The 57,671-nt window shown below is 70.9% G+C and carries 48 protein-coding genes, 1 pseudogene and 1 riboswitch (1 of these 50 running past the window's edge); of the genes and pseudogenes, 28 read left to right on the top strand and 21 right to left on the bottom strand.

Annotated elements, in window-relative coordinates:
- Positions 1-1,301, bottom strand: partial view of a SpoIIE family protein phosphatase gene (locus tag AB0B58_RS15495; protein WP_360223632.1) — the 5' portion only. It extends 709 nt beyond the left edge of the window; only the first 1,301 of its 2,010 coding nucleotides appear in the window; its start codon is at positions 1,299-1,301; its stop codon lies beyond the left edge, outside the window.
- Between the two features lie 112 nt (positions 1,302-1,413).
- Between AB0B58_RS15495 and AB0B58_RS15490 the strand changes: the two genes are divergently transcribed.
- The gene (locus AB0B58_RS15490) at positions 1,414-5,820 is read left to right on the top strand and encodes a HAMP domain-containing protein (protein ID WP_360223630.1); all 4,407 of its coding nucleotides are present in this window, start codon (positions 1,414-1,416) and stop codon (positions 5,818-5,820) included.
- A 32-nt stretch (positions 5,821-5,852) separates the two neighbouring features.
- On the top strand, positions 5,853-6,401 hold the full coding sequence (locus tag AB0B58_RS15485; RefSeq protein ID WP_354724580.1) for a response regulator: 549 nt from the start codon (positions 5,853-5,855) through the stop codon (positions 6,399-6,401).
- Positions 6,402-6,479: 78 nt separating this feature from the next.
- Here AB0B58_RS15485 and AB0B58_RS15480 read toward each other — a convergent pair whose 3' ends face one another.
- Positions 6,480-6,836, bottom strand: a complete 357-nt coding sequence (locus AB0B58_RS15480) for an STAS domain-containing protein (RefSeq protein WP_360223627.1) — start codon at positions 6,834-6,836, stop codon at positions 6,480-6,482.
- Positions 6,837-6,982: 146 nt separating this feature from the next.
- On the opposite strand from AB0B58_RS15480, the gene hemL reads away from it, so the two are divergent.
- Genes hemL through ccsB form a run of 6 tightly spaced genes read left to right on the top strand, consistent with a single transcriptional unit; the run spans position 6,983 to position 12,949 of the window.
- Positions 6,983-8,317, top strand: a complete 1,335-nt coding sequence (gene hemL, locus AB0B58_RS15475; protein WP_360223625.1) for a glutamate-1-semialdehyde 2,1-aminomutase — start codon at positions 6,983-6,985, stop codon at positions 8,315-8,317.
- Positions 8,314-8,970 carry a histidine phosphatase family protein gene (locus AB0B58_RS15470; RefSeq protein WP_360223623.1) on the top strand — a complete coding sequence of 219 codons (657 nt, stop codon included), beginning with the start codon at positions 8,314-8,316 and terminating at the stop codon, positions 8,968-8,970. The genes hemL and AB0B58_RS15470 overlap by 4 nt, the downstream gene beginning before the upstream one ends.
- A gap of 1 nt (position 8,971) precedes the next feature.
- Positions 8,972-9,532, top strand: coding sequence for a TlpA disulfide reductase family protein (locus AB0B58_RS15465; protein WP_360223621.1), 561 nt, complete (start codon positions 8,972-8,974; stop codon positions 9,530-9,532).
- Entirely contained in the window at positions 9,532-10,359 is an 828-nt protein-coding gene (locus AB0B58_RS15460) for a cytochrome c biogenesis protein CcdA (protein ID WP_360223619.1), read from the top strand. The genes AB0B58_RS15465 and AB0B58_RS15460 overlap by 1 nt, the downstream gene beginning before the upstream one ends.
- Entirely contained in the window at positions 10,356-11,975 is a 1,620-nt protein-coding gene (locus AB0B58_RS15455) for a cytochrome c biogenesis protein ResB (protein ID WP_360223617.1), read from the top strand. Before AB0B58_RS15460 ends, AB0B58_RS15455 begins: the two co-directional genes overlap by 4 nt.
- Positions 11,975-12,949: a c-type cytochrome biogenesis protein CcsB gene (gene ccsB, locus AB0B58_RS15450; protein WP_360223615.1), complete on the top strand. Its 975-nt coding sequence runs from the start codon at positions 11,975-11,977 to the stop codon at positions 12,947-12,949. Before AB0B58_RS15455 ends, ccsB begins: the two co-directional genes overlap by 1 nt.
- Before the next feature lie 43 nt (positions 12,950-12,992).
- Here the strand turns inward: ccsB and AB0B58_RS15445 are convergent, their stop codons facing one another.
- From AB0B58_RS15445 to AB0B58_RS15435, 3 genes are all read right to left on the bottom strand, one after another.
- Positions 12,993-13,685 (bottom strand): hypothetical protein, encoded by a 693-nt coding sequence (locus AB0B58_RS15445; protein WP_360223613.1) that lies wholly within the window; start codon positions 13,683-13,685, stop codon positions 12,993-12,995.
- A gap of 216 nt (positions 13,686-13,901) precedes the next feature.
- On the bottom strand, positions 13,902-14,585 hold the full coding sequence (locus tag AB0B58_RS15440; protein ID WP_360223611.1) for a helix-turn-helix domain-containing protein: 684 nt from the start codon (positions 14,583-14,585) through the stop codon (positions 13,902-13,904).
- A 1,207-nt stretch (positions 14,586-15,792) separates the two neighbouring features.
- Positions 15,793-16,788 (bottom strand): hypothetical protein, encoded by a 996-nt coding sequence (locus tag AB0B58_RS15435; RefSeq protein ID WP_360223609.1) that lies wholly within the window; start codon positions 16,786-16,788, stop codon positions 15,793-15,795.
- Between the two features lie 121 nt (positions 16,789-16,909).
- Here AB0B58_RS15435 and AB0B58_RS15430 point away from each other — a divergent pair, with 121 nt between their 5' ends.
- From AB0B58_RS15430 to AB0B58_RS15420, 3 genes are read left to right on the top strand one after another with little or no spacing between them, the layout of a single operon-like run.
- Entirely contained in the window at positions 16,910-18,373 is a 1,464-nt protein-coding gene (locus tag AB0B58_RS15430) for a menaquinone biosynthesis decarboxylase (RefSeq protein WP_360223607.1), read from the top strand.
- The gene (gene mqnP, locus AB0B58_RS15425) at positions 18,370-19,266 is read left to right on the top strand and encodes a menaquinone biosynthesis prenyltransferase MqnP (protein ID WP_360223605.1); all 897 of its coding nucleotides are present in this window, start codon (positions 18,370-18,372) and stop codon (positions 19,264-19,266) included. Before AB0B58_RS15430 ends, mqnP begins: the two co-directional genes overlap by 4 nt.
- A gap of 6 nt (positions 19,267-19,272) precedes the next feature.
- Positions 19,273-19,899: a UbiX family flavin prenyltransferase gene (locus tag AB0B58_RS15420; protein WP_360223603.1), complete on the top strand. Its 627-nt coding sequence runs from the start codon at positions 19,273-19,275 to the stop codon at positions 19,897-19,899.
- Positions 19,900-19,936: 37 nt separating this feature from the next.
- Here the strand turns inward: AB0B58_RS15420 and AB0B58_RS15415 are convergent, their stop codons facing one another.
- Positions 19,937-20,212: a BldC family transcriptional regulator gene (locus AB0B58_RS15415; RefSeq protein WP_023357517.1), complete on the bottom strand. Its 276-nt coding sequence runs from the start codon at positions 20,210-20,212 to the stop codon at positions 19,937-19,939.
- Between the two features lie 222 nt (positions 20,213-20,434).
- Here AB0B58_RS15415 and AB0B58_RS15410 point away from each other — a divergent pair, with 222 nt between their 5' ends.
- The 3 genes from AB0B58_RS15410 (at position 20,435) to AB0B58_RS15400 (ending at position 23,518) form a co-directional block, all read left to right on the top strand.
- Positions 20,435-20,896, top strand: a complete 462-nt coding sequence (locus AB0B58_RS15410) for an Lrp/AsnC family transcriptional regulator (protein WP_360223600.1) — start codon at positions 20,435-20,437, stop codon at positions 20,894-20,896.
- 3 nt (positions 20,897-20,899) lie between these two features.
- Positions 20,900-21,994, top strand: coding sequence for a PLP-dependent cysteine synthase family protein (locus AB0B58_RS15405; RefSeq protein ID WP_360223598.1), 1,095 nt, complete (start codon positions 20,900-20,902; stop codon positions 21,992-21,994).
- Between the two features lie 87 nt (positions 21,995-22,081).
- The gene (locus AB0B58_RS15400; protein WP_360223596.1) at positions 22,082-23,518 is read left to right on the top strand and encodes a hypothetical protein; all 1,437 of its coding nucleotides are present in this window, start codon (positions 22,082-22,084) and stop codon (positions 23,516-23,518) included.
- Here AB0B58_RS15400 and AB0B58_RS15395 read toward each other — a convergent pair.
- The 4 genes from AB0B58_RS15395 to AB0B58_RS15380 form a co-directional block, all read right to left on the bottom strand.
- Positions 23,515-24,138, bottom strand: coding sequence for a putative glycolipid-binding domain-containing protein (locus AB0B58_RS15395; protein ID WP_360223594.1), 624 nt, complete (start codon positions 24,136-24,138; stop codon positions 23,515-23,517). The two genes, AB0B58_RS15400 and AB0B58_RS15395, sit on opposite strands and share 4 nt — an antisense overlap.
- Positions 24,139-24,238: 100 nt before the next feature.
- Complete coding sequence (locus AB0B58_RS15390; RefSeq protein ID WP_360223686.1) at positions 24,239-25,963, bottom strand: DEAD/DEAH box helicase; 1,725 nt, start codon at positions 25,961-25,963, stop codon at positions 24,239-24,241.
- A 359-nt stretch (positions 25,964-26,322) separates the two neighbouring features.
- Positions 26,323-27,804, bottom strand: coding sequence for a hypothetical protein (locus tag AB0B58_RS15385; protein WP_360223592.1), 1,482 nt, complete (start codon positions 27,802-27,804; stop codon positions 26,323-26,325).
- Positions 27,805-27,958: 154 nt separating this feature from the next.
- Positions 27,959-29,578: a C40 family peptidase gene (locus tag AB0B58_RS15380; RefSeq protein ID WP_360223590.1), complete on the bottom strand. Its 1,620-nt coding sequence runs from the start codon at positions 29,576-29,578 to the stop codon at positions 27,959-27,961.
- A gap of 215 nt (positions 29,579-29,793) precedes the next feature.
- On the opposite strand from AB0B58_RS15380, the gene mqnE reads away from it, so the two are divergent.
- From mqnE to AB0B58_RS15350, 6 genes and pseudogenes are all read left to right on the top strand, one after another.
- Positions 29,794-30,963, top strand: a complete 1,170-nt coding sequence (gene mqnE, locus AB0B58_RS15375; protein WP_360223588.1) for an aminofutalosine synthase MqnE — start codon at positions 29,794-29,796, stop codon at positions 30,961-30,963.
- A 34-nt stretch (positions 30,964-30,997) separates the two neighbouring features.
- Positions 30,998-31,426 (top strand): hypothetical protein, encoded by a 429-nt coding sequence (locus AB0B58_RS15370; RefSeq protein WP_360223586.1) that lies wholly within the window; start codon positions 30,998-31,000, stop codon positions 31,424-31,426.
- A gap of 13 nt (positions 31,427-31,439) precedes the next feature.
- Positions 31,440-31,805 carry a DUF4229 domain-containing protein gene (locus AB0B58_RS15365; RefSeq protein ID WP_360223584.1) on the top strand — a complete coding sequence of 122 codons (366 nt, stop codon included), beginning with the start codon at positions 31,440-31,442 and terminating at the stop codon, positions 31,803-31,805.
- A gap of 138 nt (positions 31,806-31,943) precedes the next feature.
- Positions 31,944-33,239, top strand: a pseudogene (locus tag AB0B58_RS15360) (M14 family metallopeptidase); the annotation flags it as partial.
- Positions 33,240-33,394: 155 nt separating this feature from the next.
- On the top strand, positions 33,395-33,724 hold the full coding sequence (locus AB0B58_RS15355; RefSeq protein ID WP_360223582.1) for a hypothetical protein: 330 nt from the start codon (positions 33,395-33,397) through the stop codon (positions 33,722-33,724).
- A 76-nt stretch (positions 33,725-33,800) separates the two neighbouring features.
- A complete protein-coding gene (locus tag AB0B58_RS15350) occupies positions 33,801-34,349 on the top strand; it encodes a hypothetical protein (protein ID WP_360223580.1) in 549 nt (182 codons plus the stop codon).
- Between the two features lie 70 nt (positions 34,350-34,419).
- On the opposite strand, the gene AB0B58_RS15345 is transcribed toward AB0B58_RS15350, so the two are convergent.
- The 3 genes from AB0B58_RS15345 to AB0B58_RS15335 form a co-directional block, all read right to left on the bottom strand.
- On the bottom strand, positions 34,420-35,562 hold the full coding sequence (locus AB0B58_RS15345; protein WP_360223578.1) for a hypothetical protein: 1,143 nt from the start codon (positions 35,560-35,562) through the stop codon (positions 34,420-34,422).
- Complete coding sequence (locus AB0B58_RS15340; RefSeq protein WP_360223576.1) at positions 35,559-36,083, bottom strand: SigE family RNA polymerase sigma factor; 525 nt, start codon at positions 36,081-36,083, stop codon at positions 35,559-35,561. The genes AB0B58_RS15345 and AB0B58_RS15340 overlap by 4 nt, the downstream gene beginning before the upstream one ends.
- A gap of 106 nt (positions 36,084-36,189) precedes the next feature.
- A complete protein-coding gene (locus AB0B58_RS15335; RefSeq protein ID WP_360223574.1) occupies positions 36,190-38,424 on the bottom strand; it encodes a metallophosphoesterase in 2,235 nt (744 codons plus the stop codon).
- Positions 38,425-38,578: 154 nt separating this feature from the next.
- On the opposite strand from AB0B58_RS15335, the gene AB0B58_RS15330 reads away from it, so the two are divergent.
- The 4 genes from AB0B58_RS15330 (at position 38,579) to AB0B58_RS15315 (ending at position 42,306) form a co-directional block, all read left to right on the top strand.
- Positions 38,579-39,178, top strand: coding sequence for an SLATT domain-containing protein (locus AB0B58_RS15330; protein ID WP_360223572.1), 600 nt, complete (start codon positions 38,579-38,581; stop codon positions 39,176-39,178).
- 146 nt (positions 39,179-39,324) lie between these two features.
- Positions 39,325-39,388, top strand: a riboswitch (cobalamin riboswitch).
- A gap of 109 nt (positions 39,389-39,497) precedes the next feature.
- Positions 39,498-40,421 carry an ABC transporter substrate-binding protein gene (locus AB0B58_RS15325; protein ID WP_360223570.1) on the top strand — a complete coding sequence of 308 codons (924 nt, stop codon included), beginning with the start codon at positions 39,498-39,500 and terminating at the stop codon, positions 40,419-40,421.
- 80 nt (positions 40,422-40,501) lie between these two features.
- Positions 40,502-41,545: an iron ABC transporter permease gene (locus tag AB0B58_RS15320; protein WP_360223684.1), complete on the top strand. Its 1,044-nt coding sequence runs from the start codon at positions 40,502-40,504 to the stop codon at positions 41,543-41,545.
- Entirely contained in the window at positions 41,545-42,306 is a 762-nt protein-coding gene (locus AB0B58_RS15315; protein ID WP_360223682.1) for an ABC transporter ATP-binding protein, read from the top strand. Before AB0B58_RS15320 ends, AB0B58_RS15315 begins: the two co-directional genes overlap by 1 nt.
- Positions 42,307-42,466: 160 nt before the next feature.
- On the opposite strand, the gene AB0B58_RS15310 is transcribed toward AB0B58_RS15315, so the two are convergent.
- On the bottom strand, positions 42,467-43,237 hold the full coding sequence (locus tag AB0B58_RS15310; RefSeq protein ID WP_360223568.1) for a VOC family protein: 771 nt from the start codon (positions 43,235-43,237) through the stop codon (positions 42,467-42,469).
- A 105-nt stretch (positions 43,238-43,342) separates the two neighbouring features.
- Entirely contained in the window at positions 43,343-44,653 is a 1,311-nt protein-coding gene (locus tag AB0B58_RS15305) for a hypothetical protein (protein ID WP_360223566.1), read from the bottom strand.
- Between the two features lie 73 nt (positions 44,654-44,726).
- Here AB0B58_RS15305 and AB0B58_RS15300 point away from each other — a divergent pair, with 73 nt between their 5' ends.
- Positions 44,727-45,152 (top strand): GNAT family N-acetyltransferase, encoded by a 426-nt coding sequence (locus AB0B58_RS15300; RefSeq protein WP_360223564.1) that lies wholly within the window; start codon positions 44,727-44,729, stop codon positions 45,150-45,152.
- Positions 45,153-45,155: 3 nt separating this feature from the next.
- On the opposite strand, the gene AB0B58_RS15295 is transcribed toward AB0B58_RS15300, so the two are convergent.
- A complete protein-coding gene (locus tag AB0B58_RS15295) occupies positions 45,156-47,180 on the bottom strand; it encodes an AAA family ATPase (protein ID WP_360223562.1) in 2,025 nt (674 codons plus the stop codon).
- Positions 47,181-47,444: 264 nt separating this feature from the next.
- Between AB0B58_RS15295 and AB0B58_RS15290 the strand changes: the two genes are divergently transcribed.
- Positions 47,445-48,296 (top strand): menaquinone biosynthesis protein, encoded by an 852-nt coding sequence (locus AB0B58_RS15290; protein ID WP_360223560.1) that lies wholly within the window; start codon positions 47,445-47,447, stop codon positions 48,294-48,296.
- Between the two features lie 91 nt (positions 48,297-48,387).
- Complete coding sequence (locus AB0B58_RS15285) at positions 48,388-49,890, top strand: hypothetical protein (RefSeq protein WP_360223558.1); 1,503 nt, start codon at positions 48,388-48,390, stop codon at positions 49,888-49,890.
- A 45-nt stretch (positions 49,891-49,935) separates the two neighbouring features.
- Here AB0B58_RS15285 and AB0B58_RS15280 read toward each other — a convergent pair whose 3' ends face one another.
- From AB0B58_RS15280 to AB0B58_RS15265, 4 genes are all read right to left on the bottom strand, one after another.
- A complete protein-coding gene (locus tag AB0B58_RS15280; protein WP_360223556.1) occupies positions 49,936-51,180 on the bottom strand; it encodes a glycosyltransferase family 2 protein in 1,245 nt (414 codons plus the stop codon).
- Positions 51,170-52,723: a hypothetical protein gene (locus AB0B58_RS15275; RefSeq protein ID WP_360223554.1), complete on the bottom strand. Its 1,554-nt coding sequence runs from the start codon at positions 52,721-52,723 to the stop codon at positions 51,170-51,172. The genes AB0B58_RS15280 and AB0B58_RS15275 overlap by 11 nt, the downstream gene beginning before the upstream one ends.
- Before the next feature lie 64 nt (positions 52,724-52,787).
- The gene (locus AB0B58_RS15270; RefSeq protein ID WP_360223552.1) at positions 52,788-53,804 is read right to left on the bottom strand and encodes an alpha-hydroxy-acid oxidizing protein; all 1,017 of its coding nucleotides are present in this window, start codon (positions 53,802-53,804) and stop codon (positions 52,788-52,790) included.
- Positions 53,805-53,818: 14 nt separating this feature from the next.
- Positions 53,819-54,766, bottom strand: a complete 948-nt coding sequence (locus AB0B58_RS15265) for an aldo/keto reductase (protein WP_360223680.1) — start codon at positions 54,764-54,766, stop codon at positions 53,819-53,821.
- A gap of 206 nt (positions 54,767-54,972) precedes the next feature.
- Between AB0B58_RS15265 and AB0B58_RS15260 the strand changes: the two genes are divergently transcribed.
- Positions 54,973-56,580, top strand: coding sequence for a beta-1,3-glucanase family protein (locus AB0B58_RS15260; RefSeq protein WP_360223550.1), 1,608 nt, complete (start codon positions 54,973-54,975; stop codon positions 56,578-56,580).
- 48 nt (positions 56,581-56,628) lie between these two features.
- Here AB0B58_RS15260 and AB0B58_RS15255 read toward each other — a convergent pair whose 3' ends face one another.
- Entirely contained in the window at positions 56,629-57,648 is a 1,020-nt protein-coding gene (locus tag AB0B58_RS15255; protein WP_360223548.1) for a hypothetical protein, read from the bottom strand.
- Positions 57,649-57,671 lie beyond the last annotated feature (23 nt).

The following is a 57,671-nucleotide window of genomic DNA, read 5'->3' as shown; positions in this document are numbered from 1 at the left end:
TTGCGCCGTTCGTCGTGGATCCGCGCGTTGTCGATGGCCAGCGCCGCACGCCGGGCGACGTCCTCCAGGACGGCGACCTCGTCCCCGTCGTGCCGGTGCCGCAGGTGCCGGCCGACCGCGAGCGTGCCGAGCCGCTGTCCGCGCGCGACCAGCGGCACGGCGAATCCCTCGGGCGGCGTGCCGAACATGGCCTGCTGGCCCAGCCGGGACGCCTCCTCGAGCCGGGCCAGGATCGAGTCCGGGCCGGTCTCGGCGAGCGCGGCGTGCAACTGCGGCACCGCGGCCTCGTCGGCGTGGGTGGCCGCGGCGAGCTGGAGCCGGCCCCAGGCGTCCGTGGTGTGCACCGCGCACCACTGGCCCAGCCGCGGCACCACCAGCTGCGGGATCAGCGCCATCGTCAGGTTGACGTCGAGGGACTGCGCGAGCAGCTCGCTTGCCTCGGCGAGGAACGTCAGCCAGGTCTGCCGGCGCAGGTCGGCGCGGCGCAGCCGGTCGTTCTCCAGGTGCAGCGAGAAGCGTTCGGCGACGATGGTCGCCAGCGGCTGCGCGTAGCCGGCGGGTGAGGCGTCCAGCTCGAGCTCGCCCGAGTACGGGCGTTGCACGGTCAGCGGCACCCGGATCGTCTCGGCGTCGTCGCGGGGTGCGCGGCCGTGCCGGGCCAGCAGCTGCCGGCCGCCGCCGTCGCCGTGGTCCAGCCTGACGACGCCGCCCGTCGCGCCGGTGAGCCGGGCCAGCCGGGACAGCAACTCGGTGGCGAACTCGGCGAGGCCGTCATCGGTATGCCGCTCGGGTCCGATCTGCAGCAGGGTGGTCAGCTCGCCGACGGTCGGCCTGGCCTCGCCCTCGGCGGCGACGAGTTCGGCGCCGGGTGGGCCTTTACGCACCAGCCGGAACCAGACGCCCTTGCCGGTGCCCTCGTGCACGGTGCCCCAGCGGCTCGCGAAGTGGTCGACGAGCAGGAGCCCACGGCCACGCTCCGCTACCTCGCCGATCTCCGTCTTGTCGTTGCGCGGGCCAACGGCGAGCTGTTCGACCGGGCCCGGGGCGAAGTCGGTGACCGTGACGGTGAGCCCGCCCTGGTCGGCCTCGACCTCGATGTCCAGCTCGGTGCCGGCGTGCACGACCGCGTTCGTGGAGAGCTCGGTCGTCAGCAGCAACGCCTCGTTGACCAGGGCGTCCAGCCCGGCCTCTTCGAGCACCGTGCGGACCAGGGCGCGCGCCGCGGCGGGCGTACGCCGGTCGTTGGGCAGGCGGACGCGGCGCACGAGCGCGCTCGAAGCATGTCCCGCCTCCACCGACACGCCTGCATCCTCTCCCGCCGACGGGTGGATGCACAAAGGCGCACCTCGCTTTGACCCACCGGTAGGAGGGATGATGGAGCGCCCCAACCGTTGGACAGCGAGTGAGGACAGCATGACTGCGACCAAACCGGTCAATGTCGGCGCGCCGGACGAGACCGCCGTACTGGGCGAACTGGCCGAGGCTCTGAGCCGCGTCCGGCGCGGCGATCTCAAGGTGCGCCTGCCTCGGCGCGGCGGGATTGCCGGCGAGGTCGCGGACGCGTTCAACGAGGTCGTGTCGCTCCAGGAGCGGCAGAACCTGGAGGTGCGCCGGATCAGCCGCATCGTGGGACGCGACGGCCGGCTGACCGAGCGACTGGACGAGGAGGGCCTCGACGGCGCGTGGGCGGACAGCGCCCGATCGGTCAACTCACTGATCGACGACCTGGGCCGGCCGACCACCGAGATCTCCCGGGTCATCGTCGCCGTCGCGGACGGTGACCTGTCGCAGCACATGGCGCTGGAGATGGACGGGCGACCACTCAGGGGTGAATTCCTCCGGATCGGCCGCGTCGTCAACACCATGGTCGATCAGCTGTCCTCGTTCGCCGACGAGGTGACCCGGGTGGCGCGCGAGGTGGGCACGCAGGGTGAGCTGGGCGGCCAGGCCGACGTCCGCGGCGTCGCCGGCACGTGGAAGGACCTCACCGACTCCGTCAACACGATGGCTTCCAACCTGACCCACCAGGTCCGATCCATCTCACAGGTCGCCACCGCGATGGCACGCGGCGACCTGTCGCAGAAGATCACGGTCTCCGCGCGCGGCGAGGTCGCCGAGCTGGCCGACACGATGAACGGCGTGACCGACACCCTGCGGCTCTTCGCCGAGCAGGTGACCCGGGTGGCCCGTGAGGTCGGCACCGAGGGCAAGCTCGGCGGCCAGGCCGACGTGCCGAATGTGGCGGGCACCTGGAAGGACCTCACCGACTCGGTGAACTCGATGGCGTCCAACCTGACCAGCCAGGTCCGCAACATCGCCCAGGTATCCACCGCGGTGGCGAAGGGCGACCTGTCGCAGAAGATCACAGTGGCCGCGCAGGGCGAGATACTCGAGCTGAAGGACACCGTCAACACGATGGTGGACCAGCTCTCCTCGTTCGCCGACGAGGTGACCCGGGTGGCCCGCGAGGTGGGCACCGAGGGCCGGCTGGGCGGTCAGGCGCAGGTCCGCGGCGTCTCCGGCACCTGGCGCGACCTCACCGAGAACGTCAACCAGCTCGCCGCCAACCTCACCGACCAGGTCCGCAACATCTCCCAGGTCTCCACCGCGGTCGCGAAGGGCGACCTGTCGCAGAAGATCACGGTCGACGCGCGCGGCGAGATCGCCGAGCTGAAGAACACCATGAACACGATGGTGGACCAGCTGTCGTCGTTCGCCGACGAGGTGACCCGGGTGGCCCGCGAGGTCGGCTCCGAGGGCAAGCTCGGCGGCCAGGCCGAGGTCAAGGGCGTCTCCGGTACGTGGCGCGACCTGACCGACAACGTCAACTACATGGCCTCCAACCTGACCAGCCAGGTCCGCAACATCGCCTCCGTCACCACCGCGGTGGCGAAGGGCGACCTGGGCCAGAAGATCACGGTCGACGCCCGCGGCGAGATCCTGGAGCTGAAGTCGACCGTCAACACGATGGTCGATCAGCTGTCGTCGTTCGCCGACGAGGTGACCCGGGTGGCCCGCGAGGTGGGCACCGAGGGCAAGCTCGGCGGCCAGGCGCAGGTGCGCGGGGTGGCCGGCACCTGGCGCGACCTGACCGACAACGTCAACTCGATGGCGTCCAACCTGACCGCACAGGTCCGCAACATCGCGCAGGTCTCCACCGCGGTCGCCCGCGGTGACCTCTCGCAGAAGATCACGGTCGACGCCCAGGGCGAGATCCTGGAGCTGAAGTCGACCGTCAACACGATGGTCGATCAGCTGTCGTCGTTCGCCGACGAGGTGACCCGGGTGGCCCGCGAGGTCGGCTCCGAGGGCAAGCTCGGCGGCCAGGCGCAGGTGCGCGGGGTGGCCGGCACCTGGCGCGACCTGACCGACAACGTGAACTACATGGCCTCGAACCTGACGGCTCAGGTCCGCAACATCGCCTCGGTCACCACGGCCGTCGCGAAGGGCGACATGTCGCAGAAGATCACCGTCGACGCCCGCGGCGAGATCCTCGAACTCAAGGACACCGTCAACACGATGGTGGACCAGCTCTCCTCGTTCGCGAACGAGGTCACCCGGGTCGGCCGGGAGGTCGGCATCGAGGGCAAGCTCGGCGGCCAGGCCGAGGTCAAGGGCGTCTCCGGTACGTGGCGGGACCTGACCGACAACGTCAACCAGCTCGCCTCCACGCTGACCATCCAGCTGCGCGCCATCGCCCAGGTGTCCACGTCCGTGACCCGCGGCGACCTGACCCAGAGCGTGGCCGTCGAGGCGCAGGGCGAGGTGGCGGAGCTCAAGGACAACATCAACCAGATGATCGTGACGCTGCGGGAGACCACCAAGACGAACGCCGAGCAGGGCTGGCTGGACTCCAACCTGGCCCGCATCGGCGGCCTGCTGCAGGGGCAGCGTGATCTCGGCGAGGTCTGTCGGATGATCATGACCGAGGTGACGCCCCTGGTGGACGCGCAGCTCGGCGCGTTCTTCATGGTCGACCACGAGGAGGCCGTCATGCGGCTGCGCCTCACGGCCTCGTACGGCTACGTCGCCCGCAACCACGAGGTGACCTTCGGGCCCGGCGAGGGACTCGTCGGCCAGGCCGCCGTCTCCCGCCGTACCATCCGGGTCCGCGCGACACACGACGGCATCCTGACGATGCGTTCGGGTCTCATGTCGATGCCGCCGAACGACCTGGTGGTCCTGCCGGTGCTCTTCGAGGGCGAGATGCTCGGCGTGATCGAGTTCGCGTCGGTCGCGGCGTTCTCCGGGCTGCACCTGACGTTCCTCGAACGGCTGGTCGCGACCATCGGCGTCGTGCTCAACACCATCCAGGCCAACCGGCGCACCGAGGAACTGCTGTCGCAGTCGCAGCGCCTCGCCCGCGAGATGCAGGACCAGTCGGCGGAGCTGCAGCGCACCAACGCCGAGCTGGAGGACAAGGCGCAGCTGCTCAGCGAGCAGAAGGCGAACATCGAGACGAAGAACCGGGAGATCGAGCTGGCCCGGCTCGGCCTCGAGGAGAAGGCGCAGCAGCTGTCCCGGGCGTCGGCATACAAGACCGAGTTCCTGGCGAACATGAGCCATGAGCTGCGCACGCCGCTCAACTCGCTGCTGCTGCTGGCCCGGCTGCTGGCCGACAACTCCGAGCACAACCTGACCGAGAAGCAGATCGAGTTCGCCCGGACGATCCACAGTGCCGGCTCGGACCTGCTGTCGCTGATCGACGACATCCTGGACCTCAGCAAGATCGAGGCGGGCCGGATGGACGTCGAACCGGACCAGGTCGACTTCGACGGCGTGCGCAGCTACGTCGAGCAGGCCTTCACCCCGCAGGCCGAGGAGAAGGGCCTCGAGTTCCGGGTCGAGGTCTCGGAGGACCTGCCCGACTCGATTGTCACGGACGCCCAGCGGCTACAGCAGATCCTGCGCAACATGCTCTCCAACGCGGTGAAGTTCACCGACCAGGGCTCGGTGACGCTGAGCATCTACCCCGCGCCGGAACACCTGGACTTCGACATCCCGGGCCTGGCCGCGGCCGGCCAGGTGGTGGCGTTCGGGGTGACCGACACCGGCATCGGCATCTCGGACGAGAAGCTCAGCCTGATCTTCGAGGCGTTCCAGCAGGCCGACGGCACGACCAGCCGCAAGTACGGCGGTACCGGCCTGGGCCTGTCGATCAGCCGCGAGTTCGCGGCGCTGCTCGGCGGCACGATCGTGGTCTCCTCCGCGCCCGGCGAGGGCTCCACCTTCACGCTCTACATGCCGGACGCCCTGGTCGCCGACGCGATGCCGGCGCCGGCCCTGCCGCAGCTGTCGGCGACCCCGTCGACGCCGCCGCGCCGCGCGGCGATGACCTCACTGGACCTGCCGCTGATCACCTCCCACCCGGAGGCGGAGAGTCACCCGGTCAGCCCGGCGAGCCGCCAGCTCGACGGCGCGACGGTGCTGATCGTCGATGACGACGTCCGCAACGTCTTCGCGCTGACCAGCGCCCTCGAGATGCACGGCCTGAACGTGCTCTACTCCGACAACGGCGTCGACGGGGTCCGGCTGCTGGCCGAGCACCCCGAGGTCGACATCGTGCTGATGGACGCGATGATGCCGGAGCAGGACGGCTACGAAACGACCCGGGGCATCCGCCGCAATCAGCGCTTTGCGGACCTGCCGGTAGTGTTCCTGACGGCGAAGGCGATGCCCGGCGACCGTGAGTCGGCGCTCGCCGCGGGCGCAAGCGACTACATCACCAAGCCCGTCGACCTCGACGAGCTGATCGAGCTGATGGCCCGATGGGTGAACGCGTCCGATACCTCCGGGACGGAGAGCGAGAATGGCCTTTAGTCGAGTCAAGGGCGGCGGGGAGGTTGGACGGGGTGGCTGAGCGAGCCAAGGCCCTACTGGTCGACGACCGACGCGACAACCTGCTGGCGCTGGAGGCGATCCTGCAGGGCCTGCCGGTGCAGGCGGTCGCGGTGGAGAGCGGCGAGGCGGCCCTGAAGCAGCTGCTGGTCGACGACTTCGCGGTGATCCTGCTGGACGCGCAGATGCCCAACATGGACGGTTTCGAGACGGCCGGCCACATCAAGCGCCGCGAACGCACCCGGCACGTGCCGATCCTGTTCCTGACCGCGGCGGACCGTGACGCCCAGTTGGCGCTGCGCGGGTACGCGGTCGGCGCGGTCGACTACCTGACGAAGCCGTTCGACCCGTGGGTGCTGCGGGCGAAGGTGTCCGTCTTCGTCGAGCTGTGGACCAAGACACAGCAGCTCAAGGCGCAGGCGGAGGCGAGCCGGGAGCGCGACGCACAGTGGCAGCGGCTGACCGACCTGGTGGACGAGGCGGCCCGGACGCTGCGCGTGGGCGGCGACGACGCCGCGGGCGAGGCCCTGGAGTTGCTGGAAAAGGCCCGCTGGGGCAACTGACTGGACGCCGCACCGTCTTCCCGGATCCAGGAGCCCGCGGCCGAACGGGTGCCGTCTCTGACGGCGACGTCAGCGGCTTTATCCCGGTGTGGCGTCGCTGCGGAGGTGGCCGGCCGAGGAGGAGATCATCAGGGCGCTGCGGAGGCCGGTGATGTCCAGGACGCGGAGCAGGAAGTCGCCGACGTTGGCCAAGGCGAGCACCGCGCGGGCATGCTGGGCCTTGCGGCTGAGCACCACAAGCGTGCCGAGGCCCTGTGAATCACAGAACGTCACCCCCGCCATATCCAGCGTGATGCGGGCCGGCGGCTCGAGGAGGATTTCGTTGACCATCGCCGTCAGTTTGGCCACCGTGAGCACGTCGATCTCCCCGGCGAGTTGGAAGACAACCTCGTCGGGGGCACGCTGAACCGCGATGGACAGCTCCGGTCGCTCCACCGCATGAGCCTATCGCGAGCGGAGAAAACCGGCCTGTCGGACACGAGCAGGTGCGGCGCGCCGGGCCCCCCGATCGTGACCTGTACAACCCGGCTCCGGGGCTGCTAGGGCGGTCGCCGGAGGGCGCTGACAGAATAGGATCCACCGTGACCACCTCATACCGCACCGCGGGCAGTCCCTACCCGGACGAGGCCCCGGTCTCCCAGGCACTGTTCGACCGCGCCAAGGCCATCGTTCCCGGCGGGGTCAATTCACCCGTGCGAGCGTTCCAGGCCGTGGGCGGGACGCCCAGGTTCATGGCGCTCGGCGAGGGCCCATGGATGGTCGACGCCGACGGGCGCCGCTACGTGGACCTGGTCTGCTCCTGGGGTCCGCTGATCCACGGGCACGCCCACCCGGAGATCGTCGCCGCCGTGCAGTCCGCGGCCGCGCGGGGCACCAGCTTCGGCACGCCGACCGAGGGCGAGGTCGAGCTGGCCGAGGAGATCGTCCGGCGTACGCCGGTGGAGCAGGTGCGCCTGGTCAGTTCGGGTACCGAGGCGACGATGACCGCGATCCGCCTGGCCCGGGGCTTCACCGGGCGCAGCAAGATCGTGAAGTTCGCCGGCTGCTATCACGGGCACGTCGACGCGCTGCTGGCCGCTGCCGGTTCCGGCGTCGCCACCCTCGGGCTGCCCGACTCGCCCGGGGTGACCGGGGCGGCGGCGAGCGAGACCATCGTGGTGCCCTACAACGACGTCGCCGCCGTCGAGGCCGCGTTCCGCGACAACGACGACATCGCCGCGATCATCACCGAGGCGGCGGCCGGCAACATGGGCGTGATCGCGCCGCGCGACGGCTTCAACCGGCGGCTCGCCGAGATCGCGCACGCGCACGGGGCGCTGCTGATCGTCGACGAGGTGATGACCGGGTTCCGGGTCTCCGCGGGCGGCTGGGCCGGCCTCGAGCCCGTCGACGCCGACCTTTTCACGTACGGCAAGGTCATGGGTGGGGGTCTGCCCGCCGCGGCCTTCGGCGGCCGCGCCGAGATCATGTCCCGCCTGGCTCCCGCCGGGCCGGTCTACCAGGCCGGCACGCTCTCCGGCAATCCGCTGGCCTGCGCGGCCGGGCTGACCAGCCTGCGGCTGGCCGACGAGGCCGTGTACAAGCGGCTGGACGAGCTCTCCGCGACCGTGGGCGCACTCACCTCGGACGCGCTGAACACCGCGGGGGTCCCGCACCGGCTGTCCTTCGCCGGCAACATGTTCTCGATCTTCTTCGCGGACGTCGACGTCGTGGACTACGACTCGGCGAAGACGCAGAACGTGGCCGCGTTCAAGGCGTTCTTCCACGCGATGCTCTCCCGCGGCGTCTATCTTCCGCCGAGCGCGTTCGAGTCATGGTTCGTGTCGACGGCGTTGGACGACGCCGCGTTGGAGCAGATCGGTGCGGCGCTGCCGGCGGCAGCGCGCGCGGCGGCAGCAGCAGGGGGAGAGGCTTGAGCAAGCCGACGAGGACCACGGTGCACGTGCTGCGGCACGGCGAGGTCCACAACCCGGGCGGGGTCCTGTACGGCCGGCTGCCCGACTTCCACCTGTCGGAGCTGGGCAGGCAGATGGCGAAGGCCGCTACCGAGGCGCTCGCCGACCGCGACGTCACCCACGTGGTGGCGAGCCCGCTGGAGCGCGCGCAGGAGACGGCCGAGCCCTTCGCGGCCCAGTTCGGGCTGGAGACGGCCACGGACACCCGGCTCATCGAGAGCTCGAACTACTTCGAGGGCAAGAAGGTGTCGGTCGGCGACGGCGCGTTCACCAATCCGCGGCACTGGTGGGTGCTGCGCGACCCGATCACCCCGTCCTGGGGCGAGGCCTACCTGGTGATCGCCCAGCGGATGTTCGCCGCGGTGCAGGCCGCCCGGGTCGCCGCCGAGGGACACGAGGCCGTGTGCGTCTCACACCAGCTGCCGATCTGGACCCTGCGCCGGTACGTGGAGAAGAAGCGCCTCTGGCACGACCCGCGCCGCCGCCAGTGCGGCCTGGCCAGCCTGACGTCGTTCGTCTTCGAGGACGCAAAGATCGTCGGCGTCGAGTACGCCGAGCCCGCCGCCGCCCTCATCGCGATGTCGCCCGGCGCGCGGACCGCCAAGGGGGCATGACGTGCGCCGGCCCGCCGTGAGCGTCCTCGCCGCCGTGGTCGCGGCCGGCGTGCTGGCCGGCTGCGGCAGCGAGAGCTGGGAGAAGCAGTGCACGACGAGCGCCGAGGGTGTGATCGAGTGCACCCCGGATCGGCGCCCGGAAGCCCGCGAGGTCACCGGTGAGCTGCTCTCCGGCGGCACCTACGACGTCTCGCAGGACCGCGGCAAGGTCGTCGTCGTCAACTTCTGGGGCTCGTGGTGCAACCCGTGCCGCGCCGAGGCCGACGACCTCGAGAAGACGTACCAGGCGACCAGCGCCAAGAACGTCACCTTCATCGGGGTCAACTCGCGCGACGACCGGGACTCGGCGAAGGCGTTCGAGCGTGGCCGGGTCACCTACCCGAGCATCTTCGACGACGACGGCAGCGTCGCGCTGAAGTTCGACGTCACCCAGGTCGGCACCCCGGCGACGCTGATCCTGGACCGGCAGGGCCGGATCGCGGCCGGCATGCGCCGGGCCACGACGGTCGGTGAGTTGCAGCCGCTGGTGGAGCGCATCGCCGCCGAGCGGAACGACGGCTGATGGGCGCCACCTTCGCCGACCTGGCGAGCGACGGACCGCTGCTGCTCGCCATCGGCGCCGCCGCGATCGCCGGGCTGGTCAGCTTCCTGTCGCCGTGCGTGCTCCCGCTGATGCCGGGCTACCTGTCCTACGTGACCGGCCTGGCGGGCGCGGACCTCGACGCCGCGCTGGGCGTCGCGGCGAAGGAGGAGCCCGCGGGCGGATCCGTGGCGGTGGCGACCAGGCCGCCGCGGACGAGGACCGCGGGACGCGGGCGGGTGCTCGCCGGGACGGCCCTGTTCGTCGTCGGCTTCGCGGTCGTCTTCATGCTGCTCGCCACGCTGGTCGCCAACATCGGCCTGGCGCTCAAGACCCACGAGCGCACCCTGAACATCGTGCTGGGCGTGCTGGTCATCGTGCTCGGCCTGATGTTCCTCGGCGTGGTACCCGGAATGCAGGGGCAGGCCCGGATCTCGTGGCTGCCGAACGCCGGCCTGGCCGGGGCGCCGATCCTCGGTGCGCTCTTCGGCCTCTCCTGGCTGCCGTGCACCGGACCGACGCTGGGCGCGGTCCTCGGCCTGGCGACGACCAGCGGGCAGACCGACCGTGCGGTGGTGCTCGCCCTGGCGTACAGCCTGGGCCTGGGCATCCCGTTCGTGCTTTTCGGGCTCTTCTTCCGGCGGCTGCTCGGCGTCTTCAAGGCCGTCCGGCGTAACAGCCGGTGGGTGACCCGGGCCGGCGGCGCGTTGCTCATCATCGTCGGGATCGCCCTGGTCACCGGCGGCTGGAACAGCTTCCTGATCTGGCTGGTGACCACGTTCAACTTCGATGCGGGGACACTGCTGTGACCGTCGTCGAGGAGCGACCCGCGCCCGCCGCCGAGCCGCCGCCGCGCCGGCCCCTGCGGGTCTGGGCCCTGCTGCGCAACTCGTGGCGGCAGCTCACCAGCATGCGTACGGCGCTGGTCCTGCTCTTCCTGCTGGCCGTGGCGGCGATCCCGGGCTCGGTGCTGCCGCAGCGCGCGGTCAACGCGGAGAACGTCGCCGGCTACTTCCGCGACCATCCGGACCTGGCGCCGTTCCTGGACCGGCTCGGCGGGTTCGACGTGTACGCCTCGCCCTGGTTCGCGGCCATCTATCTGCTGCTGTTCACGTCGCTGGTCGGCTGCGTGGTGCCGCGCCTGCTCGACCACCTTCGCGCGCTGCGCACCGTACCCCCGGACGCTCCTCGCCGCCTGGAGCGGCTGCCGCAGCATGCGGCGCCGGTCGCGGATCCGCGCGATCCCGCCGCGGCGGCCGCCGCGGCCGCGGCCGGCCTGCGCCGCCGCCGCTTCCGCACCGTCGCGCGCGAGCAGCCGGACGGCACCTGGACGGTCTCCGCCGAGAAGGGTTACCTCAAGGAGACCGGCAACCTGTTCTTCCACTTCGCGCTGCTCGCGGTGCTAGTCGGGGTCGGCTTCGGCCACTGGTACGGCTGGCACGGCAACCGCCTCCTGGTGCAGGGCAGCGATCGGGGCTTCTGCAACTCGGTGACGCAGTACGACGAGTCCTCGCTCGGCCCGCGCATCGACGCGTCGGACCTGCCGTTCTTCTGCCTGCGGCTGACCGACTTCGAGGCGACCTACCAGGACAGCGGCCAGCCGAAGACGTTCGGCGCCCACGTCGATGTGCAGACCGAGCAGGACGGGCCGTGGCGGCCCGAGGAGTTCACGGTCAACCACCCGTTGCGCCTGTCGCAGGCCAACGTGCACCTGCTGGGCCACGGCTACGCGCCGATCCTGCGCTACACGGACCGCTACGGCGAGCGGCAGACCAAGACCGTGCCGTTCCTGCCCCGCGACCAGATGCTCACCAGCGAGGGCGTCGTGCAGTTCCCCGACGTCAACATCGACCCGAAGAGCAACAAGCGGGACGAGGACCTGCAGGTCGCCTTCGAGGGCGTCTATCTGCCCACGGTGGACCCGAACGGCAGCCCGACCTCCGCGTTCCCGGCGGAGCGCTCGCCGGCGCTGTTCCTGACGGCGTACCGGGGCAATCTGGGCGTCGATGCGGGCCTGCCCGGATCGGTCTACGCGCTGGACCGTGGTCAGCTCGCCAACGGCCAGCTCAAGCAGGTCAGCGGCGAGCGGCCGCAGCGGCTGACGCCCGGGCAGTCGTGGACGCTGGACGACGGCAGCAAGCTGGAGTTCCTCGGCACCGAGCAGTTCGCCACGCTCGCGATCCGCTACGACCCCACTCAGCCGCTGGTGCTCGGCGGCGCCGCCATCGGCCTGCTGGGGCTGATGCTGTCGCTGGCCGGGCACCGCCGCCGGGTCTGGTTCCGGGTCTCGCACCCTGAGGCACCCGAGCCGGGCGGCGGCGGTAGTTTGATGGAGGCCGGTGGCCTGCCACGCACCGACTATCCGGGCTTTGCCGAGGAGTTCGAGCAGGTCGTGGCCGCGGTGCGGGATGAGAGGACGCCGTGATGGCGGATTGGTCCAACCAGTTGATGGCCCTGACCGTGGTGGCGTACCTCGCCGCGATGGTCTGCTACGCCGCCGAGTACGCGTTCGGCGACCGCAGCCACATCGGCCGCGCGGCCACCCGTCCGGCCCGGCAGCTGGTCGGCGCCGGCGCGCCGGTCGAGCCGCCCGCGGACGCCGCCGCCGCCGAGGCCGCGCCGAAGCGGGACCGTGGCGTCCTGTTCGGCCTGATCGGCGTCGGGCTCAACTGGCTGGCCTTCGCCCTGCACGTGGGCACCACGGTGACCCGCGGTCTGGCGGCGGAACGCATGCCCTGGGGCAACATGTACGAGTTCATCCTCGCGGTGACGCTCGTCGGCTCCGCGGTCTGGCTCGGCGTACTGACCCGTCGGCCGGCCGTTCGGCACCTCGGCCTGTTCGTGACGCTCGCGCTGGTGGTGCTGCTCGGCGCGGCCGGACTGATCGCCTACACGCCGGTGGGCCCGCTGGTGCCGGCGCTGAACTCGTACTGGTACATCGTCCACGTTTCGACGATCATCCTGTCCTCCGGCATCTTCCTGATCGGCGCGGTGCCGGCGGCGATGTTCCTCATCAAGGCGGGCCACGACCAGGGCAAGCGCCGCTTCCCTTACCCGCTGGGGGCGAAGGTCCCGTCCGCGGCGGCGCTCGAGCGGCTGACGTTCCGCCTGCACGCGTTCGCCTTCCCGCTCTTCACCTTCGGCGCGCTGATCGCCGGCCCGCTGTGGGCCGAGGCTTCGTGGGGCCGCTACTGGGGCTGGGACCCCAAGGAGGTCTGGGCGTTCATCTCGTGGGTGGTCTACGCGGCCTACCTGCACGCCCGTGCGACCCCGAGCGTCAAGCGCACGACGGCGACCTGGATCGCGCTCGTCGGCTTCGCGACGATGCTGATGAACCTCTTCGGGGTCAACCTGTTCTTCGAGGGGCTGCACTCCTACGCCAACGCCGGCGGCATGTAGCACTCACCGCCCGGCCGATGCCGGGCGGTGAGCGGCACGACGTCTATTTGGTGTCGACGTAGTCGCCCTTCGCCTGAGTCTGCCGGTAATTGTTCGCCGGGTATTCGACGCGCCAGGTTCCGTCCGCGTCAGTGCGCAGCTTCTTGCTGTAGTAGCCGCCGCTCGTCGTCTTGACGGTGCCCTTCGCCACGTAGGCGGACGTGCCGGTCTTCTTGAAGCTGATCTTCAGGGTCTGTCCGCTCGGTCCGTAGAGCTTGCCGTAGCCGAACGGATCGAACATCAGCCGGCCCTTGTGTGTCAGGTTCGTACCGCGCTTGGCCGGCTCCGGGGTCGCGTTGTAGGTGAGGGTCGTCGGCCGCTTGACGTAGAACGTCTGTGAGTTGTCCTCCTGCCGCGTCCCGGAGATCGCGTCGTCCCACCAGACGACCTCGGTGTCCAGCCGGTACCGGCCGGGTGCGTCGAACCCGCACAGGTACACCGAGTCGCCGTAGGTCGCGTAGTCACCTGAGCGGCTCTTCTGATTCATCAGGAGGAAGTCGACGCTGTCGCCGTTCGGGGCGACCGCGGTGCTGGTGACGCTGAACAGGTTCTCCTGCTCGGCCGTGGGTACGAAAACCTTCACCGTCACGTTCACCCGGTTGCCGCAGCCCGCGTCGCCGTCGAGCACGACGGTGGTGGTGGACAGCGTGACCGACGACAGGTCGATGGCGGCCTGGGCAGGCTGCGCCACGAACACCGACGCCGTTATGAGTCCTGCACAGATTGCGACCGCAAGGGTCTTCTTCATTGGTTCCTACTTCTCTGCGGGGGTGAGTGCCGGACGAGAGCCCGGACAGTTACTCACGGGCAGAATTCGCACACAATTGGCCTTTGGGTCGGAGGAGGCTGGCTGTGGAGAGCGGAGGAGCGACCGACAGTCCATTCAGGTATGAGAGCCGGGTGTGTCGCCGCTTCACTCGTCGTCGTCGGTCGCGAGCGCCTCGCGGATCAGGCTGATCTCGCGGGACTGCGCGTTCCAGCCGCCGTCGATCGACTCGCTGGCGGGCGCCGGCCGGCCGGACGGCTCGACCTGCATGTGCCAGTCGGTGTGCAGGGCCGTGTCGACCACCCAGCTGCCGCACTTCGAGCAGGTGTAGCCGGCCCGGGCGGACGCCTCCGCCGTCGCGGCGGTGCCGGGCAGCGGTTGCACGGCGTGGTCCCGGACGGCGGCCGCGTTCCGGCGCAGCGTGTTCGCCGCGGTCCAGAGGTGGAGCCACTCCTGCACCACGGTCTGCGGCGGCACCCGCAGCGCGACGGCGAGGTTCTCGACAAGCGGCCAGGACGGCACCATCTTGCCGGCGAACACCTTGGACAGCGTCGCCTTGCTGTAGTGCACGGCCTCGCCCAGCACGCTCAGGGCGGGCTTGCCCGCGTTGACGTGTGCGAACGTCAGCCGCTCGGCCAGGTCCCGGGCCGCGGTCTCGGGGTCCATCAGTTTGGCCCGCATCCGCGCCAACTCGTGTTCGCGGGCGAGGACGGCGTTCGACGGCCGTCCCGTCGTGCCGGGTGGCTCCGCCGGCGTTCCGGCGGTGGGGCGCTCGGCCCGGTGCCGGCCGCCGCGCGACCCGCCGGGGCTGTCGGCTGCGCGGGTCATCATGCCCGCCATCCGGGCTGCGACGGCGGCAGTTCGTCGATGTAACTGGAAGTCACCGATGGACCTCTTTCGGCAAGGTGGTCGGAATGGTGGTCTCGGGCCGTGGCTCGGGAAGTGATGCGGCCTGATGGTGGGCAGGTCCGCATCATCGAGACTGATTGTGCCCCAGGGTGCCGAGGTATTCCACCACGCTCTGTCGTCGTTGTGCGAGGACCCGAAGGGTGGCCTGTAGATGCAAGTTGCACGCGCGGTCCGCGGTGAAGTTTGTTTACCGAAGAATGCAGAATGGGCTACCCGTGGGTAGGTCGCCGGGGAATTGACGAAGGGGCCGGAGTCGCGTCGCGAAGACGCCTCGCCGGCCCCTTAATCACTTCCGGAAAGACTGCCACCATAGCGGCTTTCCGGGTCCTGCTGATCCGACATCGGCCCGAGACCAACCAGACGCAACATCGGGCGGAAATTCGAGGACCTCCGCGTGATAACCATACCGGTCGCCCGGATCGAGCTCCAAGACCAGCGGTGGAACGTGCGCCATCTGCCCGGGCGCGATCCCCGCTCGCCGTACGGAGAGGGTGCTGGCAGGCCCGCGCCGGGCGCTACCTCTGCGCAAAATCAGGAAACGCCGCCGAAGTATTCACCGGCCTCACCTGGGCATTGGTAAACATGATGATCGTCCGGTTGTGAAACGTCGCGAAACCGGCCGGAAGAGGGATCACTTGACCGGCGTGGCCGCGGGGTCCGGAACGATCGCCATTATCAAATGATCAGGGCGGTGTGATCGCCCGCTCGAGCCGAATCGCTTGCGGAAGCGCTTCCGGACGCCGGCCCCCGCCGACCCGTATTGGCAGCACCGTCATTCGGGACGCTCGCCCAAGAATGCGGGCCCGGGCGGATCCCGTCTTCCGGCTATGCGCACAACGCGGTTGCTCGATATTTGCGACGACGCGTATCGCCGGCCTCTCGACGCGAATTCGGCCCTGCGAATGATTGAATGTTCCCGTACTTTCGCGGTTCATCCGACCGCTGGGCGCGAGTCCACTATGACACCTTATAAGGTTTATGGACCTTACGGAGATCTTGCGGTGAATAGCCCGGCCGAGTGTCACTCAAAGTGACATCTTCCGTTCTCGAAGTAAGGCTGTTGCGGAAAATTTCCGGTACGCCTGTCGGCCGTCCTGCGTGTCGCATCCCCGACACGCAGAGTGGCAGGTCAGCTGCCGAGGACCGGGCCCAGGAGGCTCCTGTCGTCGTCGGAGTCCGGCAGCAGGTCGCCGACGATGTCCGGGTTGGTGGAGGGCGCCGGCTCGGGGTCGGCCACGAGGTCGCCGCCGCCGGTGCCGCCCGGACAGTCACCGGCCCTCCAGGTGTCGTAGTGGGTCAGCCAGTCCAGGCAGAACCCGGCGGAGCGCTGCTGGGCCGTGCCGCCGATCTGGGTGTCGACGTCCTCGCGCCAGTAGCGCGGCGAGCCGTCGCCCGGCGGGCGCAGCTGCACGTTGTCCACGGTCACCGGCGGGACCAGCAGCCGCGCCGCACGGCTCGAGTCGACGTGCACCTCGACGTACTGCTCGACGTACGCGCTCGAGCCGATCGGCAGCCGCTGCGCGGTGAGCAGGTTCCAGCGGTCGTTCCACCAGAGCCACGCCTGCCACACGTTGTCCGCGTCCGTGTGCAGGTCCAGCCAGGCCTTGTCGCCCGGCCTGAGCTGGTACTGGCTGTAGAACTGCCAGGTCTTCGTGTTGGTGTTGAACGTGTAGATGTGCTGCCGGCCGACGCCCGCCCAGCCGGTCTCGGCCCAGCCGGCCTCCAGCCAGGCGATGCTGCCGCCGCCCATGTCGCGCTTGACCATGAAGCGGCCGGCGACGAAGTCGTACGTGTTCGGCCGCACGCCACCGTCCACGATCGAGATGCGGCCGGAGACGCCGCGCCACTCGCCCGCGGTGCCCGCGCCCAGGTGGTGGTAGCCGCTCGGGGTGGTGCTACCCCGGATCAGGTCGAGCCGCACGCCGGACTCCAGGACCGGCCCGATCGCCCGGCAGGCGCCGGGTGCGTCCCGGCCGGCGGGCCCGGTCGGCGGTGTGGTGGACGCCGCACCCATCGGGCACAGCGGCAGCCGGTCGGCGCGGTGCGACTCGGCCGGCGCGGCGAGGGCAAGGGCCGTGACCAGGCCACCGAGGGCGCTCCATCGCGCCACGGACCGGAAATTCACGTCGCCCACCTCGCCCTGCGCAGCCCGGATAACGAATCGCTGGCTCAACGCCGGATCAGATCTTCCGGTGACGGTTCCCGCCCGCTGATCACTGCCCGTCCCGTGGTGCGAGACTGGGGTCATGGCTTCGAAGGGCTTTCCGTACCACGATCTGCAGAGCTTCATCACCGCCCTGGAACAGGCCGGCGAGCTGCGCCGGGTCGGCGTGCCGGTCGATCCGACGCTGGAGATCAGCGAGGTGGTCACCCGCACCGTCCGCGCCGGCGGGCCGGCCCTGCTCTTCGAGCGCCCGACCCGCGGCGAGATGCCGATCGTCGTCAACCTGTTCGGCACGGAGAAGCGGATGGCCATGGCGCTCGGCGTCGACTCGCTCGACGAGGTCGGCGACCGGATCGGCTCGCTGATCCAGCCCGAGTTGCCGGTCGGCTGGTCCGGCATCCGCGAGGGCATCGGCAAGGTGCTGCAGCTCAAGTCCGTCCCGCCCCGGAAGGTCAAGAGCGCGCCCTGCCAGGAGGTCGTGCTCAAGGGCGACGAGGTCGACCTGACCCGGCTGCCCGGCCTGCAGGTCTGGCCCGGTGACGGCGGCATCTTCCACAACTACGGGCTGACACACACCAAGCACCCGGAGACCGGCAAGCGCAACCTGGGCCTCTACCGGCTGCAGCAGCACTCGAAGAACACGCTCGGCATGCACTGGCAGATCCACAAGGACTCGACCGCGCACCACGCGGTCGCCGAGCGCCGCGGCGAGCGGCTGCCCGTCGCCGTCGCGATCGGCTGCGACCCGGTGGTCAGCTACGCGGCCAGCGCCCCTCTTCCGAGCGACATCGACGAGTATCTGTTCGCGGGCTTCCTGCGCGGCGAGCGGGTCGAGATGGTCGACTGCCTGACCGTGCCGCTCCAGGTACCGGCACAGGCGCAGGTCGTACTCGAGGGCTACCTGGAGCCGGGCGAGCGGGCGCCCGAGGGGCCGTTCGGCGACCACACCGGCTTCTACACGCCGGTCGAGCCGTTCCCGGTGCTGCACATCGAGTGCATGACGATGCGACGGCAGCCCGTGTACCACTCGATCATCACGTCGAAGCCGCCGCAGGAGGATCACGGCCTGGGCAAGGCCACCGAGCGGATCTTCCGGCCGCTGCTCAAGATGATGGTCCCGGACATCGTCGACTACGACATGCCGGCCGCGGGCGTCTTCCACAACTGCGTGATCGTCTCGATCCGCAAGCGTTACCCGAAGCACGCGCAGAAGGTCATGAACGCGATCTGGGGCGCGCACCTGATGTCGCTCACCAAGCTGATCGTGGTCGTCGACGAGGACTGCGACGTGCACGACTACCACGAGGTCGCCTTCCGGGCGCTCGGCAACGTCGACTACGACCGCGACCTGCTGGTCACCCAGGGCCCCGTCGACCACCTCGACCACGCCTCCTACCAGCAGTTCTGGGGCGGAAAGGCGGGCCTGGACGCCACCCGTAAGCTGCCTGCGGAGGGCTACACCCGGGGCTGGCCGGAAGAGATGACCATGGCACCCGAGGTGGCCGCCCTCGTGGACAAGCGCTGGAAGGAGTACGGGATCTCGTGACCGCCGTCGCGTCCGCACCCGAGCAGCCGGGCCGGGTCAAGGCCTTCCTGCGGCTGGTGGCCATCGAACACTCCGTCTTCGCCCTGCCCTTCGCCTACCTGTCGGCGCTCGTCGCGATGGACTCCGAGGGCACGGGGGTGCACTGGGTCGATCTGTTGCTGATCACGATCGCGATGGTGTCCGGGCGCACCTTCGCCATGGCGGCCAACCGGATTCTGGACCGCAGGATCGACGCCCAGAATCCGCGTACCGCGAACCGGGAACTGGTCACCGGAGCGGTGAGCGTCCGAACGGCCTGGACCGGCGCTGCCGTGTCCCTGTTCGTGCTGTTCGTGGCCGCGGGCCTGCTCAACTGGCTCTGCCTGCTGCTGTCGCCGCTCGCGGTGATCCCGCTGATCGTCTACCCCTATGCCAAGCGGTTCACGAACTTTCCGCACTACGTGCTGGCGCTCGCCCAGGCCGTGGCGCCGGTCGGCGCCTGGCTCGCGATCACCGGCACGTTCGCCGGCTCCGGCCCGGCGTGGGTGCTCGGCGTCGCGGTCGGGCTCTGGATCGGCGGCTTCGACATCATCTACGCCTGCCAGGACGTCGAGGTCGACCGGCGGATCGGGGTGCACTCGACGCCGGCCCGTTTCGGGGTCCGCACGGCGCTGCACATCTCGACCGCCACCCACGTGGTGACGTTCGCCCTCTTCGTGTGGTTCGGGCAGCTCGTCGGCCTCGGCTGGCTCTGGTGGGTGGGGCTGGCGCTGACCGCGGTGGCGTTCGGCTATCAGCACGTCGTTGTCACGCCGGACGATCTCTCCAAGGTTAACCGGGCCTTCTTCACGGCTAACGGCTTCGTGGGCATCGCGCTGTTCGTCTTTGCCGTCCTAGATCTGCTCCTGGGGTAGGGCCGGATGCGAAACCCCTGGATCGTCGGCGTCTCGGGCGCCTCCGGCACGCCCTATGCGAGGGCCGTCGTCGGCGCGCTGCTGGACGCCGGCGAGTCCGTGGACCTGGTGGTGTCCAGGGCCGCCCGGCTCACCCTGCTCGACGAGACGGGTGCGACCGTCCGGGACGCGCACTGGAAGGACGATGTCGCTGCCTGGCTGGGCCGGGATCTCGGTGATCTGACCTACTGGCCCGCGGGCGACCTCGCGGCCGGGCCGAGCAGCGGCTCGTATCCGGCCCGGGGCATGGTGGTCGTGCCCGCCAGCACGGCCGCCTGCGCGGGCATCGCGATCGGGCTCTCCAAGGACCTGCTGCAGCGCGCCGCCGAGGTCAACCTCAAGGAGCGCCGGCGAACGGTGATCGTGCCCCGCGAGACGCCGGTGACCCGCAGCCATCTCGAGCATCTGATCGCCCTGCACGACGCCGGGGCGGTGGTCCTGCCCGCCAGCCCGGGCTTCTACGGCGCCGGCGCCCGGGCGACCGCGGGGCAGTTGGTGGACTTCGTGGCGGGCAAGGTCCTGGACGCTCTCGGCGTACCCCACGAGCTTTTTACCCGCTGGACCGGTGATCTCGGGTCCGGACGCCAGGACTAGTTGCCTTTAATGGGGTATTAATGCCCTATGCGAAGCTTCAGCGCAGTCCGTTCGGAGGTCCGTAACTGGAGCCCGGGTTCGTCGGGCCCCCGTTGCGCGGCCGGTTCGCGGCGTCGTCCTCGCGCATTTCCTCGACCACGCCGTCGCCCTCGAGCAGCGCGCGCACCTCTGATTCGCGGAACCGGCGGTGGCCACCCGGAGTGCGGATGCTGCCGATACGTCCGGCGGCCGCCCAGCGTGTGACCGTCTTCGGATCCACCCGGAACAGCGCGGCCACCTCCCCGGGCGTAAGCAGTCGATCTCCTGTGTCCACGGCCCTCTCCTCGCGTCGTGTTGGAGCGCCGGTGGTCACGGTGAGTGTCGGCGTGCTCGATCGGGACGTAGTGCCATTAGAGCATCGCCAAAAACAGCAAGTCGTTGAAATGCGGAAAAAGCCCCGATTGCGACGTTGACCATTATCCTTGCTTGCTCCAAGGCGCCAGCGCCCGCTACCGGGCGTGAGGTACCCGGAAGTGTCGCACTAACCTCTGAACTCATGGACGCCATCGACCTGCGCCTGATCGATCTGCTGCGGGACAACGCCCGCTCGTCGTACGCCGAACTGGCCCGACAGGTGGGCCTCTCGGCCCCCGCCGTGCACGAGCGGGTTGGCAAGCTGGAGGCTGGTGGGACGATTCGGGCGTACCGGGCCGAAATCGATCATGATGCCATCGGGCTCGGCGTGACCGCGCTCATCGGCATCGTCGAGGACTCCGGTGCCGACACCGACGACGTGCTCGCCGCGCTGCGGGTGATGCCCGAGATCGAATCCTGCTACTTCATGGCCGGCGTCGAGTCGTACCAGCTCACCGTCCGGGTGGGCACGATCGCCGAGCTCGAGCAGCTGATCGTCCGGATCAACCGCACGCCGGGCGTCGCCTCGACGCGCACCGCGATCGCGCTCTCCACCAAGTGGGAGAACCGGCCGCAGCCCGGCCTCGATCCGGCGGTAGGTTGAACCATGGAACAGCTCGACCGCTGCGACGACGCAGCCCGGGAATGGGAACGCAACGCCATCGCGCTGGTGGAGGCCGACGCCAACCGCTCCGCCGACACCCACCTGCTGCCGTTTCCGCTGCCGCGGTCCTGGGGTGTCGACCTCTACCTCAAGGACGAGTCCTCGCACCCCACCGGGTCGCTCAAGCACCGCCTGGCCCGCTCGCTCTTCCTGTACGCCCTCTGCAACGGCTGGATCGGCCCGAACACCCCGATCGTCGAGGCGTCCTCCGGCTCGACCGCCGTCAGCGAGGCGTACTTCGCCAGGATGCTCGGGCTCGAGTTCATCGCGGTCATGCCGGCGAGCACGTCGCCCGAGAAGATCATGCTGATCGAGTTCCAGGGCGGTAAGTGCCACCTGGTGGACGACCCGACGGCGGTCGTCGCCACGGCGCGCGCCCTCGCCGCCGACCTGGGCGGCCACTTCATGGACCAGTTCACCCACGCCGAACGGGCCACCGACTGGCGGGGCAACAACAACATCGCGGAGTCCATCTACGCGCAACTCGCGCTCGAGCGCCATCCCGTACCGGCGTGGATCGTCGTCGGGGCCGGCACCGGCGGCACCAGCGCGACCATCGGGCGGTTCGCTCGCTACCGGCGCTATTGCACCCGGCTCTGCGTCGTCGACCCGGAGGGCTCGGCGTTCTGGCCCGCCTACGTCGCCCGCGACTGGGAGCTCTCGACCGGCCGGGGCTCGCGGATCGAGGGCATCGGGCGGCCCCGGGTCGAGGCGTCCTTCCAGCCCGCGGTCGTGGACCGGATGATGCGGGTGCCCGACGCCGCGTCCCTGGCCGCGATGCGGTCCGGCTCGGCGGTGCTCGGCCGCCGCGTCGGCGGCTCCACCGGTACGAACCTGTGGGGCGCGTTCGCGCTGATCGCCGAGATGCTGGCGGCCGGGCGTACGGGATCGGTGGTCACCCTGATCTGCGACGGCGGCGAGCGGTACGCGGACACGTACTACTCGGACGACTGGGTGGCGGCACAGGGCCTGCGCCTCGAGCCGTATCGCGCCGCCATCGGCACGTTCCTGGCGACGGGCCGCTGGCAGGGGTCCTGACGGGGGGCAGCGCGGAGAGTCGGGACCTGCAAGGATCGAACCCGGTAGCGAACGGTATTCGGGTTCGCTTCGGGCTCAAGGAGCACAGTGCGCGACGCCGAGGACCACCCCTCCCCGCCGGTCTTCCCGGCTGCCCCACCCGCCCCACTGATCCCGCACCAGCGCGCGCCCGTCGAGGTGGGCCAGCTACCGCCGCTCGTGCTCGTTCCCGGCACCGTGCCGCTGCACCTGCCGCCGCCCCGGCGCCGCGGACGGTACCTGCTCGCGGGCGGCGCCCTGTTGCTCGTCGCGACGCTCGCCCTCTGCGCCGGCGTGGTCTACGTCAACCGTGACTCGCTGGCGGAGCGGGTCGCCGCCGCCGCGGCCGAGCCGCCGTCCCGGCGGACGCGCCCGCTGACGCAGTCCGAGGCGATCGACGCGACGCTGAAGGCACAGGGTGAGGCGCTGCTGCGCGGCGATGAGAAGGGCTGGCTGGCCGCCCTGGACCCGGCCCAGTCCAAGCTGCGGACCAAGTACCGCCTCATGTTCAAGTCGCTGCGTGCGCTCGGCGTCAGCGAGTTCGCCTACTGGACGGATGAAGACCCCGAGAGCGGGAAGAACGGCACGGTCGCGGTGACCGCCAAGGCCGAATACTGCTTCAGCACGGACACCTGCCCCGGTGAGGACTCCGGGAACCGGCCGTGGGTCAGCCACGAGCTGACCTTCAAGTCCGTCAAGGAGCGGTGGCTGATCACCGCGCAGACCGTGAAGAAGAGCCGCGAGGAGCAGCAGCCGACCCCGTGGGAGTCCGGCGACCTGGTCTTCCAGCAGGGCCGGCGGGTGACGCTGATCGGCAGCCGCAGCGAGCGGAAGTACTTCAAACTGGTCATGCCCGTCGCCGAGAAGGCCGCGGTCGTCAACGACCGCTTCGCGGGCATGGTCGGCAACCCGCAGAAGAAGTACCGCATCTACCTGGCCGGCGCGAAGCAGTGGAAGACCTGGTACGGCGGCGTCACCGACAAGTGGGTGATCGCGTACGCGATGCCGCTCAACGCCGCGGGCAGCGACGTGGTGCTCAACGTCGCACAGCTGAAGAACAGCCGGCAGGTCATGACGAGCACGATCCAGCACGAGCTGGGCCACGTCGTGACGCTCGGCGGCGCCGACCGCGAAGGCGGCCGCGGCGACATGTGGCTGGAGGAGGGGATCGCCGAGTACATCGGCTGGTACCCGAAGCCCGCGACGGCCAGCTGGCGCCGCTCGAGCGTGCGCTCGGTGGTGCAGGGCAGCAAGCGGCCCAAGTCGATCGCGGCCCGCGGTCTCGACGGGGACGCCAGCCCGGCCGCCAGCGACGCCTTCTACGGGCTGGGCCACTTCGCCGCCGACTGCATGGCCCGCAAGTACGGCCAGCGCGCGCTCTTCGACTTCGTCCGGCTCTACCTCCGGGAGGACCGCGACCTCGAACCGGCCTCACAGGAGGCGTTCGGCAAGCCCTTCTCGGCCGTCGACAAGGCCTGCGTCGCCTGGATCCGTGAGCGGGTCTAACCCACCCGCCCGGCCAGCCCGGGGTAGTCGACGACGAAGCCCTCGTCGTCGACCGCCAGGTCGGCGCTGAACGTCTCGCTGGCGAAACGCACCCGGCCGGGGCCGAGCGCCGTGTAGATCTGATCCGCCTGGATCACCTCGAGGCTGGGCAGCAGCACCCACGCGACGCTGACCCGGTGCGCGACGCCGGGCTCCGCCTCGAGCAGGCCGAGCCGCCGGATCGGCAGCGTGTTGGTCAGCGGCGAGCCGGTCAGATCGACGTCGAAGGCGTCGAAGAGCAGGTCGGGGTCCCCGGTGCCGGGCAGGCCCGCGCTGGGGTGCCCGGCGGCGGTCAGCGCCGCGTCCAGGTCGCCCTTCTCGGTGGTGCTCGCGTGCCAGCGCCCGCCCTCGGACTCCAGCCGTAACGTTCGCGCCCAGCCGGCGCCGGCCACGCTCACCTCGAAAGAGCGGGTCGCCCAGTCCGCGTCGGTCACCAGCTCGTAGCCGCCGCTGTAGGCGAGCGGGTTCACGGCGAGCACGGTGCCCCGCGCCCGCAGCCCGTCGCCCGCGTCGACCAGCGCGTGCTCGGCGCCGGAGGTGTCGCGGCGGACCCAGAAGAACGATCCCGGCAGAACGGCCATGACCGGCCCAGTACCCGCAGTCGCGCCGCTCGAACCCGACCTGGTGAACGCCGAAGCCCCCGGCGGGGGAGCGCCGGGGGCTTCGTCTTGGTGCCGTCGATCAGTGGGTGTGTGCCGGACGGCCACCCGCCGAGTAGCGGTCGTTGCGGCCGCCCTCACGCCGGAAGCCACCGGGACGGTCGCCGAAGTTGCGCGCCGGACGGTCGCCGAACGAACGCTGGTCGCCGCCGCGCGGGCGGTCGCCGCCGGCAGCGGGCCGGTCACCGTAGGGGCGGTCGCCGGAGGGGCGGTCGCCGTAGGAGCGGTCACCCGAGGGGCGGTCGCCGTAGGAGCGGTCGCCGGTCGGACGGTCGCCGTAGGTGCGCTGCTCACCGCCGCGGGGGCGGTCGCCGAACGAACGCTGGTCGCCGCCGCGCGGGCGGTCGCCGTAGGTGCGCTCGCCACCGCCGCTGCCGCCGAAGCCGCTGCGGGGCCGGTCGCCGAACGAGGGCCGGTCGCCGGTGCGCTGCGGCCGGTCGCCGTAGCCACCGCTGCGGGGACGGTCGCCGTAGCCACCGCGCTGCGGGCGGTCGCCGAAACGACGCGGCCGGTCGCCGCGCTCGCGCGGCTCGGGCTCGATCCGCACCGGGACACCACTGGGCTCACGGGCACCGGTGACCTCGGCGAGCTTCTCGTCGCCCAGGCGCACCCGGAGCTCGGCCGGCGTGACGCCCGCCTTCAGCATCATCGAGGCGGTGGTGCGGCGCTGCTTCGGGAGCACCAGCGTCACGACCGCGCCGGACTCGCCCGCGCGGGCCGTACGGCCGGCACGGTGCAGGTAGTCCTTCGGGTCCTTCGGCGGGTCCACGTGCATGACCAGCGAGATGCCGTCGACGTGGATGCCGCGGGCCGCGACGTCCGTGGCGACCAGCACGTTCGTCCGGCCTTCCTTGAACTCGGCGAGCGTGCGGGTGCGGACCCGCTGGGTCTTGCCGCCGTGCAGCGCTCCGGCCCGGACGCCGACCGCCGCGAGCTGGTCGACCAGCCGGTCGACGCCCATCTGGGTGCGGGCGAAGACGATCGTCTTGCCGTCCCGGTTGGCGATCGAGGCGGTGATCGGGAACTTGTCGTGCGGCGGGATCAGGAGCATGTGGTGCTCCATCGTGGACACGCTCGCCTCGGCCGGTGCCGTCGAGTGCGTGACCGGGTCGTTCATGAACCGCTTGACCAGCGCGTCGACGTCACCGTCGAGCGTGGCCGAGAAGAGCAGCCGCTGCGCGTCGGCCGGGGTCTTGGACAGCAGCTCGGTGACCTCGGGCAGGAAGCCCATGTCGGCCATCTGGTCGGCCTCGTCCAGGACGGTGACCTCGACGGCGTCGAGCTTGCAGGCGCCGCGCTCGATCAGGTCGCCGAGGCGGCCCGGGGTGGCCACGATGACCTCGACGCCGCGCCGCAGCGCGTCCATCTGCCGGTCGTAGGGAACGCCGCCGACGGCGGTCTTCAGGAAGACGCCGACGGAACGGCCGAGGGGCATGAGGGCGTCGGCGACCTGCATGGCCAGCTCGCGGGTCGGCACCAGGATCAGGGCCTTCGGCTGGTGCGGCAGCGCGCGGCCGCCCTTGGCGACCCGGGCGAGCAGCGGCAGGCCGAACGCCAGCGTCTTGCCGGAGCCGGTCTGGCCACGGCCGAGCACGTCCCGGCCCGCGAGGGCGTCGGGCATGGTGGCGGCCTGGATCTCGAACGGGGTGTTGATGCCCTCGCGGCTGAGCACGCGGACGAGCTCGGCGGGGAGACCCAGCTCGGCGAAGCTCGGAACGACGGGTGCGGGGATCTCGGTGAGCTCCACCTCGGCGGCGGCGGGGATCTCCTGCGCGGCCTCGGGAACGTCGGTTCGGGGGGTAACGCCCGCATCGGCGGGAACTTCGAAGACGGACGGGAACGTGCTGGGGTCAGCGAAAGTGGTCAAGAGAACCTCTCTACGGGGGCGCATGCTCGCGAATGGCCCGCCGCGGCTACGAACAGCCGGCCGCTGAAATGACCGCAAGAACGCCCGTGGCGTGCTCCACATGGGCACGCCAGGTCAATTACTTCCATCAGTGTACGGGTCAACGTGCTCGACATCGCCCGCATTCCGCGCCGGTAGTGGGCAGGCTCACCCTTCGGCGCAACCTCGCCAGTTTAGGGGGACGGGCGGTTCCCGACAACCTAATCCTTGAAAACGCCGCCAATCATGTCGCTGAAGGCGTCGCCGACGGTGAAGAGGAAAGCCAGGCTCACACCGACCAGGATGAGCAGCACGATGAGCATGGCGACGACCACCTTGACGTTGCTCTGCCGCTGCGTATCGGGCCCGTCGCGCCAGCCCTGGGCCAGGATGTGGCCGGTCAGCGAGCCGGAATTCTCCACCGGGTTGGTGCTCACGGGCATGGTCATGTCGGCCGGCGCGTAGTCGGCCAGGCCGCCGTAGACGGTGCCCTGCACCCGCTGCTGCGGTACGGCGGCCGGCTGCTGTCCGGATCCCGACCCATAGGTCGTCGGCCGCGTCGGGTTGCTGCTGACCTGTGCGGCCGGTCCGCCGAACGGCTGCCGGGCGCCGCCCGATGCGCCTACCCCGTAGGGAGTCGAACCGCTGCGGGGCTGGTGGTCATGCGCAGCCGCGCCGCCCGCGCTGAAGGGTCCACTCGCGGCGGCCGGCCCGGCCGGGGGCGGCATCGTGTACGCCGGCAGGCCGGCGCCGGCCGCGGGGATCACCGGCGGCCCGGGGAACGGCGACGGCGACGGTCCGGGCACGGGCGAGGGTCCGGGGCCCGGCGGCACCGGGTCCGGACCGGGTCCGGGCGGCACGGGCGAGGGTCCGGGGCCGGGCGGCACGGGGCTCGGACCGGGTCCGGGCGGCACGGGCGACGGACCGGGGCCCGGCGGCACGGGACCGGGCGGCGCCGGGCTCGGAGCGGGCGTCGGTGCCGGTGGGGTCGGCGGGGTCGGAGCCGGGGTCGGCAGCGGTGCGGGCTCGGGCCGGGTGGGCTCGGGCTTGGCCGGGGCGGGCTTCGGCGGCTCCGGGGTGGAGGGCTCGGGCAGATCCGGCTCCGGCTCGGCCTGACCGGGCTTCTCCCCGGCGCTGGGCTTCTCGGCGATGCTCATCCAGCTGACACCGACCGGCTTGTCGGCTTCCTTCGGCTTGGCCGCGGCCGCCGGCTTGTCGGCCTCGTCCGGCTTGGTCACCGCCGGCTGGTCGGCGGCCCGGTCCGTGTTGCGGGCACCGTAGATCTTGGCCTGGCCGCTGGGCCAGGTGGCGGCCCGAGCGCCGGCCGGATCGATCGAGCCGGGCACGGTGGCGCGTGCGGCGTTGGCGCTGGGCGGAACGGAGACCGGCCGGGTGGCGCCGCCGGTCGAGCCGGCGGGCGTGGGAGGGGAGCTCACCGACGCCGGGGGCACGCCGGCGCTCGCCGAGACCGCGCCGGACGGTGCGGCGGACGCGCTCGCTGCGGCCGGGCCCGACGGCGCGGCGGCCGATCCGGTCGCACCGCCGGATGCGGTGCCGGAGGCCGACGCCCACAGGGCGCCCGGCGCGGGCGGCGGTGGCGGCTCGTATCCCTGATCGTTCTGAGGCCCGGCGCTGCTCGCGGGCGTCCGCGCAGCGTGCGGCGTCCCGCCGTCGCTGTCCGGTTTCGCCTGCTGCTCGTCCATGGGTCCTCCCGATCGCCGCCACTCGCGTGGCGGCGCCAGATGCCGGACGCCGGGCATGTCGATTGCCGGGCGCTGGTGACTACCGTGCCATATCAGCGCTCATAAGCGCATCCGGCGTCAGGCGTTTCCCCGCCTTGAAGATCGAGAAATCGGCTCAGTCGCCGTCGCTCGAAGCGGAGGCCGATGGCGACCTCGTGGACGAGGATGCGGACGCGGACGCCGACTTCGTGGACGCCGACGAAGGCGCGGCCGACTTCGAGGCCGCGGCCTTGGAGGCCGACGCCGACGTCGACGCGCTGCCCGATCCCGACGGTGAGCCCGTTGACTCCGCCGCGGTGCCGCTCGGCGAAGGCGAGGGCGACCCGGAGGCGCTCGGCGTCGGGTTCGTCGGCGGGGTGCTGGGGGTCGACGGTGGCGTCGAGGGCGTCGTCGGCTTGGTCGTCGGCTTCGTCGTGGGCTTGGTGGTCGGCTTGGTCGTCGGCTTCGTGGTCGGCTTGGTGGTGGGCGGCTTCGTCGTCGGGTTGTCGCTCGGCGTCTCCGGATCCGGGTTGCCGAGCACCGGGCCCTCGACGGTGCCCTCGACCGAGCCGTAGATGCGGGTCGCACCGAAGAGCCGGGTCCAGCGGACCGGGGTCAGGCGGACGTTGAGACCCGTGCGCGGCGCCTCGACCATCATGCCGTCGCCGGCGTACATCGCGACGTGGTGGATTCCCGTCCAACTGCTGGTCGAGCTGAAGAAGAGCAGGTCTCCCGGCAGCAACGAGTAGCGGTCAACGACCTTGGCGCGGGTCTGGTAGTACTGGTCCTTCGACACCCGGGTCAGCGGGAAATTGCCCGCGGCGTTCGAGTGGTAGGCCGCGTACATCAGGCCGGAGCAGTCGTACTGGTCCGGGCCCTCCTCGGACCAGACATACGGATCTCCGCGCTGGGCCAGGGCGAAGGTCAGCGCGGCGATGGCCCGCGGGTCGGCGCCGCGGCCGGCGTTCTCGCCCGCCAGGTATCCCGCGCCGGCCTGAGCGTCGCGGGCCGCGTTGGCGGCGTCGTTGGCGGCGACCTCGTCGGCGTGCCGCTTCTCGAGTTTCTGCTGGGCGGCCGACTTCTTGTCGACCTCGGCCTGGAGCTTGTTGCGATCGAGGGTGATCCGGTCGAGGTGTGCCCGCACCGACTGCTGCTCGGAGAGCGCGTCCGCGTAGGAGTCCTGTGCGATCGTGAGCTGCCGGCTCGCGGCCTGCTCGGTCGCGGCGTCGCCGCGGTTGATCCGGGCGAGCGAGTCGAGATCCTCCAGGCCGGAGCCGACCGTGCCCGGTGGCATTGCGGCGGCGTCACGGACGGCCGAGGCCGCGGCGTCCGCGGCCTCGTTCTGGGCCAGCGCGAGCGCGGTCGAGCTCTGTGCGACCTTCTGATCGGCGGTCGCCAGCTGCTGGGTGCTGAGGTCGAAGTCTTCCTTGGTCCGGGTCAGCTTCTCGCCGAGGGTGGCGATCTCGTCCCGGCCTTTTTCGATCTTGGCGAGCAGCGGGGTCATCGCGACGCCGGTCGAGGCGATCGGGGCCGTCGGGGTGGTGCTCGTCTGCCCGGGCATCGTGAGCGCGCCGGTCGGCAGCGGCCGGGAGCCGGCGTCGGGCACCGCGGGCGGCGTCACCGGGTCGGCGGAGGCCGGCAGCGGGTTGAACAGCATGGCGATGGCGGCGGCGGTCGCGGCGGAATACGCCAGCGGGCGCCACCACGGGCGCGTCCGCAGCGAGCCTCCTCGGCCGTACTGCCTCATCGTCAACATGTGCTCCCCGGTCTGCGTCGGTCGCCATCCGACGCTTTTCGTCCCACTAGGTTCTTACCCCAACCCGTGCACCGCTGTCGATCGATTCGAGTTGAGAGGAGCCTGAGAATCGTAAGCCCGACTACGTGATCCGCGCCGCCCCGAAGTTGCCGCGCTCCCATCCCCGCCGGTGCCAGGACGTAGGCTCGGCGGTGAGCGATGGGAAAGGGGCACACATGGACATCGGACTGAAGCGTGAGCTGGAGGCCAAGGTCTACGCGGGCGAGCGGCTGACCCGCGCCGACGGCGTCGCCCTCTACGAGTCCGATGATCTCGCATGGCTCGGCCGCCTGGCACACCACAAGCGGACAGAGATGAACGGCGACCGGGTGATGTTCAACGTCAACCGGCACCTCAATCTCACCAACGTATGCTCCGCCAGCTGTGCGTACTGCTCGTTCCAGCGCAAGCCGGGTGAGAAGGACGCATACACGATGCGCATCGACGAGGCCGTCCGTAAGGCCAAGGAGATGGAGGACGAGCAGCTCACCGAGCTGCACATCGTCAACGGCCTGCACCCGACGCTGCCCTGGCGCTACTACCCCAAGGTGCTGCGCGAGCTGAAGGCGGCGCTGCCCAACGTCAAGCTCAAGTGCTTCACGGCCACCGAGGTCCAGTGGTTCGAGAAGATCAGCGGCCTGCCGGCGACCGAGATCCTCGACGAGCTGATGGACGCCGGGCTGGAGTCGCTGACCGGCGGCGGTGCCGAGATCTTCGACTGGGAGGTCCGCCAGCACATCGTCGACCACAACTGCCACTGGGAAGACTGGTCCCGGATCCACCGGCTCGCACACTCCAAGGGCATGAAGACCCCCGCCACCATGCTGTACGGCCACATCGAGGAGCCGCGGCACCGGGTCGACCACGTCATGCGCCTGCGGGAACTGCAGGACGAGACGGGCGGTTTCGCCGTGTTCATCCCGCTGCGCTACCAGCACGACTTCGTCGACTCGGCGGACGGCAAGATCCGTAACCGGATCCAGGCGCGCACCACGATGGCGGCGCCGGCCGAGTCGCTGCGCACCTTCGCGGTGTCCCGGCTGATGTTCGACAACGTGCCGCATCTGAAGAACTTCTGGGTCATGCACGGGCTGTCGGTGGCTCAGCTCTCGCTGAACTTCGGCGCCGACGACCTGGACGGCTCGGTGGTCGAATACAAGATCACCCACGACGCCGACGAGTACGGCACGCCCACCACGATGCACCGCGACGACCTGCTCAACATCATCTGGGACGCGGGTTTCCAGCCCGTCGAGCGCAACACCCGCTACGAGGTCGTGCGGGAGTACGCGAAGCCCACCTCGCTCGCGGAGCGCCGCAGCGAGCCGCAGCAGGTCTGGGCGTAGGGAACGGACGCTCCCGGCGTACCCTCTCGTTGTTATGGCCGAAACCAGGAATGAGCGCCGCCCGCGCCGCGACGCCGACGGACGGCTGGTGACCATCGGCGATCTGCTCGGTGTCGCCTTCGCCGGCCTCGTCACCGGCGTCGTGGTGCTGCTCGTCTTCGAGGCGATCATGTCGCTGGCCCAGGCGTTCGAGTTCGGCTCGTCCAGCGGCTGGCTCGCCCTGATCCTGCCGGTGTGGCTGTTCACCGAGGAGTTCCGCGCGGCCGGCCACGGCGCGTACCGGATCGTGGTGGCCGGGCTCGCCGCGGGCTTCGGCGTCGCGGTCGGCATGACCCTCGCGGGGCTCGCCGCCGCGGCCTTCCCGCCGCTGGTCAGCGGCGCGGTCGGCGCGTTCGGCCTGACGGTCGTCTACTGCCTGATCTGGTTCTACGGCCTCCGGTGGCTGAGTCACCGCGTGGGCTGACAGGAGTTTCGTGATGAGTCCCGCCGTCAAGTACACGCTCGGCCGCATCGGCCTGTTCGTGGCCGTCTTCGCGCTGCTCCTGCCGGTCCCGCTGAACTTCCTGGTCAAGGCGATGATCGCACTGGTTGCCTCGGCGGCGTTCTCCTACTTCCTGCTGGCCCGGTGGCGCAACGAGATGGCCGAGCAGCTCGGCACGGTCGCGGAACGCCGCAAGGCGGAGAAGCAGCGGCTGCGCGCGGCCCTCGCCGGCGACGAGGCGGCGGCCGCCGCGGGCGACCGCGCCGCGGACGCCGGGCCTGCCGCCGGGGGCGACCGGGCCTCCGATGCCGGCCGCGCCTCCGCCGGGTCCGCCGAGAACGGCGACGGAAAGACCTCCTGACCTGCGCTCGGCGGTCATCACGCCGACGTAGGGGGCACTTTGGCATGGTCGGCCGTGGCCGAATTCATTGCCAAACATCGATTCCGGGTGGTGCAGTGACGGGGCCCGAACCCCTCTGCCACCCCCCGGAGGTCGTTCATGAGACGACGACGCGTCACCGCTGGAGTAGCCGCCGCGACAATAGGCGTGGCCCTGATCGCCGCGGCCGCCGCCGCCCCGCCGCCCGCCACGGCGGTGGCGCGCGCCGACACCTCGGCACAGTACGAGGTCTACGACGTGCGGACGCTCGCCCAGCGCAACGCGATCGCGAGCACCGGCGCCGCCATCGACGGTGCCGAGCACTCGATTGTGGAGATAACCGCGACCGGCAGCGAGGTCAAGGCGCTGCGCGCACTCGGCTTCACGGTCAATCCCGTCACGGTCCCGCTGCCCACCGAGAAAGTGTCCACGCTGGACTTCCCCTCCCGGGACGCTGCCTACCACAACTACGCCGAGATGGTCGCCGAGGTGAACGCGATCGTGGCGCAGTATCCGGCGATCGCGAGCAAGCGGGTGCTGGGCCAGACCTACCAGGGCCGCGACATCGTCGCCGTGAAGATCTCCGACAACGTCGGCACGGACGAGAACGAGCCCGAGGTCCTCTACGACGCCAACCACCACGCCCGCGAGCACCTCACCGTCGAGATGGCCGTCTACCTGCTCCACCTGTACGCCGACAACTACGCGACCGACACCCGGATCCGCAACGTGGTCAACAGCCGCGAGATCTGGATCGTGCCCTCGGTGAACCCGGACGGCTCGGAGTACGACGTCGCGACCGGCAGCTACCGCTCGTGGCGCAAGAACCGCCAGCCCAACTCCGGATCCTCGTACGTCGGCACGGACCTGAACCGCAACTACGGCTACAAGTGGGGCTGCTGCGGCGGCTCGTCCGGCAGCACCTCCTCGGACACCTACCGGGGCCCCTCGGCGTTCTCGGCGCCGGAGACCCGGGCGATCCGCGACTTCGTCAACAGCCGCGTGGTCGGCGGCGTGCAGCAGATCAAGGCCGCGATCGACTTCCACACCTACTCCGAGCTCGTGCTGTGGCCGTTCGGCCACACCAGAGCCGACACCACGACCGGCATGACCGTGGACCAGAACAACACGTTCGCGACCCTCGGCCGGCAGTTGGCGGCGACGAACCGGTACACGCCCGAGCAGTCCAGCGATCTCTACATCACCGACGGCGACTCGCTCGACTGGCTGTGGGGACAACACAAGATCTTCGCGTACGTGTTCGAGATGTACCCGACCAGCTCGTCGGCCGGCGGCTTCTACCCGCCCGCCAGCGTGATCACCCGGGAGACCGCCCGCAACCGGGAGGCGGCGCTGCTGCTCGCCGAGGTGGCGGACTGCCCGTACAAGGTCATCGGTAAGCAGTCCACGTACTGCTGATCATTATCCGCACGGATCGGCGCCCCACCGGCAGAGCTGGTGGGGCGCCTTTCCTGTCCCATGTGGGCGGACACTGGTAACCACGATGCAGCGCAGGGGGTTTACCATTCGTTCTCCCCGGGTGGGGGAGTACGGCGAGAAGGAGTCATGTCGTGGCGTCTCACGTGATCGGCGAGGGTTCCGAACTCGCCGCTGTGCTGACCGAGATCGCGGACGAGCGCCGGCGGCAGGACGAGCGCTGGGGCCCGCAGAACCATCCGGACGGCACCGGGCACTGGTATGCCGCGGATGCGGCGCTGGCCCGTAAGGAATGTGAGGAGGCGGCCGAGACCGGAAGCCTGAGCTGGCGGCACATCCTCCTCGAGGAGGTTGCCGAGGCAACGGCCGAGGCCGGGCCGGAAAACCTCCGGCGCGAGCTTATTCAGGTGGCCGCCGTCGCGGTCGCGTGGGCCGAGGCGATCGACCGCCGCGCCGCCCGGTAATTCAGCCGGGTGGTAGTCCCACGGCAATCCGCAAAGTTGAGTCGTAACCCTCACTCTTAGGCGAATAATGGCAGACGTGTCAGTCAATGGCGATTTGGCGCTCCAAGCAGAGCTCCCGGTTCTGATCCGTACGGCGGCCGACCTTGCCCGCCATTGTGATCGTGCCGAGCACAATGAACAGGTCGACCGGGAGAAACTGCTCCGGGCCGCCGCCGATCTGCGCGCCATGGGATGGCGACTCGCGGAAGCCTCCGGAATCGACCTCCGGCAGCGATATTCGGAACGGCTGGACATGTTGGAGTCCCGGCACCCGCTGGCCGGCGGGGGCGGCTTCGACGGCGGCGAGGCCGTGCTGGTCAGCAAGACCCTGCTGGAGTTGCAGCGTGCGCAGATCCGGCACGACATGGCCTACCACCCGGACGTGGCCGGCATGCCCAAATACGCACAGCTGCGCCACTTCACCTTGCATCTGACCAAGCTGACGGCTCTGCTGCTCGACGCGATCGAGGGCCACGACCGCGACGATTTCATCAACAATCGAATCGCCGACATCTTCATCTTCGGCATCAAGATCTCGACCGTCGCGAGCGAGCGCCTGTCCGACGAGGTCATCGCCACCGCCTGACCGGCGGACGCGGATGCGGACCTCGGAGGGAAGGGTGCGCAGCGCATCCCCTCCCCTCCGGAGTCCCTGGCTATGCGGCGCCGCGAGCCACGACGACCTGCGGGTCGGCGACCCCGGGCGGCACGACCAGGGCCTCGCACCGGTCACCCGCCTCGCACCGCAGGAGACCGCCAGCCGGCACCCGCAGAACCATCGTGTCGCCGCCCACCCAGGACAGGCCGTCGAACTCCGCGGGGCCACCGGTCGGCACCGGCCGCCACCGCCCGGCCCGCAGGTCGTCGGTGCGGACCAGCACCGTCGTCGGCTCGGCACCCGGCCCGTCGGGCGGCCCGAGCTCCAGGGACGCCCAGCGTCCGTCCGGGGAGAGCTGCCCGCCGACAATCGGCGCCGACCCGGCCTTGCCGCACCAGCCCGTCCGGCTCACCGGCAGATCGTCGGTGACCGGGACGACGTCCACGCAATTCCCGACCTGGCGCAGCACCTTCGCGTCGTCCGAGACTCCCCAGGTCTGTACGTCGCGGGCGGTGGTCCGGAGCGAGCCGGTGCGGAAGTTCCACACCGCGGCCTTGGACGGGGTGCCGTCGCCCTGCGCACCCTTCAGCAGGGCCACGTCGGGCGTGACACCGAGCACGACCGGCGCCATCCCGTCGTCGAACGACCGCTCGCCGATCTGGCGCAGCGACGGCAGTTCGTAGGCCACGACGCGGACACTGTCGTGCGCGACGACGAGGACCCGGCCGTCCGGGGAGACCCCGAGATCGCCGAAGACCCTGCCCGCCGAGCGGGGCGCGCCGCTATCCGGCACGAACCACACCTGGAACCAGTCCACCGAGTCCACCTCCGCCACCCAGCCCGACCCGACCCGGATGACCTTCGACGCGGTCATCCCCGCGGGCAGGCCGAGCGTGACCCGGGTGCCGTCCGCGCGGTGGACGGTGTTGCCGCTCAGCAGGTCCACCCCGGCCGGTGCGGGGTTCCGAAGGGCCGGCGTGTGCGGCTGACGGCCGGGTAGCAAGAGCGACGTGGCCAGCACCGCGCCGACGACGGCCATGACCGCGGCTCCAGCGGCGGCCCGTCGCCGCCGCAGCGTCCGATGGCCGGTGCGGACGACGTCGGCCGCCCCGAACCGCGGCCCGTCGACCGTCTCGGCGCGGCGTTGCAGGGTGGCCACGAGCCGCTCGGCGAACGGATCCGTCGTTTCCTCGTCGATCATGATGACACCGCCTTCATTTCGGTGTGTTCCGCGTCGAACCGGCGGCGCAGCGTGGTGAGGCCCCGCGACGCGTGGCTCTTCACCGAGCCTCGGGAGATGCCGAGCACGTCGGCGATCTCGGCCTCCGCCAGACCCTCGTAGTAACGCAGCACCAGGACGGCGCGCTGCTTGGCCGGCAGGGCGCGCAGGTGCTTCCACATCGCGTCCTGCTCCAGCCGGGCGTCCGGACCGTCGGCCGCGCCGTCCGGGTACCGGTCCGGCAGCCGATCCACCAGCCGTTCCCGGTACGGCCGGCCACGCCACCACGAGGTCGCCGTGGTCGCCATGATGCGCCGGACGTAACCCTCCAGGGCGCCGAGGTCCCGGATGCTCGACCAGTGCACGAACGTCTTGACCAGCGCCGTCTGCAGCAGGTCCTCCGCCCGGTGCCGTTCGCCCACCAGCAGATACGCGGTGCGCAGCAGGGCACCGGAACGGGTCGCGACGAAGCCCCGGAACGACTCCTCTGCGGCCTTGTCCACACGCCCTCCCCGATTCCGCCACGTCCGTTGCGGTCCGTGGCCGAAGATAGGACGCGAACACCCGCCTGCCGGTTGTCACCGACGATCAACCAACTTCGCGGCGATGCTAGGCGCTGCGATTCCTCCCGGTGTCGGGCGGCAGATCCTGGTCCAGCACCAGATGCGGGTGATCCGGGCTCAGCAGAATGCGGTTCACCGTGCGCAGCAGGCGGGCGACGAGCGGCTGCACCTCGCGTCGCCATTCCTCGTGCGTACGTTTGTAATTCGTCTTGCTCTGCATCTTCGTGGCGAAGTCGACATTGTGCTGATGTATCTGCTTGAGGCAGCTGATGATGTCCTCGGCCCGGTCCTCGGTGCCGATCGCCTGGGACACGTTCTCGATCACCTCGGCGAGGGCGCGCAGGCCGAACGTCGCGACCGGGTCGCCGTCAACGGTCGCCGTGATCCCCGGCTTCCAGTCGTCGACCACGGCGGACCACTGATCGACGAACGTCTCGCGGCCGGGCAGATCACGGGCGCACACGCTCAGCGCGAGCCGGACCAGCTCGCCGGGCTGCTCGTCCGCCACCTGGTCGATCCGCGGCACCGCTACCCGGGGCACCTTCTCCGCGACCACGGGGATCGCCGTGACGGTCGTTATCTCGCCGGGTCCGTAGTGTGCGTCGAGGGCCTGCATCTCCTCCAGCATCCGCTCCTGCAGGATCGCCAGTTCGGCCACGTTTATCGCCCACCAGTAGCGCATCTCCTGCTTGCGGAAGTAGGCGACCACGCCGAGCTTCTCGCCGCTGACCACGAACTGCGCCAGGCAGAAGGCCGGGTAGCGGTGGTCCTGCCCGTCGGAGTGATCGCGCAACGGGTCGAGCAGGATCACGAGCGCCTTGCCGCTGGCGGGATCCCGGGACAGGGTCTCCGCCGCCGCGCTGAGCTGATCCCGGTTCCCGCCGAAGTTGTAGATGCGGGAGCCGTGGTTGAACGGCATGCCGCGGATCGGCGTGTGCCGCTGCCACAGGCCGGTCATCCGCTCGAACCAGTCGTCGTTGTCCGCCCGGCCGAGCGGCAGGGGCGGATAGGAGATCGGCCGGTTCAGCGCGGACTGGCCGTCGGCGAACCGGCAGATCAACGGCGACCGGGGCGGGACGCGGCCCTTCACGTACAGGTCGATCAGCTGCTCGTGCACGTCCTGCGCGGTGGTGCCGGTGATCTCACCGGTCTCGGCCGGATCGTCGTTGGCGATCCGGTACGACTGGCTGCGGAACGCGCTCACCTTGAGCGGGATGCCGTTGCGGGTCGCCGGCACGCTCTCCATGGTCACGCGGCGGGCGGCGACGTGCTCGGCGTCGATGGTGAGCAGCTTCGCGACCTCGCCGATGTACGACGAGCCGAGCCCGACGGTGCCGGCCGAGCACACCAGCAGCTTGCGGATCTCGCCGCTGAGCCCGCGGAGGTTGGGGCGGTAGCGGTCGGCGTACATGTGCTCGACGTGCTTGTGGCCGTGCAGCAGCAGGTCGATGTCGTTGCCGGCGAGGAAGTCCCGCACCTCGCCGAGGTTGGTGAGGGACTCGAACGGCTTCACCTCCTCGTCGGGGCTGATCGGCAGCAACTGGTGGTGCATGACGGCGATGCGTACGGCTCCGGCGGGCGCGCGCTCGCGCAGCGCGTCCGAGGCGTGCCGCTGCTGGTGCGGCCCGAGGCGGGCGACGTCGAAGCGGCCCCGCAGCCGCCAGTCGTCCAGCAGGGTCCGCAGGTGCGGGTCCGTCTCGGCCCGGCCGGACAGCGCGTCGTAGGCGGCCTGCACCTCGGGCGGGACCTCCATCTCGACGCCGCAGTAGTTGGCCGTGTTCAGCCCGACCAGGATGAAGCTGCCGTCGGCGGCGACCACCGTCGGCGGGTCGGGCGGCGTGCGGTGCATCTCGCCGTACCGGTCGAAGTCGACGCCCTCGAGGAGCGGGGTGCGGTAGCCGAGCTGCCGCAGCCGGAGGAACTGCTCGTAGCGTTCCGGGCTGGAGGGCGCGGTGTACCAACGGACGTCGTGGTTGCCCGGCACGACGAGGATCTTGTCGGGCTCCGGCAGGACGCGGCCGAGTTCGGCGAGGGTACGGGGTAACAGGTCGAATCCGTCGGCGCGGCCCTGATAGGTGACGTCGCCGCTGATCACGACGGCGTCGAGCCGGCGGCGCCCGTATTCGAGTGCGCGGCCGAGTTCACGCAGCGTCGTCCGGATCAGCTCGGTACGGCGTACCCGATCCTGAAGTGGAATTACGTTGATCTTGTGGTCGCCGACCGTTTCGCGATCGTCGGGCGGAGATAGATGCAGATCAGAGAGGTGGAGGATGAAGCTCATATCACCCTCCGAGTTCTCCCATTCGCTTTCCGTGAAGACAATCGTAGAGTTTGCACAGAGTAGGCGCCAGTACACGGAAGGTTGCCTCGGGCGCTTACCTTGTCATGGGTGAGGTTGACGTGAGTCAATCCCTGAAGGGAAGAGGTGGTGCCCGATGGCCAACCGTCGCAAGCGGGATCTGCGGCTCGGCGAGATGTCGGTGCCGAGCGTGGATGAATGGCGAGACCCCGCAGCGACGTTGGAACGCCTGCGCGCCTGGGCCGAGGCGAACGCGTCCGAGGCGCGGGACTGGTATCTGCGCGACAAGGCGCTGAAGCGGGTGGGCTCCCGGACGCTGCGGGCGCTCGCCATCCTCTTCGCGGTCGTCGGCGGCGTCGCACCACTGCTGGCCGCCACCGAGGGCCGGAGCGCGAACTGGGGCTACGTCATGCTGGCGCTCGCGGCGGGGTGCGTGGCGTTCGATCACTTCTTCGGGCTGTCGTCGGGCTGGATGCGCGACATCACGACGGCCCGCGCGCTGGAACGCCGCCTGGGAAAGTTCCGTTTCGCCTGGACCGCTGTGAATGCGGACGCCGCATTCGGCGCGGACGCGACCACCGTCAAGGCCGGCCTCGAACTCATCGAGCAATTCGCCTCCGACGTGGCCGACCTGATCGACGGCGAGACGGCCGAATGGCTCACCGAATTCCGGGCGAACATCACCAATTTCGCGACGCCCGAAGCCCAGATTCCGCCGGGCGGCGACCGTACGTGAGCCCGGGCGGGCCGGCAAAGCCGGACAGCGTGGGCCGATCCGCCCGCGGCGGCCGCCCGACTCGGTGATGTTGGCTGCTCTTCGGGCCTCGGCGCGCTGCCTGCCGGAACCGTGAGCTAGTTTCGTCTGGACCGCGTCGCAGCGAAGCCGGTGAGATTCCGGCGCTGTCCCGCAACTGTGAACCCCCGCCGGGTCGGGGGTGAAGCCAGGTCGCCTGGGCGTCGGTCGCGATTCAGCGCTCTCGGGGAGGGGCGCCTCGCGGACCGGTCACGACTCCGGTCGGCGAAGCACCGCAGCCTCGGCCGACAGGAGGACCAGAATGAAACGTGTGTTGACGGCTGTCGTCGCGACTACCGCGCTGCTGCTCGGCGGGTGTGGTGGCGGCTCCGACGAGCCCGGCGGGACGGCCGGGCCGAGCGGCAGCGCGGCATACCCCGTCACGGCCGGCGGTGTGACCCTGGAACGACGGCCCGAGCGGATCGTCTCGCTGGCGCCGACGGCGACCGAGATGCTGTTCGCGATCGGCGCCGGGCCGCAGGTCGCGGCCGTCGACGACCAGTCGACCTATCCGGCGGACGCGCCGCGGAGCGAGCTGTCCGGTTTCAAGCCGAACGCCGAGGCCATCGCGGCCAAGAACCCCGACCTGGTCGTCGTCTCGGACGACCTCAACAAGATCGTCGATCAGCTCGCCAAGCTCAAGATCCCGGTGCTGGTGGCTCCCGCGGCCAAGACCCTCGACGACTCCTACCGGCAGATCGACCAGCTGGGCGACCTGACCGGCCACGGCGACGAGGCGGCGGCGCTGACGGAGCGCATGCGTACCCAGATCGACAAGATCGTGAAGTCGGTGCCGGCCAGGAAGGCCGCGCTGAGCTACTACTACGAGCTCGATCCGACGCTCTACTCGGCCACGTCGAGCACGTTCATCGGCTCGATCTTCTCGCTGTTCGCTCTGGAGAACGTGGCGGATCCCGCCGACCCGGACGGCGCCAAGAGCGGCTATCCGCAGCTGTCCCCGGAGGCCTTGATCAAGGCGAATCCGGACCTGATCTTCCTGGCAGACACCAACTGCTGCAAGCAGTCGCCCGCGACCGTCAAGGCGCGCACGGGCTGGGCGGCGATCACGGCGGTGCAGAAGGACCAGATCGTGGCGCTGGACGACGACATCGCGTCGCGGTGGGGGCCGCGCGTGGTCGACCTCGTGCAGTCGGTGGCCGATTCGGTGGCCAAGGTCCCGGCGTGACCCAACGGCGCCGCCCGGTCGGCCCCGCGCCCCCGGATGCCGACGGCGGCGCCGGGGCCACGGCCGGTGTGCCGGCGAGGATGCGGCCCGCCGGGCTGCGGGCGGGATGGTTCGCCGGCGGTGTCGTCGCCGTGCTCGTCGCGCTGGTGGCGGGCATCGCCTTCGGGCCCGTCAACCTCCCGCCGGCCGGTGTCGCGGCCGAACTGCTCAATCTCGTGCCCGGCGTGCAGATCGACAGCGGCCTCAACGCGCGCGAGGTCGCCATCATCACCGAGCTTCGCCTGCCGCGCGTCGTGCTCGGCCTGCTCGTCGGTGCCATGCTCGCCCTCGCCGGTGCCGCCTACCAGGGCGTCTTCCGCAACCCGCTCGCCGATCCGCATCTGCTCGGCGTCGCCGCCGGCGCCGGGCTCGGCGTGACGGCCGTGATCGCCTTCCGCTCGGGAACGGGAGACGCCACCGCGAACCTGCCGATGAGCGTGCCGCTGGCCGCGTTCGTCGGCGCGATCGTCGCCGTCGCGCTCACCTGGCTGCTCGGCGGCGCCGGCGGCCGGGCGCGGGGCCCCGCCACGCTGATCCTCGCCGGTGTCGCCGTCTCCGCCTTCCTCGCCGCGGCGCAGACCTACCTGATGCAGCAGCACGTCGACACGCTGCGCGAGGTGTACTCGTGGCTGCTCGGCCGGCTGGCCACCGCCGGCTGGCACGACGTGCTGCTCGTGCTCCCGTACGCGGCGGTGACCGGGGCGATCGTGCTCTCCCAGCGCCGCGAGCTCGACGTGCTGACCGTCGGCGACGAGGAGGCGGCGAGCCTCGGCCTGCATCCGCAGCGCAGCCGGTACCTGTTGATCGTCGCCGCCTCGCTGGGTACCGCCGCGGCGGTCTCGGTGTCGGGGCTGATCGGCTTCGTGGGAATCATCGTGCCGCACACGTTGCGGCTGCTCGCCGGGCCGAGCTACCGGTCGATCCTGCCGCTGTCAGTGCTCTTCGGCGCGGCGTTCCTCGCGCTGACCGACCTGGTGGCGCGCACGGTGGCGAGCCCGAACGAGATCCCGATCGGCGTGGTGACGGCCTTCTTCGGCGCACCGTTCTTCGCGATCGTCCTCCGCAAGAGCAGGACGCCGTCGTGATCACCGTTCGCGGGCTGCGGGTCCTGCTCGGCGGCGCCGTCATCGTCGACGGCCTCGATCTCGATGTCGCCGACGGGGAGTGGGTCACGATCATCGGACCCAACGGGGCCGGCAAATCCACCGCGCTACGGGCCATCGGCGGCCTGCTGCCGTTCCACGGCGACATCGCACTCGGCGGCACCGCCCTCGAGCGGCTGCCGCGCCGGGAGCGGGCCCGCACGGTCGCCACCGTCGCCCAGTCGCCCGTCGTCCCGCCCGGCATGCTGGTCTTCGACTACGTGCTGCTCGGCCGCACCCCCTACGTGCCCATGCTGGGCCGGGAGTCCGCCTCCGACCTCGCCGCGGTGGGCGAGGCGCTGGCCGCGCTCGACCTGTCGGACATGCGGGCCCGGCGGCTCGACACGCTCTCCGGCGGCGAGCGGCAGCGCGTCTTCCTCGCCCGGGCGCTCGCACAGGGCGCCCGGACCCTGCTCCTGGACGAGCCGACCAGCGCCCTGGACATCGGCCATCAGCAGGAGGTCCTCGAACTGGTCGACCGGCTGCGCGGCGAGCGCGGCCTCACCGTCCTGGCCACCATGCACGACCTGTCGATCGCCGGCGAGTACGCCGATCGCATGGTGCTGCTGGACGGCGGCCGGGTGGTCGCGGCCGGCACCGCCCGCGAGGTGCTGACCGAGGAACTGCTGGCCAAGCACTACCGGGTACGCGTCAAGGTGATCGACGGCGAGCAGGGCCCCCTGGTCGTGCCGGTCCGCCGTTAGGGGGTGTCTCGCGGATCACGGCGGCCTGCGCCGGGCCCAGCTTCCGCCTCGCGGCGCGGGCTGAAAGGCCGAATACAACACCGGTATTCGACCTTCCAGCCCGCTTGCGACGCGAAACCTGGACCTCGGCTCGGCGACGCCGTGATCCGCGAGACACCCCCTAGGGTGCGCCGGCGCTCTGCAGGATGGAGAAGGTGCCGCCCTGCGGGTCGGTCAGCACCGCGTAGCGGCCGATCGGCAGGCTGACCGGCGGGTGCACGACCCGGCCGCCGAGCGCCTGGGCGTACGCCGCGGAGTCGTCACAGTCCGCCACCGCGAAGTAGATCATCCAATGTGGCGGCAGGTCGTCCGGCCACTCGTCGCCGTCCATCGGCTGCATGCCGGCGATCGGCTGCCCCTCCAGCTCCCAGACGATGTACTGCATTCCGCCGCCCATCTCGCTCTCGCGGGCCACCCAGCCGAACACCTCGCCGTAGAACCGCGCCGAGCCCTCGACGTCGCGGGTCGTCAGCTCGTTCCAGGTCAGGGCGCCGGGCGCGTCGAAGACGTCCGCGCCGCGCATCGTGCCCGACTGCCACACGCTGAACGGCGCTCCGGCCTGGTCCAAAAACGCCGCCATCCGGCCCTGGTACATCACGTCGAACGGCGCCACCAGCACCTTGCCGCCGGCCGCCTCGACCCGGGCCGCGATCAGGTCCGCGTCGTCGGTCGCGATGTACGTGCTCCACGCGGTCTGCTGGCCCTCGCCGTACAGCGGCCCGGCACCGGCCGTGGCGCGGCCGTCGAGGCGGAACGTGGTGTAGCCGCCGTACTCCTCGCCCGAGACCTCGGCCTCCCAGCCGAACAGCTCCGAGTAGAAGCGGATCGCGTCACCGAGGTCGGCGGTACCCAGATCAACCCAGTTCGGCACACCGGGCGTCGGTGGGTTCATGACCTGCTCCTCGGGGGACTGCGGCAGACGACAGATGGATCGTTGCACCGCAATGCGAGGTACGGGCCCACTCAGTCGGAAGTTCAACTGAACCGCCGACCGGTGTCACGGTCGGCCCAGGTTCCACGCCGCCGGGCGGGTGGTGCCGGCCGCGTCGCGGACGTTGGCGACCAGCACCCCGGACTCCGTCAGCTCGACCACCGAGCTCACCGACCACCCCCTGGGCGCGGGCAGTTCCGTGCGATTGCCATTGCGCCACAGCGACAGCCGGCTGCCGCCGTCCTCGAGCTCGGCCAGGATCACCATCCGGCCGCCGCTCGCCGCGACGGCCCCGGTCGCCGAGACCTCGCCGGGGCCGCGCGGCACCACGGTCAGCACGTTGGCCGCGTTCCAGTAGGCCGCGCGCCTGCCGTCCGCGTCCGTGGAGACGTAGCCGGCGACGCCGCCGTCGGGGGCGAGGCCGTTCGAGGGCTGCGCGTTGCCGCAGCCGAGGCCGGCGAGAGGCTGGCCCGGCCCGGTGGCCCGGAACAGTTCGACGTCGGTGCCGGGCACCCCGCCGACGTGCCTGATCAGGACGAAGTTCGGTGTGCCCGTCTCGTAGGCGTACCCGCTGGTGACCACGCTGCCGTCGCCGAGGACCCGGGAGACGCACGCGGGCGCCAGGAACGGGTAGTTGATCACCGGGAGGCGTTTGGTCGCGCCGTCCTTCCACAGGACCGGGCGGGCACTGGTGCCGCGGCCGATGCCGTCGACGACCCAGACGATCGCGGTGCCCTCGTCGGCGATCGAGGAGACCGAGCGGCGGTATCCGGCGTCGAGCTCCGGCGTTCCGCGCAGCGGCGTCCGTGCGCCGGCCCGGGTGACCAGCTCGGCTTCGCCCGCGATCGGGTTGGGGCCGGCGGTGTGGACACCCCACGGGCCGCGCGGGCCGACCGCGTCGACCAGGCTGCCGGCCCCGCCGATCTGCGTCGTGGACTGGCCGTCCAGCGACCAGCGTACGGCCCGGGTGGCGCCGTCGAGGGTGACCGAGCCGGCGGGCTCGCCGTGGTCGGTGAGGCCGTCGACGGATCCCGACGTCGCGCCCGCGGGCAGGGTGAGCCGCTGGCGCACCCAGCCGACGCGGGGGAGTTCGGCCCAGCGCAACGGGGTGTCGATCGCCGTCCGGGTGCCGTCCGGGCCGGTGGTGATCGCCTGCGCGGTGCCGCCGACGACACCGAGCGGTGTCACGTCGATCGCGGTGACGTTGAACTCCTGACCCGGCGCGGCGGCCGGGATCGGCAGCAGTCTGCCGCGCACGGTCTGGCCGGCGGCGGCCGCGGCTGTGGAGAAGGCGCCACCGGTCACCGTGAGTGCCCCGGCAAGCAAGATCGACCCGACGGTACGCCGGCAGCGGGCGCGCAACTCCACATTGGTCATTGGCGATGTCTACCAGAGAGCGGGTCCCCGCGCGCCCCCGCGGCGGGATCCGGCCCGGCCTAGCATCATGGGCGTGAGTGATCATCTTGTGCTGCGGGCCGCCGAGTCCCGCGAGCTGGCGGCGGTGATGGCGTTCTGGGCCACCGCGGCCGAGAACGCGGGCCGCCCCGCGGACACCCTGGCGGCGGTCGCGGCGCTGCACCTGCGGGACGCGGACGCCCTGATCGTGGCCGTCGAGGGGGACCGGATCGTCGGCACGATCATCGTCGGCTGGGACGGCTGGCGCTGCCACCTGTACCGCCTGGCCGTGCACCCGGACCGCCGCCGCGCGGGCATCGGCCGGGCCCTGATCGCGGCCGCGGAGAACCGCGCCCGGGCGCTGGGCGGCACCCGGATGGACGCGATGGTCCTGGACGACAACGACCAGGCGCACCGCATCTGGGCCGCCGGCGGCTACCGCCGCCAGGAGGAGTGGTCCCGCTGGGTCAAGCCCCTCTGAAGCTCACGGCGCGAGCGGTCCCGGCAGCGGGAGGGCGTGCACGACCGACAGCCGGGACACCGCACGGGTCAGGACCACGTACAGGCGGTGCAGGCCGCGCGGCTCCGCCGCCACGATCTCGGCCGGCTCGACGACGACGACGTGGTCGTACTCGAGGCCCTTGACGATCGTGGCCGGCACCACCGTCACGCGCGCCTCGGAGTCGACGTCGTCGGGCGTCGCGGCCTCCAGGCCCGCGGCCGCGAGGTGCGCGCGCAGCCGGTCCACCGCCGCGTCCGCCGCGATGACCGCGACCGACCCCTCGTGCTCCAGCGCCGCGGTCACCTCGACCAGCATCGCGGCGTCGGCCTCGGACGCGTTGTCCGCGGCCACGATGGCGAGGGTGCCGTCGCGACGTAGCGAGACCGCCTCCGGTACGTCGACGCCGAGCGCCGGGAGCAGGCGGTTGGCCAGCTCCACCACGACCGCGGGTACCCGGAAGCCGACCGTCAGCGGCACCACCACCGCCTCGGGCTTGCCCAGGTGCCCGAGGGTGTCCCGCCAGTCGGCGGCGGCCCACGGCGCCGTGCCCTGCGCCAGGTCGCCGAGCAGGGTGATCGAGCCGTGTTCGCTGCGCCGGGCGATCGCCCGGGCCTGCATCGGGGACAGGTCCTGTGCCTCGTCGACGACCACGTGGCCGAAGCTGGGCTCGCGTTCGAGCAGGCCGGCCGCCTCGTCGATCAGCACCAGGTCGGCCGTGCTGAACTTCGCCGCCTTGACGGTGCGGGGTGCCTTGGCCCAGAGCAGGGTGGCCTGTTCCGCGGCGCTGAGGATGCCCTCTGCCGCCGAGGCCAGCAGTTCGGCGTCGGTGAGCAGCGCGACGACCAGCGCCTCCGGCGTCACGGCCGGCCACGAGGAGTCCAGGAAGTCGCGGACCTGGGCGATCCTGCTCATCTTGCGCAGCCAGGGCTCGCCGGGTGAGTTGCCCGTGCGGTATTCCGACTGCCGCTGCAGCAGGCCGACGACCCGGGCCCGGACCCGTTCGCGGCCGACCGCGTAGGGCAGCCCCTCGCGGCGGGCCTCGTCGACGATCCGGCGCAGCGGCTCGGGATCGATCCGCCAGCGGTACGAGCCGTCCGACACCATGATCGGCTCGACCGGCTTGCCGAGCCGGCCCCACAGCGCCCGGCGCAGCACCTCGGCCATCCGCGGGTCGTGTTTGAGCAGCACCGCGGCCTCGTCGTCGCGGCCGCGCACCGGCGCCCGGGCGATCAGGTCGTCCACCGTTGCCTGCTGCACCTCGACCTCGCCGAGCGCCGGCAGCACCGCGGAGATGTAGGACAGGAACGCCGTGTTCGGGCCGACGATGAGCACGCCGGAGCGCCGCAGTCGCTCGCGGTGCAGGTAGAGCAGGTACGCGGCCCGGTGCAGCCCGACCGCGGTCTTGCCGGTGCCGGGCGCACCCTGCACGCAGATGGAGTCCTCGAGGTCGGCGCGGACCAGCTCGTCCTGCTCGGGCTGGATGGTGGCGACGATGTCGCGCATCGGGCCGACGCGGGGCCGCTCGATCTCGGCGGTCAGGATCCGGCTGCTGGTGCCCAGCTCCTCGCCGCGGTCGAGGTGCTCGTCCTCGAAGCTGGTCAGCTCGCCCTTGACGAAGCCGAACCGCCGCCGGGTCGAGACGCCCCGCGGGTCGCGGACGCTGGCCCGGTAGAACGACTGGGAGAGGGGCGCCCGCCAGTCCAGCACCATCGGCTCACCGGCGTCGTCGGTGACGTGCCGGCGTCCGATGTGATATTTCGCCTCAGCGATGTCGAGCTTGCCGAAGAAGAGCGGAGTCGACGGGTCGTCGGCCAGCTCGGCGACCCGGCGCGAGAGCGTGCGGCCGAGGGCCTCCGCGCCGTACGCGTCGCCGGCGACGTCCGCGCCGGCGGCGAAGAGGGACTCGGCCCGGCCGCGCATCCGGCCCAGCGCGGCGCGGGACTCCTTCAGATGGGCGCGCTCGGCGTGCAGTTCGTGATCGAGGTCGGGTTGGGCAGGCAGCGTCATCCGAGGAACCTTTCGGCGTCGGTGTCTTTGTTCGGCTGACCTGGGCCGCCCGGCTTTCCCCTCTGCTGAAGAGGCGTCGGCTGTGCCCGGTTGAGGCGCGCGCGGTCCCCGCGGGCGAGCGTTCGATGATACGCGGGAGCCCCCGACCACGCGAAGCAATTAGGGCGTGATCATGGGTGGCATGCGGCGGGCCGGACGTGAGATAGGTCCCTTACCGCAGGTGGAAGCCCGGCGTAAGCGGCTCGCCGAGGATAGCGTTCCGGCATGAGCGACGTAGTACAGCGGCCTCGGGTCGGGCACATCCAGTTTCTCAACTGTCTGCCCATCTACTGGGGGCTGATGCGCTCGGGTGCCCTGCTCGACGTCGATCTGCGCAAGGACACCCCGGACCGGCTCAACGCCGCCCTGGTCGCGGGCGACCTCGACATCGGCCCGATCTCGCTAGTCGAATACCTGCGCAACGCCGACGATCTGCTGCTCCTGCCCAACCTCGCCGTCGGCAGCGACGGCCCGGTGCTCTCGGTACACCTGGTCTCGACCCGGCCGCTCGGTGAGCTTGACACGCGCCCGGTCGCGCTCGGCTCGACGTCGCGGACCGGCGTACTGCTCGCCCAGATGCTCCTCGCGGAGCGGTACGCCGCGGAACCCGAGTACTTCCGCTGCCCGCCGGATCTCACCCAGATGCTGCTCGAGGCCGATGCCGCGGTCCTGATCGGCGACCCGGCCCTGCGCGCCCTGTACGAGGCCCCGGCGCTCGGCCTGCACGTCACCGACCTGGCGCAGGCCTGGAAGGAGTGGACCGGGCTGCCGATGGTCTTCGCCGTCTGGGCGGTACGCAAGGACTTCGCCACCGCGAACCCGGGCGTCGTCAAGGACGTGCACGAGGCGTTCCAGCGCTCCCGAGACCTGTGCCTGGGCGAGCTCGACGACGTCGCCGAGGCGGCCGCCCGCTGGGAGCCGTTCGACGCCGCGACGCTGGCCACCTACTTCCGGGCGCTCGACTTCTCGCTCGGCGAGCGGCAGATCGAGGGCATCCGCGAGTTCGCCCGCCGGGCCGCCGCGCGGGGCGAGGCCCCGGCGCTGCCCGAGGACGGTCCGGCCTTCGCCCAGGTATAGCCCGCTTTCGTCCCGGCGGGGTAGCGCCGGTTCCGGGTGTCTCCTACTCTCTGCGGACCTTTCTCACCTCGGCATATCGAAGTGGTGACCAATGCGTCCGCACTCCCTCCTGGGCCGGCTCGCCCTGCCCGTGGCCATGACCGGCCTGACCGCGCTCGGCGCGGCCGCCCCCGCACACGCCGAGCCGGATCCCGGCGTACCGCAGCAGGTCGTCATCTCCGCGCCGGATCGCGTGGTCACCACCGACGGCCGGGTCAAGTCCGTACCGTTCGAGGTCGTCAACCGCGGCCGGGCCGCGGCCGAGGGGCTCGTCGTCGAGTACGACGGAGCCGACTCGAGGATCGACCCGAGCGTCGGCTTCACGGCCCCGGCGGGTTGCGGCGCCGGCAGCTGCGCGGTCGGTGACCTGGCACCGGGCGCCGACCGGTCCTACCGCTTCACGGTCGACCCGACCGAGGACCTGCCCGCGCTTGGCTCAAGCTTCGTGATCTCCGTGCGCGACGGGGCCGGGCGTTCCCTGTCATCCGTCACGATCACGGTCGTGGGTGCCGTGCAGGGCGTCGATCTCGAGGTCGCGGGCATCGACGACATCAAGCTCGCGCCGGGTAGGTCCGCGCCGATCCCGGTGGCGGTGCGCAACAACGGCAACAAGGCCGTGGCGAGCATCGCCGTCGGGTTCGCCGGTTACCCCTACGACGTGACCTTCCCGGTCAAATACCGCAACTGCGCGCGGGTGCCGGAGATCTACGGCATGGTCTGCCTCTTCGAGCAGGCCATCGCGCCGGGCCAGGTGTTCACCGTCGACAGGTCGACGCCGCTGACCGTCGAGGCGACCATCGACGCGCTCAGCCCGGTCAGCCACGAACTCGTCATGTTCGCCCTCAACGGCGACGAGCTCGAACTCGGCGCCGCCGCGGTGGCGAAGAAGGCGGCCAATAGCCGGTCCGGCGAGCTGATGAAGCTGGCGCCGCCCGAGGGCGACCTGAATGAGTGGGACGACTACACGTCCTTCGCCGTCGACATCGCGGGGAACAACGCGGACCTGGTCGCGATCGGTGGCACGTTCGCCGGCGAGGTCGGCGAGACCCGCACGATCAAGGTCGGATTCCGCAACGACGGTCCGGCGGTCACCCGCCCGGCGGAGCCGGAAGGCTACTACCTGACGGCGAAGGTGCACACCCCGTCCGGCACGAAGTTGATCGATGTGGACGACAACTGCGTCGTCAACGCGGACGGCGAGCCGTCCTGGGGACAGGGTGGCCAGGTCTCCGGCCACGACTACGTCTGCGTGGCGCCCCGCCGCCTCGTCAAGGGCGAGGAGATCCTCTTCTCCTTCACCGCGCAGATCGAGAACGGCCTCAACGAGGAAGAGGGCGTGCTGACCGTCAACGGCGGCGCGGACGACCCGGACACCGGCAACAACACGGCGAAGATCCTGGTGAAGGTCCCCGGCGACGGCGGGTCCGGCGGCGGCCTGCCCGTCACGGGCGCACCGGCCGGCCTGCTGGCCGGCGGCGGTGCCCTGCTGCTGATCGGCGGGGTGATCGCCTTCGTGCTGGCCCGGCGCCGCCGGATCGTCACGGTCGCCGAATAGACCCTGGCTCCGGTACGGGACCGCGTGGGTCCCGTACCGGGGAGGTCAGTGCTTCTCCGTGGCCGCGACCTCGCGGCGGCCGCCGGAGGGCTGGCGCGGCACGGTGCGCACGATCTTCTTCGGCAGCGGCGCCGGGCGCATGCCGCGCAGGGTGAGCAGGCTCGCGAAGAGCCCGGAGAAGACGCCGATCAGGCCGAGGGCGATGGCCGTCGCGGACGGCATGACCAGGCGGATCATGCCGCGCGGGTCGAGTGCGCCGAATCCGGTCTGTCCCCAGCTGGTGAGCGCGACGATCGTGCCGGTCAGGCCGATCGCGATCAGCGAGAGCCCGATCATGATGCAGCGCTCGAAGGTCAGCCAGCGTGTCCAGCGGCTCGGCCGGTCGTCGCGGACCAGCCCCTCGAAGCGGCCGTACAGCTCCGCGAAGCCGCCGAAGAGCAGTAGCTGCGCGCCGACCAGGACCGCGAGGCAGGCGTAGACCAGGGCGTTCACGTCGAACTCGATCCCGGCGATGTGCCGGGCGCCGGTGGCGAGCCGGGCGGTGCTGACCAGGCCGAGCAGGAAGACGATCAGGCCGGGCCAGACCAGGGTCCGGCGCGGCGCGAAGACCAGCAGGAACCGCAGGTGGCGCCAGCCGTCGCGCCAGGTGCGCAGGTGCGGCGCGCGGCTGCGGCCGTCCGGCTGCAGCGTCGTCGGCACCTCGGCCATGTCGTAGCCGTTCAGCGAGGCCCGGACGACCAGCTCCGACGCGAACTCCATGCCCGGCATGCGCAGGTCGAGGTCGCGGATGCGGTTGCGGTCGAAGCCGCGGATGCCGCAGTGGAAGTCGCCGATGCCCTTGAGCCCGAAGAGCACCCGGCCCAGCCAGGAGAGCACCGGGTTGCCCAGGTAGCGGTGCAGGAACGGCATCGCGCCGGGGCTGATGCCGCCGCGGAACCGGTTGCCCATGACGACGTCGCGCCCCTCGCGCAGCCGCTCGATGAACGGCCCGAGCTTCGACAGGTCGTAGGAGTCGTCGGCGTCCGCCATGATCACGTAGCGGCCGCGTGCCTCGGCGATGCCGGTGATCAGCGCGGCGCCGTAACCCTTGCGGGGCGCGTGCACCACCCGGGCGCCCGATCGCAGGGCGATCTCCTGCGAGCCGTCGGTCGACCCGTTGTCGCTGACCAGGACCTCACCCCGTACGCCCAGCTCGGCGAGCGAACGCAGCGCCTTGCGGACACAGGTCTCGAGGGTCTCGGCCTCGTTGAGGCAGGGCAGCAGGACGGTGACCTCGACGTCACTTGACATGTTCGGCGGCTGCTTTCGTTTTCTGGATGGGAATGCTGGCGGTGAGGGCCGGCGCGGGCGCCGCGTCCTCTGTGTGCGGAGGTCGTTCTCTCCTGAGACGCGCGGCTGCCACGATCCGGTTGACAGCCAGCGCGATCCCCATCGGGATCAGCAGTACGGCCGGGTTGGAATACCGGTAATCGAACATGCTCGTGGCGACCGAGACGACGATCAGCCCGAGCCCGGTGCCGACGAAGAGCAGCGAGTCGGCCGCGCCGCGCCAGCTGACGCGGCGCGGCCGGAAGACGGCCGCGAGCAGCGCCAGCAGGATGCCGGCGGCGTACACCGGGCCGGGGGTGGTCACCTTCAGCCCGTACTTGCGCAGTTGCTCGCCCCGCGGGTTCGGCACCTTGATCGTGGCCTCGGACGCGCTGACCGGCGAAGGGGTGTCGAGGTAGTAGGCGGCGTTGCAGGACTCGCCGGGCATCGCGGGCGGCAGCCACTTCTCCTGCGGGCACCGGGTGGTCGCCCACAGCGGAGCCTGCGGCATCAGATGCCAGCCGGTCTCCGTCAGCACCATCCGGAAGTAGTCGCCGGGCTGCTGCTTGATGACCTCCTTCGCGAACTCGCCGATGAACGCGTCGTTGATCGTGCTGGGGTAGAGCCGGTTGACCGGGCTGTCCGGATTCCAGATGTACTGGTCCGGGCGCTGCTTCCAGGGTTGCGGCGCGATCGGCATGCAGAGGGTGCGCTGCAACGGGGTGAGTTTCAGCCTGTCGCAGTCCGCGATCGGCATCACCCGGCCGTAGAGGAACCGGCCCTGGAACTCGCCGAACGCGTAGACCCGGTAGGTCATGTGGTACCAGACCAGGTAGCCGCCGAGGATCAGCGCGACCGGCAGCAGGAACACGACGAGCCGGGCCCAGCCGATCCGCCGCACCAGCAGGTAGAGCACGACCAGGCCGATCACGGGCAACCCGACCGTACGGGTGATCGCCGCGAAGCCGAGCAGCAGGCCCGCGACCGCCGCCGCGACGACACCGATCCTCTCCCGCCAGGCCAGCACGATCAGGGCGAGCAGGGTCAGCGCCACGTAGGTGGTCTCGGCCAGCACGTAGTGCTCGAGCGTCAGCTGCCGGGCGTCCAGCGCGATCGGCAGCATGGCCGGCGCGGCGAGCCACGGCCGGACGCCGCGGTGCACCAGGAACGTGTATCCGGCGAGGATCAGGCAGAGGCCCAGGACGTGCTGCGCGACCGCGACGTGCTGTAGCGGACCCGGCACGAACGGTTTGAGCAGGACCGAATAGCCGAAGGGACGGATGTCGTAGGGCACGTTGTCGAACGCGCCGGCCACATAGGGCCGGCTGTCCGAGAAGAAGAAGGCATAGGGGTACGCCCGCAGCATGAGCAGTCGCATGACGACGGCCGCTGCCAGCACCGCGAACAGGAGCGAGTGGCGCAGAAGGAAGCCGGTGGTGGTCCTAAAAGCCACATATGCCACCCGCTTGGCTGCCCAGATCAGATCGTTTCTGTCGGCGCGCAGGGCGTCGGCGATGATCGTCAAAGGTCATCCAGGACGGTGGGCTAGTGTGGCGGTCCTAGTTTGGCAGGAGAACTGTTTCCGGCCGTCATCCGAAGAGATGACGATTGATGGCGGTTTGTGGACAGTGGGTGACGTGTCTCACAACCGAGGCATCGATGTCCTCGAGCGCCGCCAGGCCGGCCTGCGCCATGGCCCGCGCCAGGTCCTCGCGGTACAGATCCAGGCGGTCCCGCACGCCGTCGGCGCCGCCCGTCGACAGTGCCCAGAGCAAGGGCCGGCCGATCAGCACCGCCCGCGCGCCGAGCGCCAGCGCGGTCAGCACGTCGGCGCCGTCGCGGATGCCGCCGTCGACCAGCACCGGGACGCGCCCACCGACCGCCTCGGCGACCGGGCCGAGGGCGTGCGCGGTGGCGACGACCCGATCCAGCTGGCGGCCGCCGTGGTTGGAGACGATCACGCCGGCCGCACCCGCGTCCACACACGCGACGGCGTCCTCCGGCCGCAGGACGCCCTTGACCAGCACGGGCCGTCCCGAGACGCCGGCGAGCCAGGTGATCGTGTCCGCGCCGAGCGCCGGATCCTGCTCCAGCGCTGGCGGGCGGATCGCCGGGGCCAGCGCACCCGCCTCCGGCACCGTTCGCCGATGGACGTACGGGGCGTCGGCGGTGAGCACGATCGCCCGCGCCCCGGCCGCCACCGCCCGGCGTACCTCCCGCTCGGTGACGCTGCGATCCCGCAGCACGTACGCCTGGTACCACCAGGGCCGGGTCAGCGGTATCTCCTCGAGCGGCCGGCCGGACCGGAAGCTGAGCACCAGTAGCGAGCCGGCCGCCTCCACGCCGCGGGCGGTGGCCGCCTCCCCCTCGGGCCGCGCGAGGGTGTGCAGGGCCGTCGGCCCGGCCAGCACCGGCGCGGCCAGCCGCGCGCCGAACAGCTCGATCTCGGTGCTGACCCGCGAGACGTCCCGGAACAGCCGCGGTACGAACCGCCAGTCGCGCCACGCCGCCGCCGCCTCGTCCCGGGTGACCTGATCGCCGACCCCGTCGCGGTAGTACGCGAAGACGGCCGCGGGCAGGACCGTCCGGGACGTCTCCTCGTTCATCGGCGCGCCCCCGGTCAGCCGGCGAAGATCCGGTCCAGCGCCACCACGTCCGCGGCGGTCAGCCGCCAGTCGCCGGCCGCGGCGTTGGCGCGCACCTGCTCGGCCGTCGTGGCCCCGGCGATCACGGAGGCGACCGCGGGCTGGGCGAGCAGGCCGGCGATGGCGACCTCGAGCAGGCTGTGCCCCCGCTCCTCGCCGAACGCGGTCAGCGCCTCGATGGTGTCCCAGTCGGCGCCGTCGAGCCAGCGCTGGTACCGCTCCAGCGCGAGACGGGTGCCCGCCGGCGGCGTCTGGCCGCGCTGGTACTTGCCGCTGAGCAGGCCGCTGTCCAGCGGGAAGAACGGCAGCAGGCCGAGCCCGAACCGTTCGCAGGCCGGCACGACCTCGTCCTCGACCTCGCGGTGCAGCAGGCTGTACTGGTTCTGCGCGCTGATGAACGGCGTGTGGCCGGCCGTCCGGGCCGTCCAGTCCGCGTCGGCGATCTGCCAGCCGGAGAAGTTCGAGTTGCCCAGGTAGCGGACCTTGCCGCTGCGGACCAGATCGTCGAGCGCCGACAGCGTCTCGTCGATCGGCGTCGCCGCGTCGGGTTCGTGCATCTGGTAGAGGTCGATGTAGTCGGTGCCGAGCCGGCGCAGGGAGGCCTCGACCGCGCGGACGATGTAGCCGCGGGAGCCGCGCGCGCCGCGGTCGGCGCCGTTGAGCCCCTCCATGTCCATGCCGAACTTCGTGGCCAGCACGATCTCGTCGCGCCGGCCCTTGAGGGCGGCGCCGAGGCACTCCTCGGAAGCGCCGTGCGGGGTGCCGTAGATGTCGGCGGTGTCGAAGAGGGTGATCCCCGCGTCGAACGCCGCGTCGACGACCGCCCGGGTGCCGTCGACGTCCAGCTTGCGGCCGAAGTTGTTGCAGCCGATACCCACGACCGACACGACAAGTCCCGAAGTGCCGAGGCGGCGATAGCTCATCTCGCTCATGATCCGACCCTAGCCCGGCCCAGTTTCGGAAATATTCTGGTAACACATCGGCCGTTTTCTATTGACACACCGAGTTAACTATTCGAGTCTGTGAGAGCGCTCTCTGGGCGCACCGCACCCCGTCTCCAACCCTGCGGCGAGCCTCCCCAGCAAGCCGCGGGGCATCCCCCGTACCCGCTGCGCCCCGAGGAGTCCTCGTGCGTACCAGATCCAAACTCCTGCATGTGCTGGCCGCGTTCGCGGTGGCCGTGCCGGTTGCGGCCGTGTCGGCCGCGGCGCCGGCCCAGGCCATCGGCCCGGCCGTGCTACCGGTCACCGTCACCAACAACACCGGCCGTGGCGACGCCGTCTACCTGTACGTCATCGGCATCAACCTCAACACCAACCGCCTCGGGTACGTGAACCAGGGCGGCACTTTCACACCCTGGCCGGCCGGTGGGCTACCGCCGACGCCCGCACCCGACGTGGCGATCGGCGGACCCGGCAACGGCGGCGCGACGACCGTCAACTTCCCGCGCGGCTTCTCCGGCCGCGTCTACTTCTCGCTCGGCGAGAAGCTCAAGTTCTTCCTGACGCCGGACGGCCTGGTCCAGCCGGCGCCGTGGGCCAGCGGCGACGCCAACTACAACATTCTGTTCGACTGGAGCGAGTTCACATACAACGACGCCGGCCTGTGGCTCAACAGCTCGCAGGTCGACATGTTCTCCGTGCCGCACGCGGTGACCGTCACGGGCGCCTCCGGCGCGACGAAGAAGACCGGCGAGCCCGTGAACAACGGCCGCAACAACGTGATCAACGCGATCAAGGCGCAGCCGGGCTGGGCGAACACCGTGTACACCCGCTCCGACGGGACCGTGCTGCGTGCCCTGGCGCCGGGCAAGGCCGCGGGCGCGGGGCTGCTCAGCGCCAGCTACCTGGACTCGTACATCACGTCGGCGTGGAACGCGTACACCAGCAAGACGCTGACGGTCGTGCCGTTCGGGGACCAGCCGAACACCAAGTACTTCGGCCGTACGTCGGGCAACGTCATGAACTTCACCAACAGCGCCGGCACCCGGGTGGCGTCGTTCAACAAGCCGTCGTCGGCGAGTGTCTGGGGCTGCGACGGTGACCTGCCGGCCCCGAACGACCTGGTGGTCGGCCCGATCTCGCGTACGCTCTGCGCGGCCCTGAACCGCGGCACGCTTGGCACCGTCGACACCCAGCCGAGCACCAACGCGGCGCAGTTCTACCAGAACAGCCCGACGAACCAGTACGCGAAGATCATCCACCAGAACATGGCGGACGGTAAGGCGTACGCGTTCGCCTTCGACGACGTCGGCGCCTTCGAGTCCCTGGTGCACGACGGCGACCCGCGCTCCGCGGGCCTGATCCTGACGCCCTTCGGCGCGGGCGGACCGACGACCCCGCCGCCGTCCGGTGGCGGCCAGGCGCTGATCAGCGACTGGAACGGCAAGTGCGTCGACGTGCCGAGCTCCAACTTCGTGGACAGCGCGCCGCTGCAGACCTGGGGCTGCAACGGCACGAACGCGCAGAAGTGGACCGCCGTGAACGGCGCGTTGCAGAGCCAGAACAACAAGTGCATGGACGTGGCGGCCGGGTCGACGGCGAACGGCGCGCCGATCCAGCTCTACACGTGCAACGGCACCGGTGCGCAGCAGTTCGTGCTCTCGGGCGCGGGTGACCTGGTGAACCCGCAGGCCAACAAGTGCGTGGACATCAAGGACTGGAACGGCGCGGACGGCGCCCGCCTCCAGCTCTGGGACTGTGCCGGCACGGCGAACCAGAAGTGGCACAAGGGCTGACCGGACCGAGCTGAGGCGGCGGGCCACCGTGCCCGCCGCCTCCTGCTGTCAGGCGGGCCGGCGGAGCAGGAACCGGGCGCCCGCGCCGGCGACGAGCAGACTCAAGCCGATGAGCGCGAGCGTGACGGTCGAAGGGCCGGTGATCGGCAGGGACGGTTCGCCGCCGGCGTTGCCCCCGGTGTCGCCGGTCGGTGTCGGCGCGGGCGAACCGGACGGCTTCAGGTCGGCCCGGTACGCCGCATCGTTGTTGCCCCGGTCGGTGTCCGGTGCCACCGGGAGGATCGTCGAGAGGATCTCCAGGCCTGCGGCGTCGTACTTCGGGACCTTGAAGTGCACAGTGAACTCGACGGTCGCGCCGGCCTCGATCATGGCGAAGTCGCAGCTCATCGTGCCCCGGATCGGCTTGCAGGCGGTGGGCCAGCCGCTGTGGCTCACGCTGGACGGGCTGAACCGCGAGTACAGCTGCGCGGGCGAGCGGTAGCGGCTGTCGTTGCGCACCGTGAACTTCGCGTCGAACTCGGCGCCGACCGCCCAGGGGCCCGGCGGTGCGCTGATGGCGACGGACATGTCACCCGGCCCCGGCACGAAGAACTTCCAGGTGCCGACGTTGTTCGACAGGTCGGGATCCGGGATCTCCGTGTTGATCGTGGTCTTGACCGTGACGTACTCGCCGGGCGGCAGGTCGTCGGCCAGGTCCGCGGTCACGAACCAGGTGGCGTTGAGGGCCGGTCGCTCGTCGACCGGATCCTGGGTCGTGCACGTCACGACCCGGCCGGTGGCGTCCGGCACGCACGGGCCGGCGGCGTAGTCGTTGTCCGCGCTGCGGAACGTGACGCCCTCCGGAAGCTCCAGCAGGACCGTCCGGTGCTGGGCGACGGTGGACGGGTAGTACGAGGCCGCCATCACGAAGGTCATGGTGCCGCCGGGCTCGATGACGCCCTGGCGGTCCAGCTCCACGTACAGGGTCTCGTCGTGGCTCGCCGGCGGCGCCGCCCCGACCGGGCTGATCAGGAGGACGCCGAGGACGGCGCCCAGAGCCGCCGCACCGAGCCGGGGCCATGCCGTCATTTCCGTACCTCCACTACAAGTGG

The sequence above is a fragment of the Actinoplanes sp. NPDC049118 genome (assembly GCF_040648555.1).
Classification (GTDB): Bacteria; Actinomycetota; Actinomycetes; order Mycobacteriales; family Micromonosporaceae; genus Actinoplanes.
Note: the sequence above shows the minus strand (reverse complement) of the source record. Positions and strands in the feature narration are given on the sequence as shown.

Excerpts from the sequence above, each read along its gene's own strand:
- AB0B58_RS15440 (WP_360223611.1), bottom strand. The coding sequence starts at position 14,585 with ATGATGACCCGCGCAGCCGACAGCCCCGGCGGGTCGCGCGGCGGCCGG.
- AB0B58_RS15345 (WP_360223578.1), bottom strand. The coding sequence starts at position 35,562 with ATGATCGACGAGGAAACGACGGATCCGTTCGCCGAGCGGCTCGTGGCC.
- AB0B58_RS15285 (WP_360223558.1), top strand. The coding sequence starts at position 48,388 with ATGCGTCCGCACTCCCTCCTGGGCCGGCTCGCCCTGCCCGTGGCCATG.
- AB0B58_RS15255 (WP_360223548.1), bottom strand. The coding sequence starts at position 57,648 with ATGACGGCATGGCCCCGGCTCGGTGCGGCGGCTCTGGGCGCCGTCCTC.
- AB0B58_RS15395 (WP_360223594.1), bottom strand. The coding sequence starts at position 24,138 with ATGGCCGTTCTGCCGGGATCGTTCTTCTGGGTCCGCCGCGACACCTCC.
- AB0B58_RS15325 (WP_360223570.1), top strand. The coding sequence starts at position 39,498 with ATGAAACGTGTGTTGACGGCTGTCGTCGCGACTACCGCGCTGCTGCTC.
- AB0B58_RS15405 (WP_360223598.1), top strand. The coding sequence starts at position 20,900 with ATGGAACAGCTCGACCGCTGCGACGACGCAGCCCGGGAATGGGAACGC.
- AB0B58_RS15290 (WP_360223560.1), top strand. The coding sequence starts at position 47,445 with ATGAGCGACGTAGTACAGCGGCCTCGGGTCGGGCACATCCAGTTTCTC.
- AB0B58_RS15320 (WP_360223684.1), top strand. The coding sequence starts at position 40,502 with ATGCGGCCCGCCGGGCTGCGGGCGGGATGGTTCGCCGGCGGTGTCGTC.
- AB0B58_RS15270 (WP_360223552.1), bottom strand. The coding sequence starts at position 53,804 with ATGAACGAGGAGACGTCCCGGACGGTCCTGCCCGCGGCCGTCTTCGCG.
- AB0B58_RS15385 (WP_360223592.1), bottom strand. The coding sequence starts at position 27,804 with ATGGACGAGCAGCAGGCGAAACCGGACAGCGACGGCGGGACGCCGCAC.
- AB0B58_RS15305 (WP_360223566.1), bottom strand. The coding sequence starts at position 44,653 with ATGACCAATGTGGAGTTGCGCGCCCGCTGCCGGCGTACCGTCGGGTCG.
- AB0B58_RS15280 (WP_360223556.1), bottom strand. The coding sequence starts at position 51,180 with ATGTCAAGTGACGTCGAGGTCACCGTCCTGCTGCCCTGCCTCAACGAG.
- AB0B58_RS15380 (WP_360223590.1), bottom strand. The coding sequence starts at position 29,578 with ATGTTGACGATGAGGCAGTACGGCCGAGGAGGCTCGCTGCGGACGCGC.
- AB0B58_RS15295 (WP_360223562.1), bottom strand. The coding sequence starts at position 47,180 with ATGACGCTGCCTGCCCAACCCGACCTCGATCACGAACTGCACGCCGAG.
- AB0B58_RS15430 (WP_360223607.1), top strand. The coding sequence starts at position 16,910 with ATGGCTTCGAAGGGCTTTCCGTACCACGATCTGCAGAGCTTCATCACC.
- AB0B58_RS15410 (WP_360223600.1), top strand. The coding sequence starts at position 20,435 with ATGGACGCCATCGACCTGCGCCTGATCGATCTGCTGCGGGACAACGCC.
- AB0B58_RS15420 (WP_360223603.1), top strand. The coding sequence starts at position 19,273 with ATGCGAAACCCCTGGATCGTCGGCGTCTCGGGCGCCTCCGGCACGCCC.
- AB0B58_RS15265 (WP_360223680.1), bottom strand. The coding sequence starts at position 54,766 with ATGAGCTATCGCCGCCTCGGCACTTCGGGACTTGTCGTGTCGGTCGTG.
- AB0B58_RS15460 (WP_360223619.1), top strand. The coding sequence starts at position 9,532 with ATGGGCGCCACCTTCGCCGACCTGGCGAGCGACGGACCGCTGCTGCTC.
- AB0B58_RS15330 (WP_360223572.1), top strand. The coding sequence starts at position 38,579 with ATGGCCAACCGTCGCAAGCGGGATCTGCGGCTCGGCGAGATGTCGGTG.
- AB0B58_RS15490 (WP_360223630.1), top strand. The coding sequence starts at position 1,414 with ATGACTGCGACCAAACCGGTCAATGTCGGCGCGCCGGACGAGACCGCC.
- ccsB (WP_360223615.1), top strand. The coding sequence starts at position 11,975 with ATGGCGGATTGGTCCAACCAGTTGATGGCCCTGACCGTGGTGGCGTAC.
- AB0B58_RS15365 (WP_360223584.1), top strand. The coding sequence starts at position 31,440 with ATGAGTCCCGCCGTCAAGTACACGCTCGGCCGCATCGGCCTGTTCGTG.
- mqnE (WP_360223588.1), top strand. The coding sequence starts at position 29,794 with ATGGACATCGGACTGAAGCGTGAGCTGGAGGCCAAGGTCTACGCGGGC.
- AB0B58_RS15310 (WP_360223568.1), bottom strand. The coding sequence starts at position 43,237 with ATGAACCCACCGACGCCCGGTGTGCCGAACTGGGTTGATCTGGGTACC.
- AB0B58_RS15370 (WP_360223586.1), top strand. The coding sequence starts at position 30,998 with ATGGCCGAAACCAGGAATGAGCGCCGCCCGCGCCGCGACGCCGACGGA.
- AB0B58_RS15335 (WP_360223574.1), bottom strand. The coding sequence starts at position 38,424 with ATGAGCTTCATCCTCCACCTCTCTGATCTGCATCTATCTCCGCCCGAC.